Here is a 56,606-nt window from a genome sequence, read left to right as displayed (position 1 = left end):
CGCGGCCGATGATCTTCCGCTTCTCTTCGGGGTCGGAGACCCCGGCCAGCGCCTTGAGGAACCGCTCCTGAGCGTCCACGACCTTCAGCTGCACGCCGGTCGCCGCGACAAAGTCCTTCTCGACCTGCTCGGTCTCGCCCTTGCGCATCAGGCCGTGGTCGACGTACACGCAGGTCAGCTGGGAGCCGATGGCCTTCTGGACGAGGGCCGCGGCGACCGCCGAGTCCACACCGCCGGACAGGCCGCAGATGGCGCGCTTGTCGCCGACCTGCTCGCGGATCGCGGCGACCTGCTCCTCGATCACGTTGCCCGTGGTCCAGGACGGGGTCAGGCCCGCGCCCCGGTAGAGGAAGTGCTCCAGCACCTGCTGCCCGTGCGTGGAGTGCATCACCTCGGGGTGGTACTGGACGCCGTAGAGCTTCTTCTCGTCGTTCTCGAAGGCGGCGACCGGCACGACGTCCGTGGAGGCGGTGACGGAGAAGCCCTCGGGGGCGGCGGAGCAGGCGTCGCCGTGCGACATCCAGACGGCCTGCTCGGCCGGGGTGCCCTCGAAGAGGGTGGAGGACACCTTGGAGACGTGCAGGTCGGTGCGGCCGTACTCACGGGCGCCGGTGTTGTCGACGGTGCCGCCGAGGGTCCGCGCCATCAGCTGGAAGCCGTAGCACATGCCGAAGACGGGGACGTCGGCCTCGAAGATCGCACGGTCCAGGCTGGGGGCGCCCTCTTCGTAGACCGACGAGGGGCCGCCGGAGAGGATGATCGCCGCGGGGTTCTTGGCGAGCATCTCCTGGACCGGCATGGTGCTCGGCACGATCTCGCTGTAGACCCGCGCCTCGCGGACACGACGGGCGATGAGCTGGGCGTACTGCGCACCGAAGTCGACGACCAGGACGGTGTCGGCGGCGTTGGCAGCGGGAGTCGCTGATGACACGGGGTGCCTTCCGGCGGTGGGGCGGGGGTCCTTGTGCCATCCGATTCTACCGGGGGGCCGTGCGGCTGTTTCCGTGTGCCGGGCAGCCGTCCCGTCTCAGGATGCGAACCGGCTTGGACGCCTCTCCGGCGCGGTGCATACTTGCCCCCATGTTCAAGCACCAGACGTTCGTCTTTACCTATGGCATCCGGCCCGCCGGACGCCATGGTCGTGCTGCTTGAGCTACTGACAAGCGACTTCCCAGGCGCCCCGGGCCGACAAGGCCCGGGGCGTCTGTCGTAGTCCGGGCCCTGTCGCCCCGGGGCAGCCCCTGACCACCAGGAGCCCCTTATGACCGCCATCGACGTGACCGGCGCACGTACGCCCGAGGCCGCCGGCGTGATCACCGGAGCGCGCGAGCGGATCGACGCGCTCGACGACCGGATCATCGGCCTGATCCAGGAACGGGCGGCCGTCTCGGCCGTCATCCAGGAGGCGCGGATCGCCTCCGGCGGCCGACGCGTGAACCTCTCCCGCGAGATGGACGTCCTCGGCCACTACAGGGAGGCACTGGGCAAGCCGGGCACCGCGCTCGCGATGACCCTGCTGGAGCTGTGCCGCGGCAGGATCTGAAGCCGCCCCGCGACTGGGACCGGTGTTCCCGGGACAGAGGTGCGCATCCCTCTCACCCGTACGGCGCGTGACCACCCCGGCACGACCTCGTTGGTCCCGGTGTCCGTGCCAGCCAGGCGCGGGCCCGAAGGAACCACGCGTGGCTCACTGGGGCGATGAGACGCACGGATCATGCCGTGCGTCGTGGGACCTCGCTCCAGGGAAGTGACCGGACGGCAGGGGACAGCAGTCCGGTCACCCAAGAGAACGGTCGGCTCCGGGGACGCCCGGGGCCGACCGGCGGACTGCACAAATACACCATTCTGGGTCAAACGGTTGCAAGCGCCACGTTCACCCAGCACGATGCGTACACCGCCCAAGTCCCCCGCGAGCAGCCGCGTGCCGCCCTTCCAGAGGCACAGACCAGCGGCGCTACCCCCCGGCGCCGCTTCCCGGCACCGACCCTGCCCTGACGTCGGTGCTGACGAGAAGAAGGGCCCCACGGCTCCATCCCGCGGGGCCCTTCCGCTCTGCTCAGGTGTGGGTCAGCGTGCCGCCTTCATCGCCGTCGCCGTGGCCGATGTCCTTGCTGCGGTCGTACAGGTCCGCGGCCGGGCCGCTCGGGTACGGGCCGGCGGACCTGTACGACGGGAACTCCGGGTGCGGGTAGCCGTCGCGGACGAAGCAGGAGGAGTTGCCTGTCTCATCGGGGCCGAAGCGGCTGAACAGGGTGACCGGGTCGTGCTTCATGCTCGGGGAGCGCAGCCCGGTTGTCGAGGTCACCGAGGAGTTCGGACTGCTTGGGGCCGAGGACGCGGAACGCGGCCCCGGGGCGTGCCCCGCGGAGTGTGCCGGATCGAGGTCGACCCCCCACCAGCAGCTCCTTCGTCAGCTCGAGCGCCACTTCCACCCGGCCCTCAAGGACCGGGCCGACGGCGTTGGCCCCGGGCAGGACGATGCCGGCCTGGCCGTCGGTCCAGCGCTCGTCCGGCAAGCCGGAGAACGGCTGGTCCCGCGTGGGCGCCGGACGTCTCCTCAGACGCGGTCAAGCTCTGAGTCGGGGTGGAAAGCACCTTCAGAAGAAGCCCTTGTGTGTGACTCAGCCCACATAAGGATTCTGTGAATGCCAGCACAACCATTCACAGGTCCTACGGATCAAACCTGCCGAACCAAGGGCCACTCCCGCGCCCCACACGCGGAGGCCTCCCCCAACGTTCGTGCCGCACCTCGCGGTACGCCGGACTCTCCGAGGTCTTCATGAAGCTTCGCCGCGCCATGGCAGCAGCGGCCGCTACGGCGGTCATCGCCCCGGTGGCACTGCTCGCGGCACCGGCCGCGTACGCCACCGACGAAACGACGCCCCCGCCGAGCGCGTCCGTGAGCGAGTCCGCCTCCGAGACGTCGCCGGCTCCGAGCACCTCCGTGAGCGAGTCCGCTCCCGAGACGTCGCCGGCTCCGAGCACCTCCGTGAGCGAGTCCGCTCCCGAGACGTCCAGCTCGCCGAGCGCCTCCGCGAGCCAGTCCTCCCCGGCGCCGAGTGCCTCCGAGCCCGAGGAGTCGGAGTCCCCCGACCCCGAGCCCTCGCTGTGTGCGGACACCAAGGTCGACGTCGGCATCTCCGGTCTGCCCGGCAAGATCGCGGCGGGCAGCGGCTGGCACAAGTTCTCGCTGAACGTGTCGAACAACTCCGACTCCACGCTGAACGACCTCGACTTCTTCGCCGGGGCCTCCCCCGACGAGAACGGCGAGGAGCTGTTCTCCAGCAAGCAGGTCCGGCTTCAGGCCTGGGACCCCCAGGACAAGATCTGGGTCGACCTCAACGAGGGCGGCTACGCCGTCGGTTACGTCGGCTACACCGACGAGCTGAAGCCCGGGTACGAGGTGAACATCCCGCTGCGCCTCAACGTCGGCAAGTCCGCCCCGGTCGGCGCCGGCTTCTCGCTCGGCGCGACGATCTACGGCGACAACGACGACGAGTGCACCGGCTTCGGCGACGTGTCGTACAAGTTCCAGATCGTCTCCTCGGGTACGGACACCGGCGGCACCAAGCCGCAGGAAGGCGGCAAGGCGCCCGTCACCGACGAGAAGCCGAGCGGCAACACGCCGGAGGTCACCGGCAGCCTCGCCGAGACCGGCTCCAGCTCCGCCCTGCCGGTGATCAGCCTCGTCGGCGGTGCCGCGGTCGTCGCCGGTGCCGGCGCGATCTTCGTCGTGCGTCGCCGCAAGGCCGGCGTGCAGGCGTAAGCCACAGCGGCCGGTACAGGCCGCCGCACCAAGCAGAAGAGGGACCTGCGCTCGGAGGGGGGCGCAGGTCCCTCTTCCGTATTCCTCTGTCGCTTTCCTCTGCTCAGTTCTTCGGCGGTACGGCCGGCATGCCGAGGAACGGCAGCCGCAGCGCGCCGAACGCCTCCGCCGGGACCGCCGGGGACTTCGGCTCGACCGGCTGGAGACGCTCGTAGGCCGCGCCCTGCTGCGGACGCGCGTCGGGCTCGCCCTTGTTGGGCCAGTACGACATCGCCCGCTCGGCCTGGGCGGTGATGGTGAGGGACGGGTTGACGCCCAGGTTGGCGGAGACCGCCGCGCCGTCGACGACCGAGATGCCGGGGTGGCCGTAGAGGCGGTGGTACGGGTCGATCACGCCGGACTCGCGGGAGTCGCCGATGGGGCAGCCGCCCAGGAAGTGGGCCGTGAGCGGGGTGCCCATCAGCTCACCGACGTTGGAGCCGGCGAAACCGTTGATCTCGGCGGCCAGCGCCGAGGCGCTTTCCGTCGCCGCCTTGATCTGCTTGGGGTTGGGGGCTCCGTGGCCCTGCCGGGCGGTGAGCAGGCCGCGGCCCACACCCGACGGTTTCACGTACGTCGTCAGGGAGTTGTCCAGCGACTGCATCACCAGGCCGATGATGGTCCGCTCCGACCAGCGGCGGTTCGACAGGGAGCGCAGCACCAGCAGCGGGTGCCTCGCGGCGTTGGCGAGGAAGCCCAGGACCCGCGAGGCACCCGAGTTCGTCCCGGCGTAAGGCACCTGGAGGATGGACAGGCTGCCCATCGCATTGGAGCCCTTGCCGTAACGGACCGGCTCGATGTGGGTGTTCGCGTCCGGGTGGATCGAGGATGTGATGGCCACGCCCCGCGTGAAGTCGGCCTTCGGCGCGCCGTGCGCCTTGCGGTAGCGCCGGTCGTCGGTCTGGGCGCCGACCAGGGCCTCGGAGTTGGTGCGGGTCAGCTCCCCCAGCCTGTCGGAGAGGTGGGGCAGCTGGCCGCCCGCCTTCATACGGTGCAGCAGCGTCTGGGTGCCGTAGGTGCCGGCCGCGAGGACGACCCGGCGGGCCGTGTAGGTGCGGCCCTTCTTCTTGCCGCGGTCGTCGGTGGGCAGGGTGGCGACGGCGTAGCCGCCGCGCGAGTCGTCGGTGAGCGACACGACCGTCGTCATGGGGTGGACGACCGCGCCGGCCTTCTCGGCGAGGTGCAGGTAGTTCTCGTTGAGGGTGTTCTTCGCGCCGTGGCGGCAGCCGGTCATGCACTCGCCGCACTCCGCGCAGGCCCTGCGGGACGGGCCCGCGCCGCCGAAGTACGGGTCGGGCACCTCCTGGCCGGGCTTGGCCTTCACCGTGCCGTCGGCGTCTTCGCCGTCGCCGAAGAAGACGCCGACCGGAGCCATGTGGAAGGAGTCGGCGCAGCCCATCCGCTCCGCGGCGGCCTTCAGATGGACGTCCGAGGACGTCATGGTCGGGTTGAGCCGTACGCCCAGCATGCGGCGGGCCTGGTCGTAGTACGGCTTCAGCTCCTCCTGCCAGTCGGTGATGTCACGCCACTGGGGGTCCTCGAAGAACGGCTTCGGCGGGACGTAGAGGGTGTTGGCGTAGTTGAGGGAGCCGCCGCCGACGCCCGCGCCCGCCAGGACCATGACGTTGCCCAGCAGGTGGATGCGCTGGATGCCGTACATGCCGAGCTTCGGGGCCCAGAGGTAGTTCTTGAGGTCCCAGGAGTTCTTGGGGAGGGTCTCTCGGGTGAAGCGCCGGCCCGCCTCCAGGACGCCTACGCGGTAGCCCTTCTCCGTGAGGCGCAGGGCGGTCACCGAGCCGCCGAATCCGGAACCCACGACGATGACGTCGTAGTCGTAAGCGTCCTGAGGCACGTGCCGTCTCCCCTTCGAGTGTGCAGTGCGGTTGGTCTAGCGGAACCTGAACGCCTTCATCAGGCGGAGGCTGCGGCTCATGAACTGGGCGTACTTCTCGTCGTCCATGCCCAGCGAGGGGGCCATGGGGAGCACGCGCTGGTGGGCGACCGTCTGGGCCTCGGTGTACTTGAGGATGCCCTCGGAGCCGTGGCGGCGGCCGAGGCCCGAGTCCTTCATGCCGCCCATCGGGGACTGGACGCTGCCGTAGGCGGGGGCGTAGCCCTCGTTGATGTTGACCGTGCCGGTGCGCAGGCGGGCCGCGACCTCCCGGCCCCGGCGGCCGTTCCTCGTCCAGACCGAGGAGTTCAGGCCGTACGCCGTGGCGTTGGCGCGGTCGATCACCTCGTCCTCGTCGGTGAAGCGGTAGACCGAGACGACCGGGCCGAAGGTCTCCTCCGTGCAGACGGACATGTCCGTGGCGACGCCGTCGAGGATCGTGGGCTCGAAGAAGTAGGGGCCGATGTCCGGGCGCGCCACCCCGCCCGCGACGACCCTCGCGCCCTTGGCGACGGCCTCCTCGACATGCCGCGTGACGGTCTCCAGCTGGCGTTCGCCGACCAGGGAACCCATGTCGGCCCCGTACGCCAGGGACGTGCCGAGGCGGATGGCCTTCGTGCGGGCGGCGAAGCGCTGCAGGAAGGCGTCCGCGATGGACTCGTGGACGTACAGCCGCTCGATGGAGATGCACAGCTGCCCGGCGGAGGAGAAGCAGGCCCGGACGGCACCGGCCGCGGCCTTCTCGATGTCGGCGTCCTCCAGCACCAGCATGGCGTTTTTGCCGCCGAGTTCGAGGGAGACGCCGATCAGCCGGGCGGCGGCGCCCTGGGCGACCTCGCGGCCGGTGCGGGTGGAGCCGGTGAAGGAGACGTAGTCGGCGTGCCGGACGACCTCGGGGCCGACGACCGGGCCGTCGCCGAGGACGACCTGGAAGACGTCGGCGGGCAGCCCTGCCTCGATGAGCAGGTCGCGGGCCCACAGGGCGGTCAGGCAGGTCTCGGTGTCCGGCTTCATGACGACCGCGTTGCCCGCCACGAAGGCCGGGAGCGCGTCACCGACGGACAGTTCCAGGGGGTAGTTCCAGGGGGCGATCTGGCCGACGACGCCGCGCGGGTGGCGCAGTTCGGTGACCTTGGTGAGGGTCGGCATGGCGCCGGCGTGCCGCTTGGGCCGGAGGTAGGCCGGGGCCTTTCGGCCGTAGTGCCGGGCGGAGACCGCGACGGCCTGCACCTCCTCGTGGGCGTGCAGGCGGGCCTTGCCGGTCTCCAGCTGGATGAGGTCGAGGACCTCGGCCTGGCGCTCCAGCATCAGGTCGTGGAAGCGGAGCAGGACGGCGGCTCGCTGCCGTACGGGCATCTGCGCCCACACGGCCTGTGCGGCGCGGGCCTGTTCGAAGGCCTTCGCCACGTCCTCGGGCGTCGACTCGGGGAGATCGGCCAGCTTCTCGCCGGTGAACGGCGTGTGGTTGGCGGTCCGGCCGGAGCCGGCGACGCCCTTGGTGAGCTGGGCGATCAACTCGGGCGTGACCACGTCCGCTGCGGTGCGGGCGCCCTCCGGGGCGGGGGCGAGGGGGTTCGTGCCGGTCTGTACCGTGCCGGTCACTGCCGTCTTCTCGGGGGCCTGCGCGTCCGTCATGAGCCGCAGGGTATGCCGCGACGGAGACTTTGGGTACCCGTCAGTAACACGACTTCACCGAGTACACACACGACGCCAGTGACTGCTGGCAACAAATGCGCTGATCAGGACGTTGTGCGGTGACCGGCGGGTGTGGTTCAGGCTTTCACGATCCTGAGCCGGTCCTGAGCGCCCTGGAACACCGAGGCGCCTTCCTCCTCCTCGGGTGTGCCCTTGGGCATGTCGACCCGCAGTTCGTACATGCGGTCGTCCCCGGTGCGGACCACCATCCGCAGGACCCGCCTGGGAGTCTCGCCCCGCAGGTACGTGGTGTCGGCGAGGGCGGCTTCCCAGCCCTGGACGCGGGTGCGGGTGTACCGCGTCTGCCCACCGGCCTCCTCCCCCTCCCTGACCCGATCCATCGGGGAGGCCGGGGCCTCGTCCCAGGAGAGGAGACGAACCTGGATCGCTCCGGTCCGCTCGTCGCCGTAGAGCGCCGTGCGGGGCCGGCCGGAAACACCGCCGGACCGGTCCAGCGGGCGGTAGTGGCGCGGGAGGTGGAGGACGGCCGCCATGTCCGGCTCGGGGTGCGCAGTCCAGGCGTCCGTCACGTCGGCGGCCCGTTGGGCATCCTCGGCACTGCTGGTCTCGACGAGCTGGGTGACGGCCCCCATGCCACCGGAGAACAACGCGCCGAGGAGCGCGAGGGGGCTGGAGCGGAGGAGGTTTTGGCGCTTGGGGTGCGGGGGGTCTGCCCGCGGGAGGGGGATGGGCGAGGTGGCGGATGGAGAGCCGGGTGAGCTTGGGGGAGCGGGGGCCGGCGGGGTGGCGGGAAGGGGGCCGGGGCCCGGCGAGGCTCCGGCCGGAGGGCCGGGAGCCGGCGAGGTCGCGGGCAGAGGGCCGGGGTGTCCGGTGAGTGCGGGTGCGGGGGGTGCGGGGGCCATGGGGTCCGGCTGCACGGCGGGCGCGGGGCCATCGGGCCGCGCGGCGGGAACACCGGGCTGTACGACGGGCGCGGGGCCATCGGGCCGCGCGGCGGGAACACCGGGCTGTACGACGGACGCGGGGCCATCGGGCCTCACGGCGGGAACACCGGGCTGTACGACGGGCGCGGGGCCATCGGGCCTCACAGCGGGAACGCCGGGCTGCACGGGGGATGCCAGGCCGCCGGGCTGTACGGCGGGAACGCCGGGCTGCACGGCGGATGCCAGGCCGCCGGGCTGTACGGCGGGCACCGGAGCGCCGGGCTGTCGTTCGCCGGGCACGGGATCGCCGGGCCGTCCACCGGGCCCAGGGCCACCGCGCTGTGCGATGGGTGCAGGGCCGCCGGGCACCGGGCCGACGGACTGAGCGGCGGGCACGCCCGGCGTTGCGGCGGGCGCGAGATCGCCGGGCCGCGCGGCGGGCACACCGGGCTGTGCGGCGGGCGCGGGGCCGAATGGTGCCGCGGTCTGCTCGTCGGGCATCCGTGGCTGCTCGGCCGCTTGTGGCGCCGCCTGCGTCGAGGTGGGTCGCGCCACCGCCTCCAGCTCCTTCGCGACCTCCTCGGCGTCCGGACGCCGACCGGGGTCCGGCACCAACAGCCGCGCTATCAGCGGCCCCAGGGGCCCCGCCGACTTCGGCTCGGGCGGCTCGGCGCCGGGGATCGCGGCGAGCGTGGCCTCCGGCGTGGTCCGCAGGAAGGGGGAGGAACCCTCGACGGCCGCGTACAGCAGAACGCCCAGGGACCACAGGTCGGAGGCCGGCCCGGCGATGCGGCCGGACATCCGCTCGGGCGCGACGAACTCCAGCGAGCCGGCGGACTCCCCACACGCGGTGAGCGTGCCCTCGCCCTGCCCTTGGGCGATGCCGAAATCGGTGACGACGACGCGCCGGTCCGGGCCGAGCAGCACGTTGGCGGGCTTCACGTCCCGGTGCACGATGCCGACGGAGTGCGCGGCGCGCAGCGCTCCGAGGACGGCGAGGCCGATACGGGCGGCTTCGGTGGCGTCGACCGGGCCGCGCCGGAGCGTCTCGTGCAGGGACTCGCCGGGCACCAACTCCATGACGATCCACGGGAGTCCGTCCAGCGCCTCGGCCGCGTCGAGCTCGTCGGGGCCCTTGGGTCCCGGACGTTCGTCCCGCCGCTCCGCCTCGACGACCACGTCGTGGATGGTGACGGCGGCGGGATGGTCGACGCGGGCGGCGGCGCGGGCCTCGCGGTGGAGCCGGTGCGCGGCCCGCCGGTGACTCTCGTCCTCCGGCCCGCCCGGCAACCGAGGCTGCTTGACGGCGACTTCGCGCTGCGCGACCTCGTCATGGGCGCGCCAGACGGAGCCCGTCCCGCCGGAGCCGATGCGCTCGATCAGCCGGTACCGCCCGCCGATGATCCGGCCCCGGACGTCGTCCGTCCCGCCCCCGTCGTTGCTCATGCCCCATCAGTACCCCGCGGGACGCATTCTTGTCGACGCGGGTCGTCTCCGGGGTGTTGGGGAAGCGGGATCAGGTCTTTGGGGAGGCGGGGCTCCTTGACGGCGACCTCCCGGTCCACCGTCTCGCCCTTGGCCCGCCACCGTGCCCATCCCGCCGTGCCCGAGCTTCGCCAGCAGCCGGTGACGACCGGCGATGAGCCGCCCGGAACCGCGGCCCTCGGGCGGGTGGGCGGACTGGACGAACTGGGGTGGCACGGCCTGGGTGGGTGACGTGGACGGCGTCGCGTACGGATTGCCCGGTACCGGCGCCTGCCGGTTCGGCGGTTGCGGTACGGAACTCGTCGGCTCGTCGGCCCCGGATCGGGCTCCCCCGTTGTCGCTCATGGTTCATCCACATCGTGCCAACCGCTCGCGTAGCCACGAAGGATGCGCGCCGGTCACGGACCCGTGACTTCGGGCTGGGGTTTTCTCCCCCTAGGGGGCGGTTCGGGGCGCGGCGCTCAGGGCACGCGCACGGGAGTGCTCGGCGAGGCCGGCCGGGGCGTCGGCGCCTCCGACGACCTCGGCGCCCTCGGTGTCTCCGCCGTCTCCGGCGTCTTCGGTGTCCTGGGCGCCGAACTCGTCGGCGTGGGGACGCCGCCCCCGCTGCCGTCCCCTCTGAGCAGGGCCGCCGCGGACACCCCCGCCCCCGCCATCGCGGCGACCAGCAGCGCTGCGATGAGCACCCGCCGCGCGGGCTGCCGGAGGAACGGTTCGTACGGACGGCCCGGGCCGTCCGGGAAAGGCTGGGGCGCTTCGGGATCCTGCGGACGTCCGCGCGGCGTGTCCCCCACCGTCGGCGCGTACCCGGGCGGCGGCGACAGCGGCGTACGGCCCGTGTCACGGAAGGCCCGCAGCATTCGCTCCGCCCGGTCCGCGTCCAGCCGTCGGTCCGGATCGCGCTCCAACAGGCCGTGGACGACGGGCAGGAGCGGCCCGGCCTGTGCGGGCGGCTGGATATCGCCCACGACGACCGCGTGCAGGATGCCACCGAGCGAATCGCGGTGGAAGGGCGATTCCCCGCTGAGGGCCGCGCACAGCAGCGCACCCAGTGACCAAAGGTCGGACTCGGGCCCGGTCCTGACCCCGGACATCCGCTCGGGCGCGGTGTACTCGGGTGAGCCGACGAACGCCCCGTTCTCGGTGAGTGTGGGGGTGCCCGCGACCTGGGCGATGCCGAAGTCGGTGAGGACGACCCGGTCGGTGCCGGTCTCCAGTAGCACGTTGTCCGGTTTGAGGTCGCGGTGCAGGACTCCGGCCGCGTGCGCGGCGCGCAGTGCGCCGAGCAGGGCGATGCCGATGCGGGCGGCCTCACCGGCGTCGACGGGGCCATGCTGGGCCAGCCGGTCGGCGAGCGAACCGCCCTCGATCAACTCCATGACGATGTACGGGCGTTCGTCGTCCTCGACGACATCGTGGACGACGATGATGTGCGGGTGGCTCAGCTGGGCGACGGCCCGGGCCTCGCGCAGCGTCCGGTCCCGCTGCCGGCGCGCCTCCGCGACGGAGAGCGTCTCGTCGTAGGGGAGCTCCTTGACGGCCACGCCCCGGCCGAGCAGTTGGTCGGTCGCCCGCCAGACCACGCCCATGCCACCGCGACCGAGTTTCTGCTCCAGGCGGTAACGCCCCGCGATCACACGGAAGTTGGCCCCCTCGGTCCCCATGCGCCCCATCATGCCGCAGACGTCGTCAGCGCCCACGAAATCCGGTCGCCGCCCGACGCCACGCAGAGCTTCGGGCTGCCGTGGTGCCTACCTCGGCTGCTGCCAGCCTTGCAGGACCCACTTGAACTGCCGGCTCGTCTTCGCCCAGTCCTCCTCCGGTGCCGACATGTAGATCGCGTACTCGGCGCCGTCCCGCGAGAAGTACGTCTCCTCGACGGCGTGGCGCGGCCCGGCGACATAGGGCGGATCCTTGGCCAGCGCCGTCCAGGTGTACTCCCACAGCGAGCCCTTGCAGTCCCGGTAGGTGTTCTCCTCCATGGTCACGCGCTCGTAGTCGACCAGCCTCTGGACCTGCTGCTCGAGATCCTCCTGGTGGGACTTGGCGTCGGCGAAGTCCGGTGACTCGTCGATGGCGACGCGGACGAAGTGTCGGCCGCCGTCCGGGGTGTAGTCGATCTGCTTGAGCTCGCCCTGCGGGCCGAAGGGCTTGCGCTTCCAGCCCTTGGGCAGGTGGAGGCTGAACCCGGCGGGGTCGTCGTAGCGGACCCAGTCGGCCGGAACCGACCCCCCGGACTGCTCCGTGCTCTCGGACGTCTGCGAGGCGGACCCGTCGCCCTGCGACGTCCGGCTCTCGTTCCACTGCTGGAGCACCACGGCCGTGCCCCCGCCGATGATGGCGGCGAGAGCGACGACGAGGGCGAGGGTGCGCAGTCGGCGCCGCTTCCCCGGCCCGGCCGGCTGCGGGCCGGTGGCCATCGGGGCGTTCACGGTGGGACCGTAGGGCGGAGTGCCGGCCGGGGCCGTCCCGGTGGCCGGGGTGCCGGCCAGCGGCGGGAGCGGTGTGCCGGTGTGCGAACCCGAGCCGGTGTTGAGCCGACCCGTGCCGAGCGGGCCGGTGCCGGACGTCCCCGTGGAGGTGGCGGCCCCCGCCCCCGTGCCGCTGTGGGCGTCCCGGTACGGCGCGGTGCCCCCGTACTGCGTCGGCACATACGCCTGTGCGCCGCTCGGCCGCCGCCCCTCCGCGGCCTCGGCGAGCATCTGTTCGGCCTCGGCCGCGCCGGGCCGGGTGCCCGGATCCTTGCGCAGCAGGGCGGTGATGACGGGCGCGAGCGGACCGGCGTGCCGGAGCTCGGCGGCCTCCTCCTCGACCACGGCCTGCATGGTGGTCAGCGGTGTCGTGCGGCGGAACGGCGACCGGCCTTCCACCGCCGTGTAGAGCGTCGCGCCGAGCGCCCAGAGGTCGGAGGACGGGCCGGGGTCGTGGCCGCGGACGCGCTCGGGCGCCAAGTAGTCGACCGAGCCGACGACCTCTCCGGTCCGCGTGATGGTCGTGTCACCCTCGATCTGGGCGATGCCGAAGTCGGTGAGCAGCACCCGGCGGTCGCGGGCGAGGAGCACGTTGCCCGGCTTGATGTCACGGTGCAGGACGCCGGCGGTGTGCGCGGCGCGCAGGGCCCGCAGCACCCAGAGCCCTATGCGCGCCGCCTCACGCGGCTCGACGCGGCCCTCCTCCTTGACCGCGTCGGCCAGGGAGCGGCCCTCGACCAGCTCCATGACGATCCAGGGGCGGCCGTCGTGCTCCAGCACGTCGTGCACCGTGACGACCGCGGAGTGGTTGATCCGTGCCGCGGCACGCGCCTCGGCCCGGGTGCGGGCCAGCAGGATCGCCTGCTCGCTCTCGGAGACGTAGAGGGCGGCCGTCAACTCCTTGATGGCGACCGACCGGTGCAGCACCTCGTCATGTGCACGCCAGACCCGGCCCATGCCGCCACTGCCGATGGATTCGGCCAGCCGGTAGCGGCCCGCGACGAGCAGGCCCTGCATCTGATTCACGTTGCCCCGCAATGGTCTTGACAGGGTCAGCGTAAAGACCCTCCCTCACCCAGGGAACAAGCGGGGTACCACGGTGACCGCACTGTGACGGTTGTGCCTGCCGGGACGGGAGACAACCAGATGCCGAACAGCGGCGTACAGACGGCGAGCCGGTCGCTCAGCCCGTGGCCTTGTACGTCGCCGCTGCCTGCTCGTACAGCCGCGTCACCTCGTCCCGCTCGGACTCCGGGCCGCGCACCTGTACGACGTGGTAGCGCCCGTCGACCAGCATCGCGAGGTTGCGGACGAACAGGTCGCCCCCGTTCCCGGTCCAGGTGAACTGTCCCTCGGCCATGGTCCGCCCTCCCACCTCGATCCTCTTCAGGCCGGTGGAGGTGGCCCAGCTGGAGTCGCGGTACGGCTGCAACTCGCGCTCCGACTCCCGCTGGTAGGCCATCGGATCGCTGCCGTACTCCGACGCGCTGTCCCGGCCCGCCACCACGATCAGCTCGAAGCCGCCCTTGGAGTAGACGACCTGACCGCTGCCGTTGCGCGGTGCGCGGTCCCAGCCCTTGGCGACGGCGACCTGGAAACCGGCCGAGTCCTTGCGCAGTGTGAAGCCGTCGGCGACGTCGGGGCCGGTGGTCTGCGTCTCGGTGGTGCCGGCCGACGACGACGGACTCGTCTCCGGCTCGGGCGAGGTCTGCTCGGGCCGGGGGTCGCTGCTGGCGTCGGGCTCGGGCGCCTGGCTCACCTCACCGGCGGCACCGGTGCGGTCGGCGCCGTCCGCGCCCTCGGTCCCCGACTTGGGCATGAAGAGCATGGCGTAGGCGATCGCCGCGGCCATCGCGAGCAGCACCAGCAGGAGCAGGGTGCGGCCGAGCCGGCCCGGTGAACCGGACTCCTTCTTCGCCCGCTTGTGCCGCCCGTGGTGCGCGGGCAGCCCGGCCTTCCGCCTGCGCACGAGTTCACCCCGGCGCCGTACGACGGGCAGCCGGCCGGGATCCACGGGCGGCGCCGGGACGACGTGCAGCCCGGCCTCCGGCTCGGGCGCCGAACGCACCAGCGAGCGCAGCCAGCCGCGCACCTCCTCGAAGTCGAGGCGCTCGGTGGGGTCCTGGCGCAGCAGCGACTCCACCACCGGCCGCAGCGGACCGCACTCCTCGGCGTAGGCGGGCGGCTCCGCGCACACCATCTGCACCAGCTCGGCCGTCGACTCCTCGGGATAGGGCGCGTGTCCCTGCACGGACCTGAAGAGCAACGCGCCGAGCGCCCACAGGTCGGTCGCGGGGCCGATCGGTGCGGCCAACTGCCAGTTCTCGTGCACGGGCCCGGCCTGCTCCGGCGCCCAGCGCTCGGTGACGGGCCCGACCACGGCCATCCTCGCCTGCCGCGCCCGCTCGGCGGCCAGCGCCGTCGCCGGACCGCGCCGGGGGGCGGGGGTGTCGGCGACCAGGTCGTCCCATCGCGTGGACTCGCCGTGGGTTGCGGTGTCCGGGGCCGGCGGGAGTGCCGTCTGCTCCCGGCCCTGCGGCGCGGGCCCGCCACCGGTCGCTCCACGGGGCGTCGCACCGTGCCAGCCGGTCGTCCGCGGGCTGCCGCCCACGCCGTAGGGGTCGGCGATCCGCCCGGGCGGCTGGGACCCCGGGGCCGCGCCCTGCCCGGGGATGTACGGGGCATGCGCCGATCCGTTGCCGTAGGGCGCGACACCACCGTCGGGGGCGGGCCGTGCGCCGGGCAGTGCCGCCCGCTCGCCCTGCTGTGCCTCCTGCACCCGCGCCGCTGCCCGGGCACCGGCGCGGTAGGCCGCGATCGCCCCGGCACGCGCCGCCCGCGGGTCCCCGCTCTCCTCCACCGCCTTGCGCGCCGGCACCACCGATCCACGACCGGGGCCCTCACCCCCGGCCGAGGGCAGGACCCTGGACTCCCGGGCCTCTATGGCGGCGCGCCGCGCGGCCTCGGGATCACCCGCGCCCCCGACGCCGCCGACCGGCCCGGAACGTCCCCCGACGCCATGGACCGGTCCGGCGCCGCCGCCTTCCTGCCCCGGCCGCTGCCCGGACTCGTCGAAGGCCGCGTCCGGCACCGGGTCGTAACCGCACAGCGCCTCCTCGGCGGCGCCCACCGCCAGCCCGGTCAGCATCACCCGGCCGTCGTCGCAGACGAGAACCGTCCGCGCGGTGATGTTGCGGTGCACCCAGCCGTGCGCGTGCAGCACTCGAAGGGCCATCAGTACGTCGGAGGCGACTTCTGCCGCCCGGTACGGCGTCAGCGGCTTCTCGGCGAGCAGCGCCGCCAGCGGACGCGCCGCCACCAGCTCACTGACGATCCAGAGCGAACCGCCCTCGGCGAACACGTCGAAGACCTGGTCGAGTCGCGGATGGTCGGGAATGGCCGCCGCGGCCTGTGCCGCCTCGACCGCGCGCCGCACGACCGGATCCGTGGGCCGCCGCACGCCCGGCCGTGCGCCCACACGCCCCCCGGGTCGCCGCGCACCACCGTCACGTGCCGTGAAACCGTCGGGCAGCCCCTCCGCGTCGAGGACCTCCGCCTCGACCACCTCCGGCAACGGCACCTGTCGGACCAGGACTTCCTGTCCGCTGTAGGTGTCGAAGGCCCGGGTCTCGGTGAGTTCGTACTCGTCGGACGGCGGCAGCGGCAGGCGGTAGCGGTCGGCGAGTACCCGGCCCGCGTAGTCGTCCACGTTGCCTCCCCCGGCAGCCCGGTCGGTCACATCCGTTCGCCCCGCGGTCCGATTCGGCTGCGCACGGTCCGCAAACATTTACGATACGTGCCACAGGCAACCCGCATTGCGGGGATGCCAGATCTCACTCCCCAAACCCGGGGCGCCTCATGCTCAGGACTTGGGTTCGAAGGTCTTCGTGAGCGTCCGCCACGTCTCCTTGCGCGACTCGCCGTCCCAGCCGGCCGCCTTGGCCGTGTACATCAGCGCGTACCCCTGCCGGTCGTCGACCACGAAACCGCGGTCGATCGTCCGGTACCGGGTGCCCCCGTCCGTGTAGGTGAACTCCCAGTCGGCCGTGTTCCAGCCGCGGTAGTCCACCTTCTCTATACGGATCTTCTTGTACTGCGCGCGCTGCATGTAGCGCTCCTGGCTCTTCCAGTCCGCCACCGGGTCTCCCTTGGGCGTGGACGTCCAGGCGATGAGCAGCTTCTGCCCGTCGGGTCCGGTGAAGCGGTCGCCCGCCGCGCCCGTGGACTGGTACTTCCAGCCCTTCGGCAGACCGATCGAGTACCCCTGGTTGCCCCGGTGAGTCGACTCCGCCGCGGTGCCCTTCCCGCCGCCGGAGCCGCCCTCGTCCGCCGAGCCGCTCGTCTGGCCGCTCGGCGTGCTGTTCGAGGCGGACCCGGGCGGCGCGGGCTGGGTCTCCGCACCGTCCGTGTGTGTGCCGTCGCTCTCGTCGCCCTTGGTGTCGGGACTGCCCGGCGCGGTGGCGGCGGGCTTCCCACCGCCCTTGCCGGAGGCACCCTTCGAACCCTCGTCGTCACTGCCGAAGGCGAGGGCGAGGACGGTGCCGATCACGGCCAGCACCACCACCACGGCGATGATCAGCAGAGTCCGCCGCGGTACCACGTCGGTGAGCGGCGCACGGGCCACGGGCCTCGGCGGCATGTCCGGCGGCGGCACGACGGGCCATCCCGAACTGCGCACACCCGCGGCCGTCTTCGATTCCGTCGCGCCCCATGCGCTGCCGCCGGCAGTCGCACCCGAGCCCGACTGCGCCACCGACGCACCCGCGTCGTCCCCGGTCCGGTCCGCACCGCTGTCCGGCTCGGAGGGGTCCTCGCCCGCCGCAGGTGAAGAGGCGGCAGCCGTACCGGACTTGGCGGCGAGCGCGCCCGGTCCCGCAGCGGCCTTGCGCACGGAACGCAGTGCTCCGCGCAGCCGCTCCCCGGCCTCCTCCCCCCGCTTGCCTGCGGCCCCCGCCGAACTCCCCTTGCCCGAGGACCTGTCCGGCTGCGCCGGCAGCGGCACGACCTTCGTCGCGTCCATGGGCTCCGGCTCGGCCTTGTCCGGCGCGCGCAGGACCGAGTTCAGCATCGCCCGGGCGCCCGTGTCGTCGAGCCGCTGCTCGGGGTCCTTGGTGAGCAGTCCGTAGATGACGTCCTTCAGCGGGCCCGCGTTCTTCGGCTCCTCCAGCGGCTCGGTCATCACAGCCGTGAGAGTCGCTATGGCCGACCCCTTGTCGTACGGCGGCGCACCCTCCACCGCCGCGTACAGCAGCCCGCCGAGGGACCACAGGTCAGCCGCCGGGCCCGGCTTGTGACCGCGTGCCCGTTCCGGGGAGATGTAGGAGGGCGCGCCGACGAGCATGCCGGTCGAGGTGATGGACGGGTCGCCCTCGACCTGGGCGATGCCGAAGTCGGTGAGCACGACCCGGCCGTCCTCGGCGATCAGCACGTTGGACGGCTTCACGTCACGGTGCAGGATTCCCTCGCGGTGGGCGGACCGCAGCACGTCGAGGACGGCGAGCCCGACCTCGGCGGCGCGCTTGGGTTCGAGGAGGCCGTCCTCCCGGATGACCTCGGCGAGCGACTTGCCCTCGACGAGCTCCATCACGATCCAGGGCCGGTCGTCCTCCTGGACGACGTCGAAGACCGTCACGGCGCTGTTGTTGCGGATGCGCGCGATCGCCTTGGCCTCGCGCAGCGTCCGTGTGATCAGCCGCCGCTTCTCCTCCTCGTCGATGTTCGACGGGAACCGCAGCTCCTTGACGGCGACCGTCCGCCCGAGGGTCTCGTCCTGGGCCCGCCAGACGGTGCCCATGCCTCCGCGGCCCAGCACCTTGCCCAGTCGGTAACGCCCCGCGAGGAGACGCTCCCTGTTGTCCTGACGAGTGTCCTGACGAGATGTGCCCGCCCGCTTCGCCTCCGACATGCGTCCCCTCATACAACCCGCCCTGACAGAGCCTCCATTGTCTCTCACCCGACAAGTGCCCGGCGCCCAGGGGCCCCCTGGTGAACACCCACGGCCCCGCCCCCCGGGAACCCGGGTGCGCCACGCCCCGCGCGGCCTTGCATGATGGGCCCTCACCAGGGAGGAAACCGTATGCCGCCGATTCGGACATTGCTGGCCCTGCCGGTGGCCGCCGCCCTGTTCGGTCTGCCCCCGGCCGACTCGTCGGCCCTGTCGATGCCGCGCACCGACGCGGTGCTGCCGCTGCTGGTGACGCAGGGCCGAGTCCCGGCCGCGGCCCTGCTGGCCCGGGAGGGGACCACCACCCGCTACGCCACCGCCGGTTCGGGAATCGCCCGGGCGGACCGTTTCCGCGCCGGCAGCATCACCAAGACGTTCATCGCGACGGTCGTGCTGCACCTTGCCGCCGAGCACCGTCTGTCCCTGTCCGACACGGTGGAGCAGCACCTGCCCGGCGTGGTGCGAGGAGCCGGCAACGACGGCCGCGCGCTGACCCTGCGCTCCCTGCTCACCCACACCAGCGGCCTGTACGACTTCACCGCGGACACCGGCGGAACCGTGCCCGTCACACCCCGTCAGGCCCTGGGTCTCGCTCTCACCCACCCTCCGGCCGAACGCGGCCGCTTCTCCTACTCGAACACCAACTACGTCCTGCTCGGCCTGGTCATCCAGCAGGTGACCGGCCACTCGTACGCCACGGAGGCCGAGCACCGCATCATCACCCCCCTGCGTCTGACGGGCACCTCCTTCCCCGGATCCCGCTCCTCGCTGCCCTCTCCGCACGGCCGCGCCTACGCCGCCGACGGAACCGACGTCACCGACCTCGACCCTCGCGTGGCGGGCGCCGCGGGCGAGCTGGTGACCACCCTCGCCGATCTGGACCGCTTCTACACAGCCCTGCTCGGGGGGCGTCTGCTGCCCCCGCACTGGCTGCGCGAGATGCTCGACACCCGTGCCGCACAGGGCGCGTACGGCATGGGTCTGTTCCCCGAGAGGCTTCCGTGCGGACTCACGGTGTGGGGGCACAGCGGGCACATATCCGGCAGTTACGTGCGCACTGCGGCCACCGTCGACGGCCGGCGGGTCCTCACCTTCCGCGTGAACACGGATGCGATCGCAGACCCCGGTCTCGAACCCGCGGTGCTCGCCGCCGAGTTCTGCCCCCGCACCTCGTAGAACGACCCGGTTCCGAACGAGGATCCCGTTTCCCGACACTCGTTGGGGTGATGTGTCCGGCAGGACCCGTCAGGGTCCCAGCGGCACGATGTCCGGCGCCCCCAGTCGCGCCGCGTCCGCGGTCAGGTCGTCCGGCTGGCGCTGCGACTCCCGCTCGGCCTCCACCCGCTTCCGGTAGTGCTCGACCTCGCGCTCGATCTGGTCCTTGTCCCAGCCGAGCACGGGCGCCATCAGCTCCGCGGCGTCGCGAGCGCTGCGGGCACCCCGGTCGAAGGTCTCGATCGAGATGCGCGTCCGCCGTGTCAGCACGTCGTCCAAATGCCGCGCCCCCTCGTGGGAGGCCGCGTAGACGATCTCGGCGCGCAGATAGTCGTCGGCCGCCACCAGGGGTTCGCCCAGGGACGGGTCCTCGGCGATGAGCTCGAGGAGCTCCTCGGTCAGCGTCCCGTAGCGGTTCAGCAGATGCTCGACCCGGACCACGTGGAGACCGGTCCGGGCGGCGATCCGCGCCCGCGCGTTCCACAGCGCCCGGTAGCCCTCGGCGCCCAGCAGCGGCACGTCCTCGGTGACGCACTCGGCGACGCGCATGTCGAGTCCGTGCACCGCCGCGTCCACCGCGTCCTTGGCCATGACCCGGTACGTCGTGTACTTGCCGCCCGCCACGACGACCAGCCCGGGCACCGGATGCGCCACGGTGTGCTCGCGCGACAGTTTGCTGGTGGCGTCCGACTCGCCCGCGAGCAGCGGCCGCAGGCCCGCGTACACGCCCTGGACGTCGTCCCTGGTCAGCGGCACCGCGAGCACCGAGTTCACATGGTCCAGCAGGTAGTCGATGTCCGCGCTGGAGGCGGCCGGGTGGGCCTTGTCGAGGTCCCAGTCGGTGTCGGTGGTGCCGACGATCCAGTGCCGGCCCCAGGGGATGACGAACAGCACGGACTTCTCCGTGCGCAGGATCAGCCCGGTCGTGGAGTGGATCCGGTCGCGCGGCACGACCAGGTGGATGCCCTTGGACGCGCGGACGTGGAACTGGCCGCGCTCCCCGACCATCGCCTGGGTGTCGTCCGTCCACACACCGGTCGCGTTGACCACCTGCTTGGCGCGGATCTCGTACTCGCCGCCCGCCTCGACGTCCTGCACCCGGGCGCCGACGACCCGCTCGCCCTCACGAAGGAAGCCCGTCACCCGCGCGCGATTGGCGGCCTTCGCGCCGTACGCCACCGCCGTGCGCACCAGGTTCGTCACGTACCGGGCGTCGTCCATCTGCGCGTCGTAGTACTGCAGCGCGCCGACCAGCGCGTCCTTCTTCAAACAGGGGGCGACGCGCAGGGCGTGAGAGCGGGTCAGATGGCGGTGCATCGGCAGGCCCCGGCCGTGCCCGCGGGCCATGGACATGGCGTCGTACATCGCGACGCCCGATCCGGCGTACAGCCGCTCCCAGCCCTTGTGCTGCAACGGGTACAGGAAGGGCACCGGTTTCACCAGATGCGGGGCGAGCCGCTCCAGCAGCAGACCGCGCTCCTTCAGGGCCTCGCGGACGAGCGCGAAGTCGAGCATCTCCAGATACCGCAGGCCACCGTGGATGAGTTTGCTGGACCGGCTGGAGGTGCCGGACGCCCAGTCCCGTGCTTCGACCAGACCTGTGGACAAACCCCGGGTCACGGCGTCGAGCGCGGTGCCCGCACCGACCACGCCTGCGCCCACGACCAGCACATCCAGCTCGCGCTCGGCCATGGATGCGAGTGACTCGGCGCGCTGCGCCGGTCCGAGTGTCGCTGTCCTCACCGCTGCCTCCCGCTCATCGGTAGCGCCGGCCGCACCCGTCGGGTGAGACCCCGCCCGTATCCCCCTGCCCAGATTCTGACCGCGTTGCCCGACTTCAGCCACCACGGATCCGCAGCCTGTGGACAACGCTCACGGAACACTCACCGAAACTCGGCCGAGCAATCCCGCATATCGGTCATATTTACTCCTAGTCTGACATTGCGCTCGCCCGTCCTGTCCACAGGGCTTGCGCACCTGTCCCACTTCGGCTATCGGGAAGGACGGCCACGCCATGCCCGCAGATCTCGCCGTCATCGGACTCGGCCCGTACGGCCTGCCCCTGGCTCAGGCCGCCGTCGCCGCCGGCATCCCCACCATCGGCTACCGGACCGGACCCGAGGCGGGCTCGCTCAGCCCCGCCGAACTGCGCCGGATGCTCTCGGGGGGCTTCCGGCCGACCAGCGACCCGGCCGAGCTCGGCCGGGTGCGCACCGCGGTCATCTGCGCGCCGACGCCACACGGAGCGGACGGCGGGCTCGACCTGAGCCAGCTGGAGGTGGCCGCCCGGACCCTGGCCGCCCGTCTGCGCCCGCACACCACCGTGATCCTGGAGTCACCCGTGCGCCCGGGGGCGACAGAGGAGTTCCTGTGTCCGCTCCTCGAAGAGGGCTCCGGTCTGCGCGCGGGCCGCGACTTCCACCTCGCGTACTCCCCCAGCCGGGTCGACCCCGGCAACCGTGACGTCACGCCCGCCACCACGCCCAAGGTCATCGGCGGCCTCACCCCGGCCTGCACCGAGTCGGCCGCCGCGTTCTACGGACGGCTGACCGACAAGGTGGTACGCGCGCGTGGCCCCCGCGAGGCGGAGACCGTGCAGCTGCTGGAGACCAACTACCGGCACGTGAACATCGCCCTCGTGAACGAGATGGCCGTCCTCTGCAACGACCTGGGCGTCGACCTCTGGGACGTCGTCCGCTGCGCGGAGACCAAGCCGTTCGGTTTCCAGGCCTTCCGCCCGGGTCCCGGCGTCGGCGGCCACTCCGTGCCCCAGGACATGACCGCCGTCGGTGGCCGCGGCCTGCGCATGGTGGAACTGGCCCAGCAGGTCAACCGTCGTATGCCCGGCTACGTCGTCCAGCGCGCCGCCACGCTCCTCAACGAACACGGCAAGTCGGCCCGCGGTGCCCGGGTGCTCCTCCTCGGCGTCACCTACAAGCCCGACCTCGCCGACCTCCAGGGCACCCCGGCCCAGGAGATCGCCCTGCGCCTGCTGGAACTGGGTGCCTCGGTCAGCTACCACGACCCCCACATCCCCGCCTGGAGCGTCCTCGACCGCCCCATCCCCCGCGCGGACTCCCTCTACGAGGCAGCCGCCGACGCCGACCTGACCATCCTGCTCCAGCAGCACCGCACGTACGACCTCCAAGGCCTGTCGGTGAAGGCCCAGCTGCTGCTGGACACGCGGGGCGCGGCGCCCACGGGGGCGGCGCATCGGTTGTGAAGGGGGGCGTGTGGGGTGCGTGAGCCCTGGTGGCATGCGCACGCCGCGCGGGCACCTTACGGACACAGGTGGAGCCCACCGCAGCGGTCACTGCGGCAGGCTCCTGGAGGGATCACGGAGTGTGCGCCCCTGCTTCTCATGGGGGCGGCCGCTCACCATCCGAAAATCCGCAAGATCCACCTCCTCCGGCACTGCACCGTCCGACGACGGAGTCGGTCCCGGCGAGTGGGCTTGCGGTGACGTCCCATGGGCGCCCCCTCCCACGACGCCGCCCATTGACCCGGTGGACGGCACGTCGGACTTCGGGCCGGGCCCCGAGGGCGGGGTCCGGACCGTGTCCTTGGAAGGGCGCACCGAGAAGAACCCGGGCGCCGATCAGGGACCAGCGCCTCGAAACCGTCTTCCACGGGGCCGAACAGCCGAAGGCAGCCATGCGCTCCCGACGGCAACACGCGCCCCTCGAGGCCGGTGGACATGCGAAAGGGCCCGGCCACTCCCCCGAGTGACCAGGCCCTTCTCGGCTCCGGGACCGCCTACCGCCGGTGCTGCGAGTCCGCCACCGTCACCTCGACGCGCTGGAACTCCTTCAGCTCGCTGTAACCGGTCGTGGACATGGCCCGGCGCAGCGCGCCGAAGAGGTTCATCGAGCCGTCCGGCGTGTGGGACGGGCCCGTGAGGATCTCCTCCAGGGTGCCGACCGTGCCGAGGGCGACCTTCTTGCCGCGCGGCAGCTCCTCGTTCACGGCCTCCATGCCCCAGTGGTGCCCCTTGCCCGGACCGTCGGTCGCACGGGCCAGCGGGGAGCCCATCATGACCGCGTCGGCGCCGCAGGCGATCGCCTTGGGCAGGTCGCCGGACCAGCCGACACCGCCGTCGGCGATCACGTGCACGTACCGGCCACCCGACTCGTCCATGTAGTCGCGGCGGGCGGCGGCCACGTCGGCGACCGCCGTCGCCATGGGGACCTGGATGCCGAGGACGTTGCGCGTGGTGTGCGCGGCGCCGCCGCCGAAGCCGACCAGCACACCGGCCGCGCCGGTGCGCATCAGGTGCAGGGCCGCCGTGTACGTGGCGCAGCCGCCGACGATCACCGGGACGTCCAGCTCGTAGATGAACTGCTTCAGGTTCAGCGGCTCGTGCGCGCCGGAGACGTGCTCGGCGGAGACCGTCGTACCGCGGATGACGAAGATGTCCACGCCCGCGTCCACGACGGCCTTGGAGAACTGCGCGGTGCGCTGCGGGGAGAGCGCGGCGGCGGTGACGACGCCGGAGTCGCGCACCTCCTTGATGCGCTGCCCGATCAGCTCCTCCTTGATGGGAGCCGCGTAGATCTCCTGCAGACGGCGGGTCGCGGTCTCCGAATCCAGCTCGGCGATCTCGTCGAGCAGCGGCTGCGGGTCCTCGTAGCGCGTCCACAGGCCTTCGAGGTTCAGCACGCCGAGGCCGCCGAGCTCGCCGATGCGGATCGCGGTGGCCGGGGAGACGACCGAGTCCATGGGGGCGGCCAGGAAGGGGAGCTCGAAGCGGTAGGCGTCGATCTGCCAGGCGATCGAGACCTCCTTCGGGTCCCGCGTACGGCGGCTGGGGACGACGGCGATGTCGTCGAAGGCGTACGCCCGGCGGCCGCGCTTGCCGCGCCCGATCTCGATCTCAGTCACGTCTGTGGCCTTTCCCTGATGCGTTGCAGCGTCTTCCAGTATCGCCGACGGGCACGGCGAGGGCGGCCCCGGATGCTCCGGAGCCGCCCTCGGAAGACCGGGCCGCTACTTGTTGCGGCTGTAGTTCGGTGCCTCGACCGTCATCTGGATGTCGTGCGGGTGGCTCTCCTTGAGACCCGCGGAGGTGATCCTGACGAAGCGGCCCTTGGTCTCCATCTCCTCGATGGAGGCGGCGCCCACGTAGCCCATCGTCTGGCGCAGGCCGCCGACGAGCTGGTGCAGGACGTTGGCCAGCGGACCGCGGTAGGGCACCTGGCCCTCGATGCCCTCGGGCACGAGCTTGTCGTCGGAACCGACCTCGGCCTGGAAGTAGCGGTCCTTGGAGTACGACTTGGCCTGGCCGCGGGACTGCATCGCACCGAGCGAGCCCATGCCGCGGTACGACTTGAACTGCTTGCCGTTGATGAACTGCAGCTCGCCCGGGGACTCCTCACAGCCGGCGAGGAGACTGCCCAGCATCACGGTGTCGGCGCCGGCGGCCAGGGCCTTGCCGATGTCGCCGGAGTACTGCAGGCCGCCGTCGCCGATCAGCGGGATGCCCGCCGGACGGGCCGCGAGGGACGCCTCGTAGATGGCGGTGACCTGCGGGACGCCGATGCCGGCGACCACACGGGTGGTGCAGATCGAGCCCGGGCCCACACCGACCTTGATGCCGTCGACGCCGGCGTCGATCAGCGCCTGGGCGCCGTCACGCGTGGCGACGTTGCCGCCGATCACGTCGACACCCACGCTCGACTTGATCTTCGCCATCCAGCTGAGCGCGTTGCTGTTGTGGCCGTGCGAGGTGTCGACGACCAGGAAGTCCACGCCCGCGCCGGCCAGCGCCTGGGCGCGCTCCAGGGCCTCGGGGCTGGCGCCCACGGCCGCACCGACGAGCAGCCGGCCCTCGGCGTCCTTCGCCGCGTTGGGGTACTGCTCGGCCTTGACGAAGTCCTTGACCGTGATGAGGCCCTTGAGGACACCCGCGTCGTCGACCAGCGGAAGCTTCTCGATCTTGTGGCGGCGCAGCAGCTCCATGGCGTCGGCACCGGAGATGCCGACCTTGCCGGTGACCAGCGGCATCGGCGTCATGACCTCGCGCACCTGACGCGTGCGGTCGGTCTCGAAGGCCATGTCGCGGTTGGTGACGATGCCGAGCAGCTTCTTGTTGCCGTCGGTGACCGGGACGCCGCTGATGCGGAACTTGGCGCACAGGGCGTCGGCCTCGCCCAGCGTCGCGTCCGGGTGCACCGTGATCGGGTCGGTGACCATGCCGGACTCGGACCGCTTGACGAGGTCGACCTGGTTGACCTGGTCCTCGATGGAGAGGTTGCGGTGCAGCACGCCGACGCCGCCCTGGCGGGCCATCGCGATCGCCATGCGGGACTCGGTCACCTTGTCCATCGCCGCGGACAGCAGTGGGATGTTCACCCGGACGTTGCGCGAGATGCGGGACGAGGTGTCGACCGCGTTGGGGAGCACCTCGGATGCACCCGGCAGCAGCAGCACGTCGTCGTAGGTCAGCCCGAGTGTCGCGAATTTACCGGGCACTCCGTCGACGTTGGCAGTCATGACACCTTCCCCAAATGGCCTTGATCGGTGCGGATGTCCATGCTAACGGGAAGCGCGGCTGTCTCATTCCACGGTTCCGCCTGGCTCCGGGCCTCGTATGTTCGTACGGAAGCGGCGCACCGCCTGTTCAACAGAAGGGTCGTTGCGGCAGGACTACTGCTCGGCCAGCGCCCGCAGCCGGCTCAGCGCCCTGTGCTGGGCCACTCGGACCGCACCGGGTGACATTCCCAACATCTGGCCGGTCTCCTCGGCCGTCAGCCCCACCGCGATCCGCAGCAGCAGCAGCTCCCGCTGGTTCTCGGGCAGGTTGGCCAGGAGTTTCTTGGCCCACTCCGCGTCACTGCTGAGCAGGGCGCGCTCCTCCGGGCCGAGGGAGTCGTCGGGGCGCTCGGGCATCTCGTCGGAGGGGACGGCCGTCGAGCCGGGGTGACGCATGGCCGCGCGCTGCAGGTCGGCGACCTTGTGGGCGGCGATGGCGAAGACGAACGCCTCGAAGGGGCGCCCGGTGTCCCGGTAGCGGGGCAGTGCGAGGAGCACCGCCACACAGACCTCCTGGGCGAGGTCCTCCACGAAGTGCCGGGCGTCGCCCGGGAGGCGGGACAGACGGGTGCGGCAGTAGCGCAGGGCCAGCGGGTGGACATGGGCGAGCAGGTCGTGCGTCGCCTGCTCGTCCCCGTCGACGGCGCGGTGGACGAGCGCACCGATCGAGCCCTGGGCATGGGCCGCCTCGTCGTCGCGCATCGGTCCATGGTGCCTTGCGGCCACCGGGTCCGCGGCACCGCGCCCGTTGTTGTGCACCGAAGCGTTATGAGCAGGTGCGCCGGCACTCATCCCCTGCGCCCTCCCCTTCCGCTCGACCGACTCGTCCCCGAGGAACTCCACACCCTCAAGGATGCGGCATCCGCGGCGAAACGAGCATCGGGCCTCCGGCGGACCGCCGGTCCACCCGCGCCCACCTGGCCTTCCATGCCCTCACCACGACCGCTGGGGCCTGCCGTCCGGATCAACCCGGGGACGTGGACCCTCGCCTGTGCCCTCCCGCGCTCTCGACCTCGCTCGGGCAGGGGCGGTTCCCCGCCGGCGCCGCCGTCGGCCGCCGGCTCCGGTCCGCGCGTGTGCGGCTCGCGCGGGGGCATCCATGTGCCCCCGCTCTCCGGTCCTGGCCGGAGGCCGCGCGGCGTCGAAGCCGGCCCGATCCGAAGGACAGGCCCTAGCGCACCAGACCCCACCGGAAGCCGAGCGCCACCGCGTGGGCCCGGTCCGAGGCGCCGAGCTTCTTGAACAGGCGCCGGGCGTGGGTCTTGACGGTGTCCTCGGAGAGGAACAGCTCGCGGCCGATCTCCGCGTTGGAGCGGCCGTGGCTCATGCCTTCGAGGACCTGGATCTCACGCGCCGTGAGCGTGGGCGCGGCGCCCATCTCGGCCGAGCGCAGCCGGCGCGGGGCGAGCCGCCAGGTCGGGTCGGCCAGGGCCTGGGTCACCGTCGCGCGCAGTTCCGCGCGGGAGGCGTCCTTGTGCAGATAGCCGCGGGCACCGGCGGCGACCGCGAGGGCCACACCGTCCAGGTCCTCGGCGACGGTGAGCATGATGATGCGCGCACCGGGGTCGGCGGACAGCAGCCGACGGACCGTCTCGACGCCGCCCAGTCCGGGCATGCGCACGTCCATCAGAATCAGGTCCGAGCGGTCGGCCCCCCAGCGGCGGAGGACTTCCTCGCCGTTGGCCGCCGTCGTCACGCGCTCTACGCCGGGCACGGTCGCGACCGCACGACGGAGCGCCTCTCGGGCAAGCGGGGAGTCGTCGCAGACGAGGACGGATGTCATGACCGCCCTCCGCAGCTGATGCACGTCACCTTGAGCCTCCAGGCTGGTACGAAATCGTCACCTGTGCGGTCGACCGTCTCGGACGCCCGTCCGAGCGCTTGTTGCTTCAACCGCCTCGCACTCTCAACGACGGTCACTCGAAAGAGTTACGGGGCCGGCTGCCATCTTCGGCACTCTACGTGAGGGGTCGGACACGGTGCTGATATGCGCAGCAGACCCTCGAACTTTCATCACAACCTATGCCCCATTCAGACCCATTTCTTCCGCTTTGCCAGTGTCTGGAGCTAGATTCGCAATGAGTCATATTTTCATCTCCTTAGATCGTAGTTGTACGGTCGTAGACACCGGATCCGCCCAGAACGGCTACAAGGGGTCACGTAATGGCAGATTTCTCCCGCCTTCCCGGACCGAACGCGGACCTGTGGGACTGGCAGCTGCTGGCTGCCTGTCGCGGGGTGGACAGCTCGCTCTTCTTCCATCCGGAGGGCGAGCGCGGTGCGGCGAGGAGCGCTCGTGAGAACTCGGCCAAAGAGGTCTGCATGAGGTGCCCGGTACGTGCCGAGTGCGCCGCCCACGCCCTGGCGGTGCGCGAGCCGTACGGCGTGTGGGGCGGGCTGACCGAGGACGAGCGCGAAGAGCTCATGGGGCGGGCCCGCAACCGGCTGGTGTCGGCGTCGGCATCGGGCGGGCATTCCGCCTCGAACAACTGAAGGAACGTTTCTTCGAACAGGCACGCGCACGCGTGCCGTTGGTTTTTGACGCCGTTGGGCGGCCGCTAGCGACGGGCGGCCCGGGCCAGCTGGTCGAGCGTCGCGGCCACCGCCGGGACCTGTGCGAGGTCGGGCAGCGTGAGCGCGACGATCTCCCGCCGCACCGCCGGTTCGAGCCGCACGGTGCGCACCCCCCGGGGCCGTACCGACTCAATGGCCAGCTGGGGCAGCACGGCCACGCCCAGGCCGGCGCCGACGAGGCCGACGACGGCCGGGTAGTCGTCGGTCGCGAAGTCGATGCGCGGGGTGAAACCGGCCGCCGCGCACACCTCGATCAGCTGTCCGCGGCAGCGGGGGCAGCCCGCGATCCACGGCTCCCCGGTGAGCTCGCCGATGGCGACGGACTCCGCGCCGGCCAGCCGATGCCGCTCCGGCACGAGCGCGACGAGCCGGTCCGACAGCAGCGGCCGTACCACCAGGTCGTCCCATTCCCCGGCGCCCGCCGCCCCCTCGTAGCGGAAGGCGAGTGCCACGTCGCAGTCGCCCTCGCGCAGCAGGCCGACGGACGTGGGCGGTTCGGCCTCCTCCAGCGAGACGCGGGTGCCGGGGTGTGCCTCGCGGAGTGCGGCGAGGGCCGTGGGGACGAGGGTGGAACTGCCGCTGGGAAAGGAGACGAGCCGGACCCGGCCCGCGCGCAGTCCGGCGATGGCGGCGACCTCCTCCTCGGCGGCCGTGAGCCCGGCGAGAATTCCGGCGGCGTGCCGCACCAGGGCCTCACCGGCCTGCGTCAGGCGCATCTCCCGGCCGGTGCGGATCAGCAGCGGCGTGCCGACGGAGGCTTCCAGGGCCTTCATCTGCTGGCTGACGGCGGGCTGGGTGCAGCCCAGTTCGCGGCCCGCGGCGGAGAAGGAGCCGGTGGTCGCGACGGCGCGCAGGACACGGAGATGACGAGCTTCGATCACCCTTCGAGGATAAGGGGCGCTTTGACGCCGCTGCCGATAATGCGTCGACGCTTTGAGGGCCGGTCGCCTACCGTGCGGGCATGAGGCTTCTGTCAGTGAATCTGGGCCGTGCGGCGGCCGTGCCCTACACGGACAACCCGCAGGGCGTGACCGGGATCGACAAGCGGCCGGTGGACGGGCCGGTGCGGGTGTCCGCGCCCGGGCCCAAGGGCGTCGGCGGCAGCGGGCTGGCCGGCGACGCGGTGTGCAAGCTGGAGCACCACGGCGGCGACGACCAGGCGGTGTACGCCATGGCCCGCGAGGACCTGGACGAGTGGGAGCGCGAGCTGGGCCGGACGCTGGCCGACGGCGCGTTCGGCGAGAACCTCACCACCCAGGGCCTGGACGTGTCCGGGGCCCTGATCGGGGAGCGCTGGCGCGTGGGGCCCGACGTGGTGCTGGAGATCACCTCCGGGCGGATTCCGTGCCGTACGTTCCAGGGCCATATGGACGAGAAGGGCTGGGTGAGGCGGTTCACCCAGCGGGGCGCGCCGGGGGCGTATCTGCGGGTGATCGTGCCCGGGGAGATCCGGGCGGGCGATGCCGTCGAGATCGTGCACCGGCCCGACCACGAGGTGACCGTGGCCCTGCAGTTCCGGGCGGTGACGACCGAGCGGACCCTGCTGCCGCGCCTGCTGGCGGCGGGCGAGGCACTGCACCCGGAGCTGCTGAGGACGGCACGGGAGTACGAAGAGAAGTACGGGTCCTGACGGCCCTCACCGCGCCCGTCTCCACCGACCCTTCACCACGGGCGGCCCTACGGGGAAGCGGATGCACACGCTCCAGGTCACTAACCTTCTGCCATGACAACGGCTCTGATTACGGGATCGACGGCAGGCATCGGGGCCGCGTTCGCGCGGCGACTGGCGGCGGACGGGCACAACCTGGTGCTGGTGGCCCGCGACACCAAGCGGCTCCGGGAACAGGCGACCGAGCTGCACGACCGGCACGGCATCGAGGCGGAGGTGCTGACGGCCGACCTGGCCGAGGACGAGGGCATCGAGGCGGTGGCCGCACGCCTGGGCGACCGCAAGAGCCCCGTCGACCTGCTGATCAACAACGCCGGGTTCGGCAACAAGGGCCGCTACCTCGACGTCTCGATGGCCGACGAGCTGCGGATGCTGAAGGTGCACTGCGAGGCGGTGCTGCGGCTGACGTCGGCGGCGACCGAGGCCATGCGCGAGCGCGGCCGCGGCGGCGTCGTCAACGTCGCGTCGGTGGCCGCGTTCGTCCCCCGGGGCACCTACGGCGCGTCCAAGGCCTGGGTCGTGCAGTTCACCCAGGGCGCGGCGCGTGACCTGGCGGGCAGCGGCGTACGGCTGATGGCGCTGTGCCCGGGGTTCGTGCGCACCGAGTTCCACGACCGGGCCGGCATGGGCACGGACAACATCCCGGGCTGGATGTGGCTCGACGCGGACAAGCTGGCGGCGGCGGCGCTGCACGATCTGGCGCGCGGCAAGACGCTGTCCATTCCGGACCCGCGTTACAAGGCGCTGATGGGGGCGGCGAAGCTGGTGCCGCGGGGGATGCTCGGGGCCGTGTCGTCCAGGACGGGTCGGAAGTACGGGCCGCAGTAGGGGCACGCGGTCGGTCGGCCGCGTGCGGCCCGGCCGGCTCCTTTCGCCCGGTGGGCCGGGAGGCATCCGTGCCGTCCCCTTGGGACAATGAGACTGTTCCAGCCGGACCCAGGGGGGCCGGAGGCGAGGCCATGACCTTCGTACAGCTCATCGAATGCAGGACCAGCCGGCTCGACGAGATGAACCGGCTGATGGACCGGTGGGTCGAGCAGACCAAGGGGAAGCGGACCGCGTCGCACAGCGTGGTGGCGAAGGACCGGGCCGACGCCTCGCACATCGTGGAGATCGTGGAGTTCCCGTCGTACGAGGAGGCGATGCGCAACTCCGGGCTGCCGGAGACCGACCGGATCTTCCAGGACATGGTGGCGCTCTGCGAGGGGACGCCGACCTTCACGGACCTGGACGTGGTGCGGGACGAGCAGCTGTACGCGGCCACCGCGCGCAGGTTCTTCGAGCTCGCTCCCGGCCAGGGGGACGCGCCTGCGTTCAACGACGTGTTCATCGAGGACTACCACGACCACGATCCCGCCAACGTGCAGGACGTCATCGGGCTGGACGCCGTCCGGCGCGAGGTGGAGGTGTGGCGGGGCGGGTTCGACTTCTCGTTCACGATCGACGACCAGATGGCGCAGGGCGACCGGGTGTGCACCCGGTGGACCTTCCACGGGCGTCACACCGGCGACTTCCTCGGCATCCCGCCGACCGGGCAGGACGTCACGATGACGGGGACAACCGTGCACCGCTGCACACCGGACGGGAAGATCGCCGAGGGCTGGTGGCAGTACGACCGGCTGGGGCTGATGCAGCAGCTCGGGGCGCTGGAGCCTACGGAGCTCTGAGCCCTCGGCGCTCCTTGGGCCAGCCGGCCCGGCGGGCGACGCCGCGCGCACAGACGGATGCGCGCGCTCGTATTCCTCGTGCCGGACCGTGAGCGTGGCAATCAGTGCGACGGCCGCGATGAGCAGTTGGAACGTCCCTGCGAACGGGTGTGCCGAGCGCAGGAAGGCCCAGGCGATCACGAGAGTGACCAGGGTGAAGGCACCGAGCCACAGGACCGGCACCCAGTCCATCGAGGGCGGCCCGGCATGCTCGTCCGTGCGGCTGCCCCATCCCCGTATCACCAAGACCAGGACCAGCAGGAACGCGGTGGGCAGCTGCATGAGCAGCACGATCAGGGTCAGGCAGCCACCCGCGATCCCGTCGCCCCGAGAGGACGGGGACAGTCCCGGTTGCCGGTCCTTCTCGACCATCTTCGTCTCCCAGGGCCTGAAGCCAGGGGCATGGCCACCATCCGCATGCCTCGAGGCCCGGATCATGGAAGCCGGCCGCAGCACGTCTTGGTGAGCCGCGGGTGTCAGGAGATGTGCCGGGTGCCGCCGGCAGCCGGCTAGTCGCCTCCGCCACCGCCTCCGCCGTCCCCGCCGCCACCGCCGCCGTCGCTGCCGCCTCCGTCGCCGCCGTCCCCGCCGTCGCTGCCCCAGCCGTCGCCGCCGCCGGGTTCGTTGTCGTCGCGGTCCCTGCCGAGGTTGCTGAACCAGGGGCGCTCCCAGATGTCGTCGCCCGTGTTCCGGCGGAAGCTCACAGCGCGGAACCTGGCCAGGCCCGTGGTGTCGCCGAGGCCGAAAGACACCGCGACCGCGTGGGCCATCACGGCGTCCAGGGGGTCGGGGCTCTCGTGGCGCACGTCGGCCAGCGGCAGCAGCACCGAGCCGGGCGGGGGGCCGGGCCACCGTGAGGGCCGGGTCAGCAGCGCGACGTGCCGGTCGTCGCGCAGCAGCCACGAGCTCTCGGCGTTCTCGCGGCGCAAGGTCCACTGCCGGTCGGGCAGGCGGATCTCGACGCTGCTCTTGGACTTGCGCATCTTCTTGCGGAGTTCGAGCCGTGCGGTGATGTCGCCGACGGTCATGACCAGGCCGCCCGACCGGTCGCCGGTGTCGGGGCGGTAGCCGTACGGCGCCCTGAGCCGTACGACGGGAGCTTGCGGGCCCCAGACGTCCACGCGGACCAGACGCCGGTCCACGGCGACGGCGAGCGGCCCGGCGGGACCCGGCGCGTACCGGCGTGCGATCCACAGGGGCACGCCCTCCGCCTGGGCCCGCGCGGCGAGTGCGGCCACCTGGTGCGCGCCGCCGCTCCTGCGCACGGCCAGTGCGCCGAGCGCGCGGGCGAAGTCGGCGGGCCGGCGCACCTTGAGGGGCGTAGTGGTGCCGGTCACGCGGGTGACCGGGACGATGCCCGGGCCCTGCGCCAGCGACTCCAGGGGGCGTTCGGTACCGCCACCGCCGAGCCAGCGTCCCCGCAGGTACGCCTCGGCCATGGCGACGAGGTTCAGCTCCTCCAGCGGTGTGGTCCGGCCGCCTCTGCGCAGCCGGTCCTCGGTGAGTTCCGCGGTGCGCGCCAACGGATTACGGGACCGTTCCTCGTAGAGCGCCTGGCTCATCGCCACCCCCTTCTGCTCCGGTGTGTAGGAGGGCGCCGACCGGTGCGCCGGTTCCCTGATCGGCGGACGGCACGGCGAAGGCCCGGCATCCCGTCTCCGGGGTGCCGGGCCTTCGCTCGGGCTCGGGCGGCCTGACGTCGTCAGCCCTCAGCCGTCATGCCTCAGTGGGAGTGGCCGTGGCTGTGGCCGCCGGCGGCCGGCTCCTCCTCTTCCTTCTTCTCGACGACCAGGGTCTCGGTCGTGAGGAGGAGGGAGGCGATGGAGGCGGCGTTCTCCAGGGCGGAGCGGGTGACCTTGACCGGGTCGATGACGCCGGCCTTGACCAGGTCGCCGTACTCGCCGGTGGCGGCGTTGAAGCCCTGGCCCTTGTCGAGCTCGGCGACCTTGGAGGTGATGACGTAGCCCTCGAGGCCGGCGTTCTCGGCGATCCAGCGCAGCGGCTCGACGGCGGCCTTGCGGACGACCGCGACACCCGTGGCCTCGTCGCCGGTCTTGCCGAGGTTGCCCTCGAGGACCTTGACGGCGTGGACCAGCGCGGAGCCACCACCGGAGACGATGCCCTCCTCGACCGCGGCGCGGGTCGCGGAGATGGCGTCCTCCAGACGGTGCTTGCGCTCCTTGAGCTCGACCTCGGTGGCCGCGCCCACACGGATGACGCACACGCCGCCGGCCAGCTTCGCGAGCCGCTCCTGGAGCTTCTCGCGGTCCCAGTCGGAGTCGGTGGACTCGATCTCGGCCTTGATCTGGGCGACGCGGCCCTGCACGTCGTCCTTGTTGCCGGCGCCGTCGACGACCGTGGTGTCGTCCTTGGTGACGGTGACGCGGCGGGCGGAGCCGAGCACGTCCAGGCCGACCTGGTCGAGCTTGAGGCCGACCTCCTCGGAGACGACCGTGGCGCCGGTGAGGACGGCCAGGTCCTGCAGCATCGCCTTGCGGCGGTCGCCGAAGCCGGGGGCCTTCACCGCGACGGCGTTGAAGGTGCCGCGGATCTTGTTCACGACGAGGGTGGAGAGGGCCTCGCCCTCGACGTCCTCGGCGATGATCAGCAGCGGCTTGGAGGCGTTGGACTGGATGACCTTCTCCAGCAGCGGCAGGAGGTCCGCGATGGCAGAGATCTTGCCCTGCGTGATGAGGATGTACGGGTCGTCCAGGACGGCTTCCATGCGCTCCTGGTCCGTCACGAAGTACGGCGACAGGTAGCCCTTGTCGAAGGCCATGCCCTCGGTGAAGTCCAGCTCCAGACCGAAGGTGTTGGACTCCTCGACGGTGATGACACCGTCCTTGCCGACCTTGTCCATCGCCTCGGCGATGAGCTCGCCGACCTGGCTGTCCTGGGCGGACAGGGCGGCGACGGCGGCGATGTCGGACTTCTCGTCGATCGGGCGGGCCGACGCGAGCAGTTCCTCGGAGACAGCGGCGACGGCGGCGTCGATGCCCTTCTTCAGGGCGGCCGGGGAAGCACCGGCGGCGACGTTCTTCAGGCCCTCACGCACGAGCGCCTGGGCGAGCACGGTCGCGGTGGTCGTACCGTCACCCGCGATGTCGTTGGTCTTGGTCGCCACCTCCTTGACCAGCTGGGCACCGAGGTTCTCGTACGGGTCCTCGATCTCGACCTCACGGGCGATCGTGACACCGTCGTTGGTGATGGTGGGAGCGCCGAACTTCTTGTCGATGACGACGTTGCGGCCCTTGGGGCCGATCGTCACCTTGACCGTGTCGGCAAGCTTGTTGACGCCGCGCTCGAGGGCGCGACGGGCGTCCTCGTCGAACTTCAGGATCTTCGCCATGGGAGCGTGAGCCCTCTTCCGGAATCAGGGGTAACGGCACTGCGCCCCGGGCGCCCGGCTCAATAGCGATCGCGGGGGCCAGGGGCGCAGTTCAAAGCAATGTGCTTGGGGTGAATTACTTCTCGACGATCGCGAGCACGTCGCGGGCCGAGAGGACGAGGTACTCCTCGCCGTTGTACTTCACCTCGGTGCCGCCGTACTTGCTGTAGAGCACGACGTCGCCGACGGAGACGTCGAGCGGAAGACGGTTGCCGTCCTCGAAGCGGCCCGGGCCCACGGCCAGGACGACGCCCTCCTGGGGCTTCTCCTTGGCGGTGTCCGGGATGACCAGGCCAGAGGCGGTGGTCTGCTCGGCGTCGAGCGGCTGGACCACAATGCGGTCCTCGAGCGGCTTGATGGCAACCTTGGAGCTGGTGGTCGTCACGATCCGACCTCCCCCTTCGGAGATCTCACGGGGTTAACTGTCTGAGGTGGCGACCAGGTGGATCCGTCGTCGCGGGTGCCGGACCTGCCCGTCGCTGTGTTGGCACTCTCCTAGGGGGAGTGCCAGAGCCGAGACTATGACTGTGATTAGCACTCGGTCAAGCGGACTGCTAATTGCCCGCGGCGCGTCGGCCGGGTGTTCTCTCCAGGTGGTCCTCCAGCCGCCCCACCCGCAGGCCCCTCCGCTCGATCTCCCGCAGCAGCCGCACGGTCCGTTCCGTCAGGGTCGGGGAGTCCGTCTCGCCCGACGGGACCGAGACGATGTCCCCGGGCCGCAGCCCGGCGCGGCCACGGGTGTACGTCAGCTCACCCTCGGCGTTCAGGGACGCCCGCCACAGGACGACCGCCGTGATGCCGCAGTCGGCCGCGGCGCGCAGGGTCGTCGTGTCGTAGGTGCCGTAGGGCGGGCGGAAGAGGCGGGGGATGATGCCGAAGCGGGAGCGCAGTTTCTGCTGCTGGCCGCAGATCTCGGCGCGCTGGCCGGCGTAGGGCAGGCCGCGCAGGGCGGGGTGGTCGAGCGTGTGGTTCTGGATGGACGCGCCGACCGCGCGCAGCCGGGCGAAGTGGCCGTAGCCGGGCCCCACGACGCTGTCCGTGAGGAACATGCTGACGGGGAGCCGCCGCTCGCGCACGAGGGCGACGAAGCGGGGGTCGCGTTCGGCGCCGTCGTCGTAGGTGAGGAAGACGACCGGGTCTCGGGTGTCGACGCGGTCCACGACGGGCGGCAGCCGGCGGGGGCCGCTCACCGCGCCGGGGTCCTGGGCCCGCCCGTCGGAGGTGCCCGGCCGCTGCCCCGCCCCGGCACAGCCGGCCAGCAGGACGGCGCACAGCAGCGCGGCGGCCGGCCGCCTCACAGGTAGTCCTCCAGCCGCCCGACCGCGTAACCCTGGGCCGTGACCTTGTTGAGGAAACGGCGGACCATGTCGGCCATCGTGCCCTTCCACTGGTCGCGGCCCCGGAAGTGCGTGAGGACGATGTCGCCCGGGCGCAGCTTCCGGTCCGCCTCGCGGTACTCCCAGTGGTCGGCGAAGACCTCCTCGTTCCACAGGGGCACGTAGGCGATGCCGCAGGTCTTGGCGGCGCGCAGGGTCGCCCGGTCGTAGCTGCCGAAGGGCGGGCGGAAGAGGACGGGGCGTTTGCCGAACCGCCGCTCCATGTAGCGCTGCATGCCGCAGATCTCGCGCTTCTGCGCGCGGTACGACAGGCCGCGCAGGTCGGGATGGTGGAGCGTGTGGTTGTTCAGGACCACGCCCTGGGACTGCATCCTCCGGAAGTAGCGGGGGTCGTCCTTGACCAGGTAGCCGCTGAGGAAGGCCGTGTACGGGACGTCCAGGTCGCTCATCATCCGCAGGAACGCCGGGTCCTTCTCGGCGCCGTCGTCGATGGTGAGGAAGACGACCTTGTCCCGGGTGGGGACCGTGGTGAAGACGGGCGGGAGGTCCAGCTTCCGGTGGCCGTCCACCTCGAAGCCCTTGCGGGTCCTGATCCTGGGCTTCGTCGCGGGAGGCGGCGGGGCGGCCAGGGGGACCTCGCGCAGGTTCCAGCGGTGTGCGGCGGCGATCCGGGCGGCGTGCGCGGCGCGCAGCTTGGTGGCGTAGGAGTCGAGCGCTCGGGCCGGCGGCGCGTCGAGGGGCTGCTGGCCGCCGGCCGGGGTGACCCGTTCGCTGCCGCCGCCCTGCGCGCAGCCGGAGGCGATGGCGGCGAGGACGAGCACGGCCAGGACGATCCGCGCGCCGGCGGACGCCCGTCCCGATGCCCGGCTTTTGTCATTTTGTACGACTGCTCGCATGGTGCCGGATCCTCGCAGCCCTCTCCGGCTGATCCCGCCCCGACACCGCGGCCGGTGGCCCACCATCCACCGACTGGCCCACACGGTCCCCGGAAGCCGCCGTGGCCGACAATGATCGGGTGAACGACCTCGCTCCCCTCCTCAGCCCCGAAGGCCGCGCCCTCCTCGACGAGGTGCGGGACACCGATCCGGCGCAGGAGCTGGCCGTCGCGACCCGGCTGCGCCGCGAGCATCCCGCCGAGCTGGTGTCGGCGGCGCTGGGCCAGGCGCGGCTGCGGCAGCGGGCGGCCGTGAAGTTCGGGGCCGAGGACGCGGGCCGGATGTTCTTCACGCCGAACGGGGTCGAGCAGTCGACCCGGGCGAGCGTGGCGGCCTACCGGGCCCGGCGCATGGCCGACCTGGGCGTCACCTCGGTCGCCGACCTGTGCTGCGGCATCGGCGGTGACGCGATCGCGCTGGCCCGCGCCGGGATCCGGGTGCTGGCCGTGGACCGGGACCCGCAGACGGCCGCGGCGGCCCGGGCCAACGCCGACGCGCTGGGCCTGGCCGGCCTCATCGAGGTGCGCGAGACGGACGTCACGGAGGTGGACACGGCCGGCTTCGACGCCGTGTTCGTCGACCCCGCCCGGCGCGGCGGCCGGGGCCGGATCTTCGACCCCGAGGCCTACTCACCGCCCCTGTCCTGGGCGGTCTCCGCAGCCCGCCGAGCCCCCCGGGCCGCCGCGCTGAAGGTCGCCCCCGGCATCCCGCACGAGGCGGTCCCCGAGGACGCGGAGGCCGAGTGGATCTCCGACGGCGGGGACGTCAAGGAGGCGGTGCTGTGGTTCGGCACCGAGCCCGCGGCGGTCCGGGCCACCCTCCTGCCGGGCCCCCGCACTCTGCTCTCCCGCGGCCTGCCCGACCCCGAGGTCCGCCCGCCCGGCCGCTACCTGTACGAGCCCGACGGCGCCGTCATCCGCGCCCACCTGGTCGCCGAGGTGGCCGACCGGGTGGGCGGCGGGCTGCTCGACGCGACCATCGCGTACGTCACGGCCGACGCCCTGCACCCCACCCCGTACGCCACGGCCTACGAGATCACCGACCATCTGCCCTTCAACCTCAAGAGGCTGAAGGCGCTGCTGCGCGAGCGGCGGGTGGGCACCCTCACCGTCAAGAAGCGGGGCTCGGCGGTGGAGCCGGAGGAGCTCCGCAGGAAGGTCAAGCCGCAGGGTCCGCACGCGGCCACGGTGTTCCTGACCCGGGTCGCGGGGGCACCGGCGATGCTCATCGGGCACCCCGCCTGACCGTCACGGCTGTTCGGCGGCCCGGCGCAGCGGCTGTACCCGCTCCCGCTCGTTCCGGGGGGACGCCGCCCGTTCGACCGGCCGTCGCACCGGTCCGTACGCGGTTCGCTCCCAGGCCTGAGTGATCCGCGGTCCAGGCACCGAACGTCCCGTTCCCCTTCCACGACGACAGCGGGGCGCCCGGGCGGGCGATACACACCCGCCCCGCGCGACCCGCTCCACTGGCCGGTGACGCCGTACGCCGCCGTACGTCGGGGGGCGGGTCGTCGTCCCCGCCCGGGGCCATCCGCCCAGGGCTTCACCGACTCGGCGCGGGGGTGCGTCGGCGGCGTGCGAGGCGGGGCCGAGAGCGGCAGGGAGGCGACCACGGGCACTCCGGCCGGCGGGGGATGGCGGTGAGCCCGGTCTCAGGGAGCTCACCGCGGAACACACGAAAGTTTCGGCGGTGTATCCGATTGGCTTCGGTGCGGTGCGGAGGCATCCGGAAAACCCGCCGACGCAGCGCCTACGCCTCGGCGGGCCCCGCCGTGCTGCTGCGCACGACCAGGCTCGTCGCCAGCTCGACCCGGGTCGCCGGGGTCCCCTCGTCCCGCCCGAGGTCGAGGACCAGCTTGGCCGCGGCCTCGGCCATCTCCGTCAGCGGCTGCCGCACGGTCGTCAGCGGCGGCCCGACCCAGGGCGCCACCGGCAGATCGTCGAACCCGACCACGCTCAGGTCCTCGGGGATGCGCAGCTCCAGCTCGCGCGCGGCCTCGTACAGCCCGAGCGCCTGGAGGTCGTTCCCGGCGAAGACGGCGGTCGGCCGGTCCGGGCGGCGCAGCAGCTCCAGGCCCCGCCGGTAGCCGGCCTCGTGGTGGAAGTCGCCGATCGCGATCAGCTCGGGATCCACCGGCAGCCCGGCCGTCTCCAGCGCGGCCCGGTAGCCGTCGATCCTGGCCCGGCTGCACATCATCTGCGAGGGGCCGCTGATCGCGCCGATCCTGCGGTGTCCCAGCTCGACCAGATGCCGGGTGGCCGCGAGACCGCCCTGCCAGTTGGTCGCGCCGATCGACGGCACGTCGGCGCCGGGGTCGCCGGCCGGGTCCATCACCACGAACGGGATGGAGCGGCTGGTCAGCAGGGCCCGCTGCGACTCGTCGAGGCCGGACAGGACCAGGATCACGCCGTGCGGCCGGCGTGCGGCGACCTGGTCGGCCCAGGTCCGGCCGGGGGTGAGCCGCCCCGCGCTCTCGGACAGCACGACACTGAGCCCGGCGTCCCGCGCCACGTTCTCCACGCCCCGGATGACCTCCATCGCCCAGGCGCTCTCCAGCTCGTGGAAGACCAGGTCGATCAAGGGCGAGCGGGTCGCCTCGGCGCGGCGGCGCCGGTAGCCGTGGGCGCGCAGCAGGTCCTCGACGCGGGACCGGGTGGCCGGGGCGACGTCGGCCCGGCCGTTGAGGACCTTCGAAACAGTCGGCGCCGACACGCCCGCCTCACGGGCGATCTCGGCAAGCGTCGCGGTCTGCGCGGTGCGCCCCTGCGTCCGGATCTGCGTCCGGCTTTCAACGGGCTCCGGGGATGTCATGGCGGCGATCGTAACCCTGTCGGCCCCCTTGACGAAGTCCTCAGGGCGCCATAGGTTCCCGGAACATTCGACATACACATCGAAACATTCGTAGAAGCGGGCGCGGGAAACGATCGTCAGGAGCCTCCACGCGCTCGTGAGAGGGCCGTCCCGTCCACCCGACAGGAGCTTCATGACCACCGCGCCCTGGCGTGATCCCGCGCTGCCCGCCGCCGCCCGCGTCGACGACCTGCTCCCGCGGATGACCCTGGAGGAGAAGACCGCCCAGTTGTACGGCGTGTGGGTGGGCGCCGCGACGGACGGCGGCGGAGTCGCTCCGCACCAGCACGACATGACCGTCGAGCGCTCCGACGAGGAGTGGGACGAGCTGATCACCCACGGTCTGGGCCAGCTCACCCGTTCCTTCGGCACCGCACCCGTGGACCCGGCGCTCGGCGCGCAGGCACTGGCCCGCGCCCAGCGCCGTATCACCGCAGCCGGCCGCTTCGGCATCCCGGCGATCGCGCACGAGGAGTGCCTGGCCGGCTTCACCGCCTGGCAGGCCACGGCCTACCCGGTCCCGCTCGCCTGGGGGGCGACCTGGGATCCGCCGCTGGTCGAGGAGATGGCCCGGCGCATCGGCGCCGACCTGCGCTCGGCCGGTGTCCACCAGGGTCTCGCTCCCGTGCTGGACGTCGTACGCGATCCGCGCTGGGGCCGGGTGGAGGAGACGATCGGCGAGGACCCCTACCTGGTCGGCACGGTCGGCACCGCGTATGTGCGGGGCCTGGAGTCGGCCGGTGTCATCGCCACGCTCAAGCACTTCGCCGGGTACGCCTCCTCGGCCGGTGCCCGCAACCTCGCTCCGGTCCGGGCCGGCGTCCGCGAGTTCGCCGACGTCACCCTCCCGCCCTTCGAGATGGCCCTGCGCGAGGGCGGCGCCCGCTCGGTGATGGCCGCCTACACCGAGACGGACGGCGTCCCGGCCTCCGCGGACCCCGGGCTGCTGACCCGTCTCCTGCGCGAGGAGTGGGGCTTCACCGGCACGGTCGTGGCCGACTACTTCGGCATCGGATTCCTCCAGACCCTCCACCGGGTCGCGGGCACCCCCGCCGAGGCGGCCCACGCGGCCCTCACCGCCGGCATCGACGTGGAGCTCCCCACTGTCAGCTGCTACGGCCCACCGCTGCTGGAGGCGGTCCGCGCGGGCGAGGTCCCCGAGGAACTCGTCGACCGGGCGGCCCGCCACGTCCTGCTCCAGAAGTGCGAACTGGGCCTGCTGGACGAGGACTGGACCCCCGAGCCGGCCACCGAGATCAACCTCGACTCGACGGGCAACCGCATCCTGGCCCGCCGCCTGGCCGAGGAGTCGGTGGTCCTGCTCGACAACCCCGACGGCCTGCTGCCCCTGGCCCCCGACACCCGGATCGCGGTCGTCGGGCCCCGGGCGGCCGACGCCCTGGCTATGCTGGGGTGCTACTCCTTCCCGTCCCACGTCCTCACGCACCACCCCGAGGTGCCGGCCGGCATCGAGATCCCGACGGTCCTGGACGCCCTGCGCACCGAACTCCCCGACGCCAAGGTGACGTTCGCGCAAGGGTGTGACGTGACCGACCCGGACACCGCGGGCTTCGAGGAGGCGATCGCCCGCACCGCCGAGGCGGACGTGTGCGTGGCGGTCCTCGGCGACCGGGCGGGCCTGTTCGGCCGCGGCACCTCGGGCGAGGGCTGCGACGTGACGGACCTCGGCCTGCCGGGCGCCCAAGGCGATCTGCTGGACGCGCTGGTCGCCACGGGCGTCCCCGTGGTGCTGGTGCTGCTGACCGGCCGCCCCTACGCCCTGGGCCGCTGGCACCGCCGCCTCGGCGCGGTCGTCCAGGCGTTCTTCCCCGGCGAGGAGGGCGGCCCGGCCGTCGCGGGTGTCCTGTCGGGCCGCGTGAACCCCTCGGGCCGCCTGCCCGTGAGCGTCCCCCAGGTCCCGGGCGGCCAGCCCTGGACCTACCTCCAGCCGCCCCTGGGTCTCGCGGGCGAGGTCAGCAACCTCGACCCGACCCCCCTGTACGCCTTCGGACACGGCCGCTCGTACACGGCGTTCACCTGGGAGGACTGCTCCGCGACCGAACCGGCCGAACTCGGCACGGACGGCTCCCACGACGTGTCGGTGACCGTGCGGAACACGGGCGGGCGCGAGGGTGCGGAGGTCGTGCAGTTGTACCTGCACGACCCGGTGGCCTCGGTGACCCGCCCCGACGTCCGGCTGATCGGTTACCAGCGGGTGGAGCTGGCCCCGGGCGAGGCGGCCCGGGTGACGTTCCGTTTCCACACGGACCTTTCGGCGTTCACCGACCGTTCGGGCCGAAGGGTGGTCGAACCGGGCGCCCTGGAACTGCGGTTGGCGGCGTCCAGCGCGGACGTACGCCACACGGCACGACTCACCCTCACCGGCCCGCTCAGGATCCTCGGCCCCGATCGGCGGCTCCGGTGCGAGACGGAGGTGTCGGAGGCGGTGTGAGACCCGCGCCGGGAGCACGAGGGCGGGACGGACAGGTAGATCCAGGTGAAACTGCGGCAGGCGGCGTCCAGCGCGGACGTACGCCACACGCCACGGCTCACCCTCACCGGCCCGCTCAGGATCCTCGGCCCCGATCGGCGGCTCCGGTGCGAGACGGAGGTCTCGGGGGCGGTGTGAGACCCGCGCCGGGAGCACGAGGGCGGGACGGACAGGTAGATCCAGGTGAAACCGCGGGGCGGCGTCTCGGCGTTCACCGGCACCGCGGTCGCCGCTGCGGTGTTCACCGGCCTGCGCGGACACCTGCCGATCAGGCCGCACGGACTGCCGTTGGCCGGCCATCGGCGTCGGGCTCGCGTTCGTGGCCGCGTCCGCGCTCTGAGGGGGTCCCGGCTCAGGTCTGCGGTGTGGTCCCCGAGTTCGACACCGCGCCGTCCGTGGAGGACACGGGCGCGACACCGCCCGCCGCGGTCTCCCTGCGACGCCGCCCGTTCGGCCCGGGGGCCCTCGCCTTCAGCTTGGTCTTCGCTCTGCTGGTGGCCCTCCTCGCGGAGCCTTCCCTGCAGCCCGGGGGCCCTCGCCTTCAGCCTGGTCTTCGCTCTGCTGGTGGCCCCCCTCGCGGAGCCTTCCCTGCAGCCCGGGGTCCTCGCCTTCAGCCTGTCTTCGCGCTGCTGGTCGCCCTCCTCGCGGAGCCTTCCCTGCTCCTCGTCCCGCCGTGGCCGGCATCCGGCCGGCCGGCCGGGCCCTGGTGGCCGCCCGCCGGGAGAGCGCGAACGGACTGGTGCTGTGGCGGGGCCACATCCCGGAGGAGCCCTGAGGACTCTCGGTCAGCCGGCGTCCACCGACTCGAACCGCCACCGGTGCACCGCCCGCGTGACCAGGCCCTCGTCCGGCTCCGGCAGTTCCGGCAGCTCGGCGTCGTGGGCCGCGTCCCACCAGGTGATGACGAGGACCCGGTCCTGAGGCGCCCGGAAGGTCTCCCGGCGCAGGGGCTTCAGGGGGAGCTCCTGGGCGCGCGCCCAAACCAGCAGTTCCTCGCCCCGTCCCTCGGACGCCCGGGCCTCCCACATCAACGCGACCGTCACGAGTAGAGGTTCTCCTTGCTGACCTCGTGCACGTGGTCGTGGTCGTGCCCGGGCACGTGCGGTTCGGTGACCGGCAGGGACGAGTCCGCCGACAGGTCCCAGGACGATGCCGCCCGGCCCCGGGCGACCATCTCGGCGCCGAGGGCGGCGACCATCGCGCCGTTGTCCGTGCACAGCTTGGGCCGCGGCACCCGTAGCCGGATCCCCGCGGCCTCGCAACGCTCCTGGGCGAGGACGCGCAGGCGGGAGTTGGCGGCCACGCCGCCGCCGATCATCAGGTGGTCGACGCCCTCGTCCTTGCAGGCCCGGACGGCCTTGCGAGTCAGCACGTCCACGACCGCCTCCTGGAAGGAGGCCGCCACGTCCCGCACCGGGACCTCCTCCCCCGCCGCCCGCTTGGCCTCGATCCAGCGCGCCACGGCGGTCTTCAGCCCCGAGAAGGAGAAGTCGTAGACCGGGTCGCGCGGGCCGGTCAGACCCCGGGGGAAGGAGATCGCGTTCGGGTCGCCCTCCTTCGCGTACCGGTCGATGACCGGGCCGCCCGGGAAGCCGAGGTTCAGCACGCGGGCGATCTTGTCGAAGGCCTCGCCGGCCGCGTCGTCGATGGTGGCGCCCATCGGGCGGACGTCGGAGGTGATGTCCGAGGACAGCAGCAGCGAGGAGTGGCCGCCGGAGACCAGCAGGGCCATCGTCGGCTCGGGCAGCGCCCCGTGCTCCAGCTGGTCCACGCAGATGTGCGAGGCGAGGTGGTTGACGCCGTAGAGGGGCTTGCCGAGCGCGTACGCGTAGGCCTTCGCCGCGGAGACGCCGACCAGCAGGGCACCGGCGAGACCGGGACCGGCGGTGACGGCGATGCCGTCGAGGTCGCGGGCGCTGACGCCCGCCTCCTTCAGGGCGCGGTCGATGGTGGGGACCATCGCCTCCAGGTGGGCGCGGCTCGCCACCTCCGGTACGACACCGCCGAAGCGGGCGTGCTCGTCGACGCTGGAGGCGACGGCGTCGGCCAGCAGGGTGGTGCCCCGCACGATGCCGACGCCGGTCTCGTCGCAGGAGGTCTCGATTCCCAGTACGAGGGGTTCGTCAGCCATTGATCTCGGTTCCTTGTACGGAGTTCTCGGGGGCGGTCAGGCGCATCACCAGGGCGTCCACGTTTCCCGGCTGGTAGTAGCCACGCCGGAAACCGATGGGCTCGAAGCCGAAGCGCTCGTACAGCTTCTGTGCGCGGACGTTGTCGACCCGGCACTCCAGCATCACCTCGGCGCACTCGAAGGTGGTGGCCGCCCGCAGCAGTTCGGCCAGCAGCCGTCCGCCGAGACCGGTGCCCCACAGCTCACGGGACACGGCGATGGTCTGGACGTCGGCCTGCTCACCGGTGGCGACCAGACCGGCGTAGCCGACGATCCGGGAGCCGGCCTCGGCGACCACGTACCGCCGGTTGGCCTCGGGCCCCCGCGCATGGGCGAGTTCGGACCAGAACATGCCCCGGGACCAGGCGTCCTCGGGGAACAGGTTTCGCTCCAGTTCCAGCACGGAGTCGATGTCCCACCAGCGCATCTCGCGCAGCGTGCACGTCACGGGTTCGGTCACTTGGGGGTGACCACCTTGTAGTTCTTGGGGACCTGGGCGTCGGGGCGACGCAGATACAGCGGCCGGGGCGCGGGCAGTTCCTCGCCGGCGGCCAGCTTCTCCGCGGCCAGCCGGGCGAGGGCGGCGGCGGACACGTGCTCCGGCTCGTACGCCTTGGGGAAGGTGTCGGGGTACAGCAACGCGCCCGCGCCGACCGCGGGCAGCCCCTCGACCTGCTCGGCGATGTCGGCGGGCCGGTCGACGGCCGGGTCGGTGACCCGGGTGCGGGAGTCGGCGTAGCGGGCCCAGTACACCTCCTTGCGGCGGGCGTCGGTCGCGACGACGAACGGGCCCTCCAGGTCGGCGGCGTAGGCGAGGCCGTCCAGCGTGCACACGCCGTGCACGGGGACACCGAGCGCGAGCCCGAAGGTGTCCGCGGTCATCAGTCCGACGCGCAGCCCGGTGTACGGTCCCGGACCGATCCCGGCGACGACCCCGGTGACGGCGTCGAGCCGCAGACCGGCCTCGGCGAGCACCCGGTCGATCGCCGGCAGCAGCAGTTCCCCGTGCCGCCGCGCGTCCACCTGACTGGACGAGGCGATGACATCGCGTCCGTCGTGCAGCGCGACGGTGACAGCGGGCGTGGCGGTATCCAGAGCGAGCAAGAGCACGCAAACAGCCTACGGCTCCCCGGGGCCCGGCACGGTCGCGACGGTCGGGTCGTCACGTGCTGCTACCGTCACCTGACGTCACGACAGGGATGCACGACGTGAGGTGGACGCAGGTGGCAGCTAGCAGCTCGGGAATCGTGGCCGGGCTCACCGCCGCGGCCCTCGCCACGGTCGGATACCTCGCCCACCAGGCGGCCGAGACCGTCCCGGCCGGGCTGGGACGGTCGGCGCAGGCGGGCGCCACGCCGGCGGCCGGTGCGTCGAAGGCGCCCCGGAAGGACCCCGCCGCGCTGCCCGACGGCTCCGGCAAGGGCGCCCGGGTCGTGTACTCGCTGCGCGATGACCGGGTGTGGCTGGTCGCCGGGGACGGGACGGTCAGCCGCACGTTCAAGGTCGAGCCGAGCGCGGTGGATCCGGCGCCGGGCAGCTACTCGGTGACGTCCCGCTCGAACGCGGTCACCGGCTCCGACGGCGTCCCCGTCGAGCACGTGGTGCGCTTCGCCGCCGTGAACGGCGTGGTCATCGGCTTCAGTGCGGCCGTGGGCGGCCCCACCGCCCCCGCACCCGACCCGAAGGCCCGTACGGGTGGCATCCGTGAGTCCCGTGCGGACGGGAACGCGATGTGGACGTTCGCGACGATCGGCCGCACGGTCGTGGTCGTCCGCTAGGGCCTCCCCCGCGAGGGCTCTAAGCGGCTTCCCGGTGCACGGGGGCCTGCTCGGAGAGCTCCGGCTCGGGCGCGCGCGGGGGCGTGGAGACCAGTGCCGCCGCCTCGCCGGCCGCCAGCAGGTCCCGCATGGACACCCCGGCGACCGCGAACCGCTGCGGCTGCCCCTTACTCTCTGTAGCCGACATGGACGCCTCCCGAAGGGCCGGGGCAACATAGTTAGGTAGACCTAACTACGGACTGGATACCATGTGACCACGCACAAGACGCCGAACGCAACATCTTGCCGACGTCTTGTCGGAACGTTCATCGGATGACCGCACATCGCACTCAGGCGGCGAGCACGCTCAGGTCCGCCGCGGCCCAGCGTTCGCCCACGCCGGTGACCGTCATGTGCCGGACCTCGTCGGTCGTGTCACCCACCGCCCGGTGGATCACGACCTGGAGCCGGTCCTCGGTCAGCTCCTCGACCTTGCCCTCGCCCCACTCCACGACGACCACGGAGTCGGGCAACGAGACGTCGAGGTCCAGGTCCTCCATCTCGTCGAGACCGCCGGAGAGCCGGTAGGCGTCGACATGGACGAGCGGTGGCCCGTCCCCCAGGGAGGGATGCACCCGGGCGATCACGAAGGTCGGCGAGGTGACGGCTCCGCGGACGCCGAGCCCCTCGCCCAGGCCGCGGGTCAGCGTCGTCTTGCCCGCGCCGAGCTCCCCGCTGAGCATCACCAGATCACCCGCGCGGAGCAGTTTCGAGAGCCGGCGGCCCAGCTCTCGCATCTGCTCGGGGGACGTGACGACGGTCTGGACGGATCCGGGCTCAGCCGGGCTGTGCGGTGCTGCTGCTTCCATAGCCCTTCACGGTAGCCCCTGCGGGCACGGCACCCGCGCGGGTGAGCAGGTCGGCGAAGCGGTCGGTGACCACTTCCGGGTGTTCCAGCATCACCAGGTGCCCCGCGTCCGGCACCAGCACCAGTTCGGCCTCGGGGAGCAGATCGGCGATGGCCTCGCTGTGCTCACTCGGCGTGACGAGGTCCTGCACCCCGGCCAGGACGAGCACCGGCAGGTCCGCGAAGTGGACGAGCGCCTCGGTCTTGTCGTGGTCGTTGAACGCCGGGTAGTACTCGGCGACCACGTCGATCGGCGTGCTCTCGATCATCCGCTCGGCGAACCGGGCGACGGCCGGATCGACGTCCCGGGAGGCGAACGAGTACCGCTTGATGATCCCGGCGAACAGGTCGGCCGTCGCCCGGCGCCCCTTCTCCACGAGCTCGGCCCGCTGTCCCAGCGCCTTCAGCACCCCGGGCAGCACCCGCCGCACCACGTTGACCCCGGCGACGGGCAGGCCGTAGTTGACCTCGCCGAGCCGCCCCGAGGACGTCCCCACGAAGGCGACCCCGACCACCCGCTCGCGGATCAGCTCCGGGTACTGGTCGGCCAGCGCCATCACGGTCATGCCGCCCATGGAGTGCCCGACCAGCACCAGCGGGCCCTCGGGGGCTGCCGCGTCTATGACGGCCTTCAGGTCCCGGCCCAGCTGCTCGATGGTGATCGGCTCGTCGTCCCGCGTCTGCGCCACACCCCGCCCGGACCGGCCATGGCTGCGCTGGTCCCAGTGCACGGTCCGTACGACGCCCCGCAGGGCCGCCCGCTGGAAGTGCCAGGAGTCCTGGCTCAGGCAGTAGCCGTGGCTGAAGACGACGGTGACGGGCGCGGGGGACTTGCGGCCGAAGAGCCGGCGGCGGCGGGGGCCGATGGCCGCCGGGGCGGCCTCCTGGTCGATGTCGTCGACCTCGTAGTACAGCTCGGTGCCGTCGTCCGCGAACGCCTTGCCGGGCATGCCGCGCAACGAGCCGTACGGTCCCGCCGAGTCCAGGGCGAGCCGGGCTTTCTGGCGCATGCCCCGGCCGACCGTCATCCGCTCCAGGGCGACACCGGCGGCCGCGCCCGTGGCCACCACGCCTATCGCCACGCCGGCGAGACCGGTCGCCCGGCGCCAGCCTCCCGCCGCCCCCGCGGCGGAGGCCGCGACGGCCGCGGAGGCGACGTCGACGACGACCTCCGCACTGCTCTCGCTCACGTAACGCTCCTCTTCGCCGGGCTGCCGATCGGGTGACTCGTCGGGTCCGGTGATGCCGGTGTTGCCTGGGTGACCGTCGCTTCTCGCGTGACAGGTTCTCTGGACGAGTTACCCGTCCTGTTCCTCATTCACATAGACGCGAGGAACACGCGTTCCGATTCGGGTCACGATTTCGTAGGCGATGGTTCCGGCCGCCTGGGCCCAGTCCTCGGCGGTGGGCTCGCCGCGGCCCCCGGGGCCGAAGAGGACCGCCTCGGCCCCCGCGGCGGGCTCGTCGCCGCCCAGATCCACCACGAACTGGTCCATGGCGACCCGCCCGGCGATGGTGCGCCACTTGCCCTCGACCAGGACCGGCCCGGCCGAGGAGGCGTGCCGCGGGACGCCGTCCGCGTAGCCCAGCGGAACCAGGCCGAGAGTGGTCTCGCCGGGAGTCACGTACCCGTGTCCGTAGCTGACGCCGTGCCCGGCCGGTACGCGCTTGACCAGGGCCAGCGAGGCGGACAGCGTCATGACGGGGCGCAGTCCGAAGTCGGCCGGGGTGCCGAGCTCGGGGCTGGGCGAGATGCCGTAGGTGGCGATGCCGGTGCGGACCAGGTCGAAGTGGCTCTCGGGGAGCGTGAGGGTGGCCGGCGAGTTGGCGATGTGCCGGACCTCGGGCCGCACGCCCCGCTCCTCGGCGTACGCGACCATCTCGCGGAAGACGGCGAGCTGGGCGGCGATGGAGGGATGCCCGGGCTCGTCCGCGCAGGCGAAGTGCGACCACAGGCCCGTGACGCGCAGCAGCCCCTCGGCCTCGGCCCGCAGCGCCTCGCGGACCAGCGCTGCCCAGTCGTCCCCGGGCTGGCAGCCGTTGCGCCCGAGCCCCGTGTCCGCCTTCAACTGCACCCGGGCGGGCCGGCCGGCCCCCCTGGCCGCCTCGACGACCTCCTCCAGGGCCCACATGCCGCTGACGGACACGTCCAGCTCGGCCTCGATCGCCTCACGCCACGGTCCGCCGGGCGTCCACAGCCAGCACATGATGCGGCCCGGCAGTCCGGCGGCCCGCAGGGCCAGGGCCTCCTCGGGCGTGGCCGTGCCCAGCCAGGTCGCCCCCGCGGCCACGGCCGCCCGGGCACACGGCACAGCCCCGTGGCCGTATGCCTCGGACTTCACCACGGCCATCACGGCCGCGCCCGGCGCATGGGCACGCAGGGCCCGCACATTGGCCCGCAGGGCGGCCAGGTCGATCTCGGCACGGGCCCGCAGGAACGCGGTCCGCGGGGCTGTTCTCTCGCTCATCGCGCCCAGTGTCTCAGAGGGCTCCGTCGACGGTTCGGCTACGTCCCGGGCCGGCCGGCCCCGCACGAACACCCGGCCGCCCTTCCTGAGCACGCCCCCCGGCCTCGCGCGTCGCCCACGCTGAGATCGACGCGGCCATCGTGCCGACGGCGGTGCGGAGCGAGCCGTGGACACCGGGGAGCGCCTGCCCGCCGCTGAAGAAGCGGGAGTACGGCATGGGCGTGTCGTACAGCGTCGACCACAGCCTCACGGCCCTCGGTCCCCGGCCGGCGGCTCAGCCCAGCACGTTCCGCCAGGCCTGCGGAATGGCCGCCGCCACATCATGTGCCCCCACCGGCGCCCCGTCCGCCGCCAGCCTCCCGGCCAGCCCGTGCACATACGCCCCCACACTCCCGGCGTCCCTCGCGGACAGCCCCGCCGCCAGCAACGACCCGGCCAGCCCCGACAGCACGTCCCCGCTCCCGGCCGTGGCCAGCCACCCCGTGCCCGTCGGGTTCACCCGCACCGCCCCGCCCCCGGAGTCGGCCACCAAGGTCGTGGACCCCTTCAGCAACACGGTCGCCCCGTACCGCCGCGCCAGGTCCCGCACCGCGGTCAGCCGACCCCTTTCGACCTCCCCCCGCTCCACCCCCAGCAGCGCCGCCGCTTCGCCCGCATGCGGCGTCATGAGCGTCGGCGCCCGCCGCCCCCGAACGACCTCCGCGTCCGCCAGCCGCAACCCGTCCGCGTCGATCAGCACCGGCACCTCCGCCGCCAGCACCTCCGCCACCGTCGCCGCGTCGTCCCCGGCCCCCGGTCCGACGACCCACGCCTGCACCCGCCCGGCGTGCTTCGGCCCCTGATCCGACACCAGCGTCTCGGGGAACCGCGCGATGACCGCGTCCCCGGCCGGTCCGACGTACCGAACCGCCCCGGCCCCACCCCGCAGCGCGCCCGCGACGGCCAGCACGGCGGCCCCCGGGTAGCGCGCCGACCCGGCGGCGATGCCGACCACGCCCCGCCGGTACTTGTCGCTCTCCGCCCGCGGCACCGGCAGCAACCGGGCCGCGTCCCGGTGCTGCAACGCCTCCAGCTCCGCCTCGGCCGGCAGCTCCAGCCCGATGTCGACCAGGCGCACCGACCCCGCGTACTCGCGTGCGGGGTCGATCAGGAGCCCCGGCTTGTGCGTCCCGAAGGTGACGGTCAGATCGGCCCGGACCGCGATTCCGTGGACCTCCCCCGTGTCGGCGTCGACACCGCTCGGAAGATCGACGGCGACCACGGCCCCCCTCGACCGCCCCGCGGCTGCGGCCAACGGCACGGCGTCCGGCCGCAGCCCGCCTTTCCCGCCGATCCCGACGATGCCGTCGACGACGAGGTCCGCGCCCTCGGCCAGCGGCTCGCCCTCACCGGCCCCGACGGCCCGCCCCCCGGCCCGCCGCAACGCCGCGAGTCCCGCCGTGTGTGCCCGGTCCGGGGCGAGCAGCACGGCCGTGACCCCGGCCCCCCGACGAGCCAGCCGGGCCCCGGCGAACAGGGCGTCGCCCCCGTTGTCGCCGCTGCCGACCAGCAGCACGACCCTGCTGCCGTACACCCGCCCCAGCAGGTCGGCGCAGGCCGCGGCGAGCCCGGCGGCGGCACGTTGCATCAGCGCCCCCTCCGGCAGCCGCGCCATCAGCTCCCGTTCGGCGTTCCGGACCGTCTCCACGCTGTACGCAGTACGCATGCGGTGGAGTTTCCCGTACGGCCGCCGGGCCACTCCCCCTCACACGCACCTCCCGCATCTCCCCCCTCTGCGAACCGTGTCGCATCCATTGACGCCTTGCCGCCCCTTTGCCAGACTCCCGGCCGCGCAGAAAGCGCTTGCACACTCCCCCACACCCGACGAAACCGAGGCCCCCCATGGGACGCAGAGCCGCATTACTGGCCGCCGCCGGTGCCACCGCCCTCCTCACCGCGGCCGGCACCCTGACCGCCCCCGCCACGGCCGCCCCCACGCGAGCACTGGCCTGCGGAGACGGCTCCTACCAGGCCGAGGCCGTGCAGAGCGGCGGCAACTGGACCGCCCGGCGCGGCGGCAGCACGGTCTACACCGGAACCGACATGCGCGCGGCCGTCCAGGCGGCCGTCAACAGCCTCAGCGCCGGGCGCACGTCAAAGGAACGGGTCGTGGTCCGCGGCTCGGGTTCCGTCTCGGCGGGCTCGCGCATCTCCCTGCCGAGCTACACGATCCTCGACGTCTGCGGCACGATCAACGTCACCGGCAGCGGCTCGGGCGACCAGGCGCCGGTCTACTCGCGCGGCACCCGCGACGTGGAGGTCCAGAACCTCAAGCTCACCGGCACCCCGCTGTACGGCATCTTCCTGCGCAACGTCCAGAACGTGGTGCTGGGCCAGATCGACATGCGCCTCTCACGCGGCCTGGGCGTCCGCATCGACAACCGGGGCGACACCAGCCAGTGGACGCGCAACGTCCGCATCGACAACGTCTACGTCTCCGGCGCGTCCAGCCACGCGGTGGAGACCTACGGCGTCGACGGCATCACCATCGGCACGGTCACCGCACGCAACGTGGGCGAGTCCGGTCTGCTGCTCAACCAGACCGTCAACGCCACCGTCACCAAGGTCGACGCGGAGAACGCGGGCACCGGCACCGGTTACGCCGCCTTCCGCATGGCCAACCGCAACGGCCGGGTCGGCAGCGGCTACCCCACCAACATCCGCGTCGGCGAGGTCATCGCGCGCGGCGGCGGGCGCGGGGTGTTCTGCGTCTCGGAGAGCGGCGGGGCCGTCATCGACAGGGTGACGCTCTCGAACACGGGCAACAACTCGGTCCTGATCGAGAACTGCTACAACGTCAGCCTCGCGACGCAAAGGGGCACGGTCACCGGCGGCGGTGAACTGCGGCTTGCCGCCCGCTCGGAGTTCCCGAACAACAAGGACATCACCATCCAGAACCTGACGGTCACCAACTCGGCCATCAGGGAGAGCCCGTGTGGCGAGAACACGACGTTCCGCAACATCACGCGGGTGAACAGCAGCCAGTCGATCTGCTGACTCGGCTCCCCGCAGCCTCCGCCGCCACACCCGGCGGGGGCTTCGGGGCCTTCTCCTCAGGGACCGCACCGCGGGCGTATGCTCGAACCGTGTTTTGAACTCGTTCAAAACGGGGAGCGGTGAAGCATGACCGGTTCGGCAGCACTCAACGAAGCAGACAGCCCCGCCACCGCCTTGGGCCCCACCGCCCTGATCCTCGGCGCCTTCTCGGCCGTGACCGCGTGGGCGTTCCTGATCCCCTTCTCGCTGCTGGCCGGCGCGCTCGCGGTGACCTTCGGGGCGATGGGTGTCCACTACGCCCGCAAGGGCACGGGCCGGCTCTGGTCGGCGGCGGCGGGTGCGACCCTGGGCACCGTCGGCGTCATCGGCACGGCGACGCTCGTCTGGGCCATGTCCTGACGCGCCCCGGGCCGCTCCTCAGCCCTCGGCGATCACGACGGCGGAGGCCACGCCCGCGTCGTGACTCAGCGACACATGCCAGGACCGCACCCCGAGTTCGGCGGCCCGGGCGGCGACGGTACCGCTCACCCGCAGCCGGGGCTGCCCACTGTCCTCGACACACACCTCGGCGTCGGTCCAGAGCAGCCCGGCCGGAGCGCCGAGCGCCTTGGCCAGGGCCTCCTTGGCCGCGAACCGCGCGGCAAGGGAGGCCACCCCTCGCCGCTCCCCGCTGGGCAGCAACAGCTCCCGCTCCACGAACAGCCGCTCGGCCAGCGCGGGCGTACGCTCCAGCGACGCCGCGAACCGCTCGATCTCGGCGACGTCGATTCCGACCCCGATGATGCTCATCCGGGCACTCTACGGGCCCTCCGACACCTGCGGACCGCTCACCGGCGACCAGGTCGACTCAAGCCCGTTCAGGACCGGCCCCCGGAACCTCCGGGTCCTCGACGAACAGGTCCTCCGCGCGCGCGACGGTGCGGGAACGCTCCAGCCACGCATCGAGACGCTCCAGGTCCTTGCAGGTCGTGACACGTTCGCGTACGAAGTCCGGTACGGGGATACCGCGCACCTCCAGAACGTACAGGACGCCCTTGGCCTCCCCCTCGGCCTTGCCTTCCGCCTTGCCTTCTGCCTTGCCTTCGAGGTAGGCCGTCTCGCGGACCGTCCCCCGGCCGGGGAAGTAGTTGACGAACGACATGATTTCCTTCAGTTTCTTTCCGGCTGGGCTGTCGCCCAGGCTGATTTCCAGGAAGTCGTAGAAGTAGTCGGCGGTTTCAGGGTCCGTTTTGCGCGTCTCATGAAGGGCGGTCGTCAGCGCATTCAGTATGGCGTCGGAGTCGGCACTGCGGGCGTGCGCCAGGGCCGAAAGCACGGCCAGCGCGAGGTTCTTCGCCGCGGTCCGGGTGTCCGTGATCACCGGCAGGTTCTCCGGCCCGACGACCAGCGGGTGGGTTCGCTGTGCCGTCCACCCCCGCGTGCCGCAGTCGAAGGGACCGGCCGCCCACTTGGCTGTGGCTCTGTCCTGGCAGACCACGAGAAGCAGGACGGGCAGGCCGTACTTCGCCTGGAGAAAGGCGACGTAGTACGCCCAGCTCCGCTCCTTGCCGGCGACCTTGCCCGACTGCGACTCGATCGCGAGCAGAAAGTCCTCGCCATCGGACGGGCCGATGCGCAGCACGGTGTCCACACGCCGCTCCAACGGCCGGGCCTCCGTCACGTCGGTCGTGACAGCGTCCACGGTCGCCTTCGCGGATAACGGGACACCCAGCACCCCGAACACGGGAGCCAGGATCTCGGGCCGCTCCTGAAAGATGCGATGCATGCCCTCGTGAGCTGATGTGACCATGTGTGCACCGGGAAAACGTTCACGCAGCCGGAGTCAGCTCGCACCACACGTACTTGCCCCGGTTGCCGTCTCTCGTCAGCGGCTGCCAGCCCCACAGGTCGGAACACGCCCGGACCAGCGCGAGTCCCCGCCCCTCCTCGGAGTCGGCGGCCCGCTCGAACGACCCTGGCGGCCCGGGTGGCTCCGGGTCGGCGTCCCACGCCCCGATGCGCAGCACCCCGGCCGACCATCGCACGCGCAGGGCGGCGGGCCCCTTGGTGTGACGTACGGCGTTGGAGACCAGCTCGGCCGCCAGCAGCTCGGCTACGTCACCCAGGCGGATCAGCCCGTGCATCGTGAGGATCAGGCGGAGAGTACGGCGACTGACCGTGACGGCACGCAGGTCGTTCGGGATGTACAGGGTGTACTCCCAGGGCCCGTCGGACTCGCATTCAGGCATGCGTGAACTCCCGTTCCAGAGTGGAGGGTTGAGGTCATGAGGGGCGGTGTCATTGCCGCAGCCGTCACGGCAGGACGGGGCGGTGCGCTTCCGGAATCCCCGGCAATCCGCAGCGTGTGCGTCGCATCACGGACAGTAGGTCTTACTGTTTAAGTTCTGCAAGCCGATCGCATACCCTGACACCCGAACGAGTCGCGCTGACAGGCGCATTGGGAGGCAAGCGATGGCACTGAGGAGCGAGCCAACCGCGCGACAGATGCGCCTGGCCCTCGAACTGCGAAGACTCCGCGACGCAGCGGGTCTCACAGCCCGCGAGGCGGCGGCCCTACTCGGGGTCAGCGCCCCGCAGATCAGCCAGATCGAGGCCGGCCTCGCCGGGGTGAGCGCGAAGCGCCTGCGCCGCCTGGCGGCCCACTACGTGTGCACGGACGAGGTGTTCATCGACGCTCTGGTTGCGGTGGCAACCGATCGGACACGCGGTTGGTGGGAGGACTACCGGGGGCTGCTGCCCACACCCTTCCTCGCCCTCGCCGAGTTGGAGCACCACGCCACCTTCCTACGGGAGGCGCAGTTCCTGTACATCCCAGGTCCGCTCCAGACCGAGGCCTACGCTCGCGCCGTCTTCGCCTACAGGATCCCCGAACTCCCGGAGGATGAAGTCGAGTTGCGCGTCCGGCACCGGATGCAGCGCAAGGTGATCCTCAACGGCCCTGCTCCCAAGCCTTACGAAGCCGTCATTCACGAGGCGGCCTTGCGCATCATGGTCAGTGACCGCGCCACCTCACGAGCCCAACTCGTTCACTTGCTCGAACTCTCCGAAGCGGACGACGTGACCGTGCGCGTCATCCCCTTCGACTTGGAGGACTTCGCCGGAGCCGCGAGCGCCATGACGTACGCAGGCGGCGCCGTCCCCAAGCTCGACACAGTCGTACGTGACGGGCCGCAAGGCGCCGCCTTCATCGACTCCGAAGCCCAGCTCGCCGCCTTTCGAACGCTCTTCCGTAAAGTGGAGTCGGTGTCGCTCGACGCCGAGCGGTCCCGCGAATTCATCCACAGGCTGGCTAAGGAGCTGTGAGGCGCCCTATGGACACCACCGGCAACTGGCGAAAGTCATCCTATTCAGGGCCTGGCGACGGCGACTCCTGCGTGGAGATCGCCCCGGCCCCCAC

The 56,606-nt window shown here is 72.2% G+C and carries 48 protein-coding genes and 2 pseudogenes (2 of these 50 running past the window's edge); 16 read left to right on the top strand and 34 right to left on the bottom strand.

Going from position 1 to position 56,606, the window contains the following annotated elements:
* On the bottom strand, positions 1-931 hold the 5' portion of the coding sequence (guaA, locus tag ACIQHQ_RS25130) for a glutamine-hydrolyzing GMP synthase (protein ID WP_402615261.1). It extends 650 nt beyond the left edge of the window; only the first 931 of its 1,581 coding nucleotides appear in the window; its start codon is at positions 929-931; its stop codon lies off the left edge, out of view.
* Between the two features lie 321 nt (positions 932-1,252).
* Here guaA and ACIQHQ_RS25125 point away from each other — a divergent pair.
* A pseudogene (locus tag ACIQHQ_RS25125) lies at positions 1,253-1,543 on the top strand (chorismate mutase); the annotation flags it as partial.
* A 513-nt stretch (positions 1,544-2,056) separates the two neighbouring features.
* Here the strand turns inward: ACIQHQ_RS25125 and ACIQHQ_RS25120 are convergent.
* Positions 2,057-2,305 carry a hypothetical protein gene (locus ACIQHQ_RS25120; protein WP_402615258.1) on the bottom strand — a complete coding sequence of 83 codons (249 nt, stop codon included), beginning with the start codon at positions 2,303-2,305 and terminating at the stop codon, positions 2,057-2,059.
* 474 nt (positions 2,306-2,779) lie between these two features.
* Here ACIQHQ_RS25120 and ACIQHQ_RS25115 point away from each other — a divergent pair, with 474 nt between their 5' ends.
* Complete coding sequence (locus tag ACIQHQ_RS25115) at positions 2,780-3,766, top strand: LAETG motif-containing sortase-dependent surface protein (RefSeq protein WP_402615255.1); 987 nt, start codon at positions 2,780-2,782, stop codon at positions 3,764-3,766.
* Positions 3,767-3,869: 103 nt separating this feature from the next.
* On the opposite strand, the gene ACIQHQ_RS25110 is transcribed toward ACIQHQ_RS25115, so the two are convergent.
* From ACIQHQ_RS25110 to ACIQHQ_RS25100, 3 genes are all read right to left on the bottom strand, one after another.
* Positions 3,870-5,657: a GMC family oxidoreductase N-terminal domain-containing protein gene (locus ACIQHQ_RS25110; RefSeq protein ID WP_402615253.1), complete on the bottom strand. Its 1,788-nt coding sequence runs from the start codon at positions 5,655-5,657 to the stop codon at positions 3,870-3,872.
* Positions 5,658-5,693: 36 nt separating this feature from the next.
* Positions 5,694-7,331, bottom strand: coding sequence for a succinic semialdehyde dehydrogenase (locus ACIQHQ_RS25105; RefSeq protein WP_402615251.1), 1,638 nt, complete (start codon positions 7,329-7,331; stop codon positions 5,694-5,696).
* Positions 7,332-7,468: 137 nt separating this feature from the next.
* Entirely contained in the window at positions 7,469-9,721 is a 2,253-nt protein-coding gene (locus ACIQHQ_RS25100; RefSeq protein ID WP_402615248.1) for a protein kinase, read from the bottom strand.
* Between the two features lie 129 nt (positions 9,722-9,850).
* Between ACIQHQ_RS25100 and ACIQHQ_RS25095 the strand changes: the two genes are divergently transcribed.
* Positions 9,851-9,991, top strand: coding sequence for a hypothetical protein (locus ACIQHQ_RS25095; RefSeq protein ID WP_402615245.1), 141 nt, complete (start codon positions 9,851-9,853; stop codon positions 9,989-9,991).
* A 230-nt stretch (positions 9,992-10,221) separates the two neighbouring features.
* On the opposite strand, the gene ACIQHQ_RS25090 is transcribed toward ACIQHQ_RS25095, so the two are convergent.
* The 4 genes from ACIQHQ_RS25090 to ACIQHQ_RS25075 all read right to left on the bottom strand — a co-directional run bounded on the left by ACIQHQ_RS25090 (position 10,222) and on the right by ACIQHQ_RS25075 (position 18,136).
* Positions 10,222-11,424, bottom strand: coding sequence for a protein kinase (locus ACIQHQ_RS25090; protein WP_402615242.1), 1,203 nt, complete (start codon positions 11,422-11,424; stop codon positions 10,222-10,224).
* An 87-nt stretch (positions 11,425-11,511) separates the two neighbouring features.
* Positions 11,512-13,248, bottom strand: a complete 1,737-nt coding sequence (locus ACIQHQ_RS25085; RefSeq protein ID WP_402615358.1) for a protein kinase — start codon at positions 13,246-13,248, stop codon at positions 11,512-11,514.
* A 166-nt stretch (positions 13,249-13,414) separates the two neighbouring features.
* Complete coding sequence (locus tag ACIQHQ_RS25080; protein ID WP_402615239.1) at positions 13,415-15,940, bottom strand: protein kinase; 2,526 nt, start codon at positions 15,938-15,940, stop codon at positions 13,415-13,417.
* Positions 15,941-16,093: 153 nt separating this feature from the next.
* Positions 16,094-18,136: a serine/threonine-protein kinase gene (locus tag ACIQHQ_RS25075; protein WP_402615236.1), complete on the bottom strand. Its 2,043-nt coding sequence runs from the start codon at positions 18,134-18,136 to the stop codon at positions 16,094-16,096.
* 171 nt (positions 18,137-18,307) lie between these two features.
* Here ACIQHQ_RS25075 and ACIQHQ_RS25070 point away from each other — a divergent pair, with 171 nt between their 5' ends.
* Positions 18,308-19,351 (top strand): serine hydrolase domain-containing protein, encoded by a 1,044-nt coding sequence (locus ACIQHQ_RS25070; protein WP_402615234.1) that lies wholly within the window; start codon positions 18,308-18,310, stop codon positions 19,349-19,351.
* 69 nt (positions 19,352-19,420) lie between these two features.
* On the opposite strand, the gene ACIQHQ_RS25065 is transcribed toward ACIQHQ_RS25070, so the two are convergent.
* Entirely contained in the window at positions 19,421-21,133 is a 1,713-nt protein-coding gene (locus ACIQHQ_RS25065) for a glycerol-3-phosphate dehydrogenase/oxidase (protein ID WP_402615231.1), read from the bottom strand.
* A gap of 271 nt (positions 21,134-21,404) precedes the next feature.
* Here ACIQHQ_RS25065 and ACIQHQ_RS25060 point away from each other — a divergent pair, with 271 nt between their 5' ends.
* Positions 21,405-22,613 (top strand): nucleotide sugar dehydrogenase, encoded by a 1,209-nt coding sequence (locus ACIQHQ_RS25060; RefSeq protein WP_402615228.1) that lies wholly within the window; start codon positions 21,405-21,407, stop codon positions 22,611-22,613.
* Between the two features lie 533 nt (positions 22,614-23,146).
* Here the strand turns inward: ACIQHQ_RS25060 and ACIQHQ_RS25055 are convergent.
* The 4 genes from ACIQHQ_RS25055 to ACIQHQ_RS25040 form a co-directional block, all read right to left on the bottom strand.
* On the bottom strand, positions 23,147-24,271 hold the full coding sequence (locus ACIQHQ_RS25055; RefSeq protein ID WP_402615225.1) for a GuaB3 family IMP dehydrogenase-related protein: 1,125 nt from the start codon (positions 24,269-24,271) through the stop codon (positions 23,147-23,149).
* A 105-nt stretch (positions 24,272-24,376) separates the two neighbouring features.
* On the bottom strand, positions 24,377-25,882 hold the full coding sequence (guaB, locus tag ACIQHQ_RS25050) for an IMP dehydrogenase (protein WP_361308638.1): 1,506 nt from the start codon (positions 25,880-25,882) through the stop codon (positions 24,377-24,379).
* 153 nt (positions 25,883-26,035) lie between these two features.
* Positions 26,036-26,623 carry a sigma-70 family RNA polymerase sigma factor gene (locus ACIQHQ_RS25045; protein WP_402615221.1) on the bottom strand — a complete coding sequence of 196 codons (588 nt, stop codon included), beginning with the start codon at positions 26,621-26,623 and terminating at the stop codon, positions 26,036-26,038.
* Between the two features lie 469 nt (positions 26,624-27,092).
* A complete protein-coding gene (locus ACIQHQ_RS25040) occupies positions 27,093-27,704 on the bottom strand; it encodes a response regulator transcription factor (RefSeq protein WP_003948568.1) in 612 nt (203 codons plus the stop codon).
* A gap of 380 nt (positions 27,705-28,084) precedes the next feature.
* On the opposite strand from ACIQHQ_RS25040, the gene ACIQHQ_RS25035 reads away from it, so the two are divergent.
* On the top strand, positions 28,085-28,414 hold the full coding sequence (locus ACIQHQ_RS25035; RefSeq protein WP_352117699.1) for a WhiB family transcriptional regulator: 330 nt from the start codon (positions 28,085-28,087) through the stop codon (positions 28,412-28,414).
* A gap of 65 nt (positions 28,415-28,479) precedes the next feature.
* On the opposite strand, the gene ACIQHQ_RS25030 is transcribed toward ACIQHQ_RS25035, so the two are convergent.
* A complete protein-coding gene (locus ACIQHQ_RS25030; protein WP_402615218.1) occupies positions 28,480-29,376 on the bottom strand; it encodes a LysR family transcriptional regulator in 897 nt (298 codons plus the stop codon).
* Positions 29,377-29,456: 80 nt separating this feature from the next.
* On the opposite strand from ACIQHQ_RS25030, the gene ACIQHQ_RS25025 reads away from it, so the two are divergent.
* The 3 genes from ACIQHQ_RS25025 to ACIQHQ_RS25015 all read left to right on the top strand — a co-directional run bounded on the left by ACIQHQ_RS25025 (position 29,457) and on the right by ACIQHQ_RS25015 (position 31,831).
* Entirely contained in the window at positions 29,457-30,125 is a 669-nt protein-coding gene (locus ACIQHQ_RS25025; RefSeq protein WP_402615215.1) for an MOSC domain-containing protein, read from the top strand.
* A 93-nt stretch (positions 30,126-30,218) separates the two neighbouring features.
* Positions 30,219-30,992, top strand: coding sequence for an SDR family NAD(P)-dependent oxidoreductase (locus tag ACIQHQ_RS25020; RefSeq protein WP_402615212.1), 774 nt, complete (start codon positions 30,219-30,221; stop codon positions 30,990-30,992).
* Positions 30,993-31,123: 131 nt separating this feature from the next.
* Positions 31,124-31,831 (top strand): ester cyclase, encoded by a 708-nt coding sequence (locus ACIQHQ_RS25015; protein ID WP_402615209.1) that lies wholly within the window; start codon positions 31,124-31,126, stop codon positions 31,829-31,831.
* A gap of 45 nt (positions 31,832-31,876) precedes the next feature.
* Here the strand turns inward: ACIQHQ_RS25015 and ACIQHQ_RS25010 are convergent.
* The 6 genes and pseudogenes from ACIQHQ_RS25010 to ACIQHQ_RS24985 all read right to left on the bottom strand — a co-directional run.
* Positions 31,877-32,152: pseudogene (locus ACIQHQ_RS25010) on the bottom strand (DUF6234 family protein); the annotation flags it as partial.
* Between the two features lie 227 nt (positions 32,153-32,379).
* Positions 32,380-33,432: a hypothetical protein gene (locus tag ACIQHQ_RS25005; protein WP_402615207.1), complete on the bottom strand. Its 1,053-nt coding sequence runs from the start codon at positions 33,430-33,432 to the stop codon at positions 32,380-32,382.
* A 161-nt stretch (positions 33,433-33,593) separates the two neighbouring features.
* Positions 33,594-35,219, bottom strand: a complete 1,626-nt coding sequence (groL, locus tag ACIQHQ_RS25000) for a chaperonin GroEL (RefSeq protein ID WP_352117670.1) — start codon at positions 35,217-35,219, stop codon at positions 33,594-33,596.
* A gap of 115 nt (positions 35,220-35,334) precedes the next feature.
* Positions 35,335-35,643 carry a co-chaperone GroES gene (gene groES, locus ACIQHQ_RS24995; protein WP_003974211.1) on the bottom strand — a complete coding sequence of 103 codons (309 nt, stop codon included), beginning with the start codon at positions 35,641-35,643 and terminating at the stop codon, positions 35,335-35,337.
* 169 nt (positions 35,644-35,812) lie between these two features.
* Positions 35,813-36,556, bottom strand: coding sequence for a polysaccharide deacetylase family protein (locus ACIQHQ_RS24990; RefSeq protein WP_402615202.1), 744 nt, complete (start codon positions 36,554-36,556; stop codon positions 35,813-35,815).
* Positions 36,553-37,491, bottom strand: a complete 939-nt coding sequence (locus ACIQHQ_RS24985) for a polysaccharide deacetylase family protein (RefSeq protein ID WP_402615199.1) — start codon at positions 37,489-37,491, stop codon at positions 36,553-36,555. Before ACIQHQ_RS24985 ends, ACIQHQ_RS24990 begins: the two co-directional genes overlap by 4 nt.
* Before the next feature lie 119 nt (positions 37,492-37,610).
* Here ACIQHQ_RS24985 and ACIQHQ_RS24980 point away from each other — a divergent pair, with 119 nt between their 5' ends.
* Positions 37,611-38,774, top strand: a complete 1,164-nt coding sequence (locus ACIQHQ_RS24980) for a methyltransferase domain-containing protein (RefSeq protein WP_402615196.1) — start codon at positions 37,611-37,613, stop codon at positions 38,772-38,774.
* A 505-nt stretch (positions 38,775-39,279) separates the two neighbouring features.
* Here ACIQHQ_RS24980 and ACIQHQ_RS24975 read toward each other — a convergent pair.
* Positions 39,280-40,341 carry a LacI family DNA-binding transcriptional regulator gene (locus tag ACIQHQ_RS24975; protein ID WP_402615193.1) on the bottom strand — a complete coding sequence of 354 codons (1,062 nt, stop codon included), beginning with the start codon at positions 40,339-40,341 and terminating at the stop codon, positions 39,280-39,282.
* Between the two features lie 172 nt (positions 40,342-40,513).
* Between ACIQHQ_RS24975 and ACIQHQ_RS24970 the strand changes: the two genes are divergently transcribed.
* On the top strand, positions 40,514-42,832 hold the full coding sequence (locus tag ACIQHQ_RS24970; RefSeq protein ID WP_402615190.1) for a glycoside hydrolase family 3 N-terminal domain-containing protein: 2,319 nt from the start codon (positions 40,514-40,516) through the stop codon (positions 42,830-42,832).
* Positions 42,833-43,656: 824 nt separating this feature from the next.
* On the opposite strand, the gene ACIQHQ_RS24965 is transcribed toward ACIQHQ_RS24970, so the two are convergent.
* From ACIQHQ_RS24965 to tsaB, 4 genes are read right to left on the bottom strand one after another with little or no spacing between them, the layout of a single operon-like run.
* Entirely contained in the window at positions 43,657-43,914 is a 258-nt protein-coding gene (locus ACIQHQ_RS24965) for a hypothetical protein (RefSeq protein ID WP_402615187.1), read from the bottom strand.
* Entirely contained in the window at positions 43,911-45,002 is a 1,092-nt protein-coding gene (tsaD, locus tag ACIQHQ_RS24960; protein ID WP_402615184.1) for a tRNA (adenosine(37)-N6)-threonylcarbamoyltransferase complex transferase subunit TsaD, read from the bottom strand. Before tsaD ends, ACIQHQ_RS24965 begins: the two co-directional genes overlap by 4 nt.
* Complete coding sequence (gene rimI / locus ACIQHQ_RS24955) at positions 44,995-45,501, bottom strand: ribosomal protein S18-alanine N-acetyltransferase (protein ID WP_402615181.1); 507 nt, start codon at positions 45,499-45,501, stop codon at positions 44,995-44,997. The genes tsaD and rimI overlap by 8 nt, the downstream gene beginning before the upstream one ends.
* Positions 45,498-46,151 carry a tRNA (adenosine(37)-N6)-threonylcarbamoyltransferase complex dimerization subunit type 1 TsaB gene (tsaB, locus tag ACIQHQ_RS24950; RefSeq protein WP_402615178.1) on the bottom strand — a complete coding sequence of 218 codons (654 nt, stop codon included), beginning with the start codon at positions 46,149-46,151 and terminating at the stop codon, positions 45,498-45,500. The genes rimI and tsaB overlap by 4 nt, the downstream gene beginning before the upstream one ends.
* A 113-nt stretch (positions 46,152-46,264) precedes the next feature.
* Here tsaB and ACIQHQ_RS24945 point away from each other — a divergent pair, with 113 nt between their 5' ends.
* Entirely contained in the window at positions 46,265-46,819 is a 555-nt protein-coding gene (locus tag ACIQHQ_RS24945) for a hypothetical protein (RefSeq protein WP_402615176.1), read from the top strand.
* Between the two features lie 19 nt (positions 46,820-46,838).
* On the opposite strand, the gene ACIQHQ_RS24940 is transcribed toward ACIQHQ_RS24945, so the two are convergent.
* The 5 genes from ACIQHQ_RS24940 to ACIQHQ_RS24920 all read right to left on the bottom strand — a co-directional run bounded on the left by ACIQHQ_RS24940 (position 46,839) and on the right by ACIQHQ_RS24920 (position 51,878).
* Positions 46,839-47,006 (bottom strand): hypothetical protein, encoded by a 168-nt coding sequence (locus tag ACIQHQ_RS24940; protein WP_402615173.1) that lies wholly within the window; start codon positions 47,004-47,006, stop codon positions 46,839-46,841.
* Between the two features lie 142 nt (positions 47,007-47,148).
* Positions 47,149-47,667 carry a tRNA (adenosine(37)-N6)-threonylcarbamoyltransferase complex ATPase subunit type 1 TsaE gene (gene tsaE / locus ACIQHQ_RS24935; RefSeq protein WP_402615170.1) on the bottom strand — a complete coding sequence of 173 codons (519 nt, stop codon included), beginning with the start codon at positions 47,665-47,667 and terminating at the stop codon, positions 47,149-47,151.
* Entirely contained in the window at positions 47,636-48,895 is a 1,260-nt protein-coding gene (locus tag ACIQHQ_RS24930; protein WP_402615167.1) for an alpha/beta fold hydrolase, read from the bottom strand. The genes tsaE and ACIQHQ_RS24930 overlap by 32 nt, the downstream gene beginning before the upstream one ends.
* Before the next feature lie 108 nt (positions 48,896-49,003).
* Entirely contained in the window at positions 49,004-50,173 is a 1,170-nt protein-coding gene (alr, locus tag ACIQHQ_RS24925; protein ID WP_402615165.1) for an alanine racemase, read from the bottom strand.
* A 274-nt stretch (positions 50,174-50,447) separates the two neighbouring features.
* The gene (locus ACIQHQ_RS24920) at positions 50,448-51,878 is read right to left on the bottom strand and encodes an NAD(P)H-hydrate dehydratase (protein WP_402615162.1); all 1,431 of its coding nucleotides are present in this window, start codon (positions 51,876-51,878) and stop codon (positions 50,448-50,450) included.
* Positions 51,879-52,054: 176 nt separating this feature from the next.
* Here ACIQHQ_RS24920 and ACIQHQ_RS24915 point away from each other — a divergent pair, with 176 nt between their 5' ends.
* Positions 52,055-53,209, top strand: a complete 1,155-nt coding sequence (locus ACIQHQ_RS24915) for a hypothetical protein (protein ID WP_402615160.1) — start codon at positions 52,055-52,057, stop codon at positions 53,207-53,209.
* A gap of 126 nt (positions 53,210-53,335) precedes the next feature.
* The gene (locus tag ACIQHQ_RS24910; protein WP_402615157.1) at positions 53,336-53,608 is read left to right on the top strand and encodes a hypothetical protein; all 273 of its coding nucleotides are present in this window, start codon (positions 53,336-53,338) and stop codon (positions 53,606-53,608) included.
* A gap of 18 nt (positions 53,609-53,626) precedes the next feature.
* On the opposite strand, the gene ACIQHQ_RS24905 is transcribed toward ACIQHQ_RS24910, so the two are convergent.
* The 3 genes from ACIQHQ_RS24905 to ACIQHQ_RS24895 are packed head-to-tail and all read right to left on the bottom strand — an operon-like array spanning position 53,627 to position 55,437.
* A complete protein-coding gene (locus ACIQHQ_RS24905) occupies positions 53,627-53,998 on the bottom strand; it encodes a holo-ACP synthase (protein WP_402615155.1) in 372 nt (123 codons plus the stop codon).
* 58 nt (positions 53,999-54,056) lie between these two features.
* Entirely contained in the window at positions 54,057-54,974 is a 918-nt protein-coding gene (locus tag ACIQHQ_RS24900; RefSeq protein WP_402615152.1) for a hypothetical protein, read from the bottom strand.
* Between the two features lie 43 nt (positions 54,975-55,017).
* The gene (locus tag ACIQHQ_RS24895) at positions 55,018-55,437 is read right to left on the bottom strand and encodes an ATP-binding protein (protein WP_402615149.1); all 420 of its coding nucleotides are present in this window, start codon (positions 55,435-55,437) and stop codon (positions 55,018-55,020) included.
* Between the two features lie 223 nt (positions 55,438-55,660).
* Between ACIQHQ_RS24895 and ACIQHQ_RS24890 the strand changes: the two genes are divergently transcribed.
* Together ACIQHQ_RS24890 and ACIQHQ_RS24885 are read left to right on the top strand one after the other, a co-directional pair.
* Positions 55,661-56,512 carry a helix-turn-helix domain-containing protein gene (locus tag ACIQHQ_RS24890; protein ID WP_402615146.1) on the top strand — a complete coding sequence of 284 codons (852 nt, stop codon included), beginning with the start codon at positions 55,661-55,663 and terminating at the stop codon, positions 56,510-56,512.
* An 8-nt stretch (positions 56,513-56,520) separates the two neighbouring features.
* Positions 56,521-56,606, top strand: partial view of a DUF397 domain-containing protein gene (locus ACIQHQ_RS24885; protein ID WP_402615143.1) — the 5' portion only. 136 nt of this gene lie beyond the right edge of the window; only the first 86 of its 222 coding nucleotides appear in the window; its start codon is at positions 56,521-56,523; its stop codon lies off the right edge, out of view.

The organism is Streptomyces sp. NPDC092370, assembly GCF_044755265.1.
Lineage (GTDB): Bacteria > Actinomycetota > Actinomycetes > Streptomycetales > Streptomycetaceae > Streptomyces.
This window is presented reverse-complemented; position numbering and strand designations above follow the sequence as displayed.

Bases quoted from the DNA above. Each gene is read 5' to 3' on its own strand.
- ACIQHQ_RS24890 (WP_402615146.1), top strand. From the start codon at position 55,661: ATGGCACTGAGGAGCGAGCCAACCGCGCGACAGATGCGCCTGGCCCTC.
- ACIQHQ_RS25090 (WP_402615242.1), bottom strand. From the start codon at position 11,424: ATGGGGACCGAGGGGGCCAACTTCCGTGTGATCGCGGGGCGTTACCGC.
- ACIQHQ_RS25035 (WP_352117699.1), top strand. From the start codon at position 28,085: ATGGCAGATTTCTCCCGCCTTCCCGGACCGAACGCGGACCTGTGGGAC.
- ACIQHQ_RS25100 (WP_402615248.1), bottom strand. From the start codon at position 9,721: ATGAGCAACGACGGGGGCGGGACGGACGACGTCCGGGGCCGGATCATC.
- ACIQHQ_RS25075 (WP_402615236.1), bottom strand. From the start codon at position 18,136: ATGTCGGAGGCGAAGCGGGCGGGCACATCTCGTCAGGACACTCGTCAG.
- ACIQHQ_RS24940 (WP_402615173.1), bottom strand. From the start codon at position 47,006: ATGTCGGCTACAGAGAGTAAGGGGCAGCCGCAGCGGTTCGCGGTCGCC.
- ACIQHQ_RS24915 (WP_402615160.1), top strand. From the start codon at position 52,055: ATGGGACGCAGAGCCGCATTACTGGCCGCCGCCGGTGCCACCGCCCTC.
- groL (WP_352117670.1), bottom strand. From the start codon at position 35,219: ATGGCGAAGATCCTGAAGTTCGACGAGGACGCCCGTCGCGCCCTCGAG.
- ACIQHQ_RS24975 (WP_402615193.1), bottom strand. From the start codon at position 40,341: ATGACATCCCCGGAGCCCGTTGAAAGCCGGACGCAGATCCGGACGCAG.
- ACIQHQ_RS25085 (WP_402615358.1), bottom strand. From the start codon at position 13,248: ATGCAGGGCCTGCTCGTCGCGGGCCGCTACCGGCTGGCCGAATCCATC.
- ACIQHQ_RS25060 (WP_402615228.1), top strand. From the start codon at position 21,405: ATGCCCGCAGATCTCGCCGTCATCGGACTCGGCCCGTACGGCCTGCCC.
- ACIQHQ_RS24905 (WP_402615155.1), bottom strand. From the start codon at position 53,998: ATGAGCATCATCGGGGTCGGAATCGACGTCGCCGAGATCGAGCGGTTC.
- ACIQHQ_RS25105 (WP_402615251.1), bottom strand. From the start codon at position 7,331: ATGACGGACGCGCAGGCCCCCGAGAAGACGGCAGTGACCGGCACGGTA.
- ACIQHQ_RS25040 (WP_003948568.1), bottom strand. From the start codon at position 27,704: ATGACATCCGTCCTCGTCTGCGACGACTCCCCGCTTGCCCGAGAGGCG.
- ACIQHQ_RS24900 (WP_402615152.1), bottom strand. From the start codon at position 54,974: ATGCATCGCATCTTTCAGGAGCGGCCCGAGATCCTGGCTCCCGTGTTC.
- ACIQHQ_RS24910 (WP_402615157.1), top strand. From the start codon at position 53,336: ATGACCGGTTCGGCAGCACTCAACGAAGCAGACAGCCCCGCCACCGCC.
- ACIQHQ_RS24920 (WP_402615162.1), bottom strand. From the start codon at position 51,878: ATGCGTACTGCGTACAGCGTGGAGACGGTCCGGAACGCCGAACGGGAG.
- tsaE (WP_402615170.1), bottom strand. From the start codon at position 47,667: ATGGAAGCAGCAGCACCGCACAGCCCGGCTGAGCCCGGATCCGTCCAG.
- ACIQHQ_RS25070 (WP_402615234.1), top strand. From the start codon at position 18,308: ATGCCGCCGATTCGGACATTGCTGGCCCTGCCGGTGGCCGCCGCCCTG.
- alr (WP_402615165.1), bottom strand. From the start codon at position 50,173: ATGAGCGAGAGAACAGCCCCGCGGACCGCGTTCCTGCGGGCCCGTGCC.
- ACIQHQ_RS25020 (WP_402615212.1), top strand. From the start codon at position 30,219: ATGACAACGGCTCTGATTACGGGATCGACGGCAGGCATCGGGGCCGCG.
- ACIQHQ_RS25015 (WP_402615209.1), top strand. From the start codon at position 31,124: ATGACCTTCGTACAGCTCATCGAATGCAGGACCAGCCGGCTCGACGAG.
- ACIQHQ_RS25115 (WP_402615255.1), top strand. From the start codon at position 2,780: ATGAAGCTTCGCCGCGCCATGGCAGCAGCGGCCGCTACGGCGGTCATC.
- ACIQHQ_RS24970 (WP_402615190.1), top strand. From the start codon at position 40,514: ATGACCACCGCGCCCTGGCGTGATCCCGCGCTGCCCGCCGCCGCCCGC.
- tsaD (WP_402615184.1), bottom strand. From the start codon at position 45,002: ATGGCTGACGAACCCCTCGTACTGGGAATCGAGACCTCCTGCGACGAG.
- ACIQHQ_RS24895 (WP_402615149.1), bottom strand. From the start codon at position 55,437: ATGCCTGAATGCGAGTCCGACGGGCCCTGGGAGTACACCCTGTACATC.
- ACIQHQ_RS25005 (WP_402615207.1), bottom strand. From the start codon at position 33,432: ATGAGCCAGGCGCTCTACGAGGAACGGTCCCGTAATCCGTTGGCGCGC.
- ACIQHQ_RS25045 (WP_402615221.1), bottom strand. From the start codon at position 26,623: ATGCGCGACGACGAGGCGGCCCATGCCCAGGGCTCGATCGGTGCGCTC.
- ACIQHQ_RS24985 (WP_402615199.1), bottom strand. From the start codon at position 37,491: ATGCGAGCAGTCGTACAAAATGACAAAAGCCGGGCATCGGGACGGGCG.
- guaB (WP_361308638.1), bottom strand. From the start codon at position 25,882: ATGACTGCCAACGTCGACGGAGTGCCCGGTAAATTCGCGACACTCGGG.
- ACIQHQ_RS25025 (WP_402615215.1), top strand. From the start codon at position 29,457: ATGAGGCTTCTGTCAGTGAATCTGGGCCGTGCGGCGGCCGTGCCCTAC.